Raw genomic sequence first — 56,227 nt, 5'->3', positions numbered from 1 at the left:
CTGTACCAGCTGATGGTGCGGGGTATCGGCACGAACAACCTGCCGGACTGCTCGAACATGTGCCACGAGTCCTCGGGATCGGCGCTCAACGAGACGCTCGGGGTCGGCAAGGGCACCGTGTCGCTGCTCGACCTCGACACCGCGCCGCTCATCATCATCGCCGGGCAGAACCCCGGCACCAACCACCCCCGCATGCTGACGTCGCTGGAGAAGGCGAAGAAGAACGGCGGGGCCATCGTGGCCATCAATCCGCTGCCCGAAGCCGGCCTCATGCGGTTCGAGAACCCGCAGAACCCGCTGGGACTGCTCGGCACGCGCTTCGGCGGCGGGACCGCACTGGCCGACGACTTCCTGCAGATCCGCATCGGCGGTGACCAGGCCCTGTTCCGCGGCCTCGGCAAGCACCTGCTCGAGCGCGAGGAAGCCACGGGCACGGTGTTCGACCACGCCTTCATCGCCGAGCACACCCTCGGCCTCGAGGACTATCTCGCCAGCCTGCGCGAGACCAGCTGGGACGAGATCACCACGGCGAGCGGCATCTCCAAGGCGGAGATCACGAAGGTCGGCGACCGCATGATCGCCTCCCCGGGCACGATCGTCTGCTGGGCCATGGGCCTGACGCAGCACAAGCACTCCGTCTCCACCCTGCGCGATGTCGTGAACGTGCTCCTGCTGCAGGGCAATGTCGGCAAGCCCGGCGCCGGCGTCTGCCCGGTCCGGGGCCACTCGAACGTCCAGGGCGACCGCACCATGGGCATCTTCGAGCGCATGCCTGCAGCCTTCCACGACGCCCTGGACAAGCGGTTCCGTTTCGAGTCGCCGCGTCGGCACGGCTATGACACGGTGGCCGCAATCCGTGCCATGCGTGACGGAACGGCGAAGGTCTTCATGGGCATGGGAGGCAACTTCGTCCGGGCGACGCCGGACACCAACGTCACCGAGCGGGCACTGCGGAACACGCGGCTGACCGTGCAGGTCTCGACGAAGCTGAATCGCTCCCACCTCGTCACCGGCACGCGCGCACTGATCCTCCCCGCCCTCGGCCGCACGGACAAGGACACCCAGTCCGGCGGCGACCAGCGCGTCACCGTCGAGGACTCGATGAGCGCGGTGCACGCGTCGACCGGACGGCTGAAGCCCTCGAGCTCGGAGATGCGCTCGGAGATCGCGATCGTCTGCGAGCTCGGCGACCGCCTCTTCGCGCGGGAGGACAGCCCCTTCCGGAACAACGCACCTCAGCTCGACTGGACGGCCGCGCAAGCCGACTACCGCGTCATCCGCAGGCACATCAGCGCGGTGATACCGGGCTTCGACGACTTCGAGGACCGTATCGACAAGCCCGGCGGCTTCGTCCTGCCGAACGGGCCGCGTGACAGCCGGACCTTCACCACCGCCACGGGCAAGGCGAACTTCACCGCCAACACCCTCGAGTACCCGCAGGTCCCGGCCGGCAGGCTCATCCTGCAGACCCTGCGTTCGCACGACCAGTACAACACCACGATCTACGGCAAGGACGATCGCTACCGCGGCATCTCCAACGGACGCCGCGTCGTGTTCCTCAGCCCGGAGGACATCGCGGAGGCAGGGCTCGACGACGGCGACATGGTCCACCTCGTCTCGGAGTGGGCCGACGGCGTCGAGCGCCGCGCCGAGGACTTCCGCGTGGTCGCCTACTCGACGCCCAAGGGCTGCGCTGCCGCCTACTACCCGGAGACGAACGTCCTGGTGCCCCTCGACTCGACGGCGGACATCAGCGGCACGCCGACGTCGAAATCCGTGATCATCAGGGTCGAGAAGGCCGCCTGACGAGAGGGCAGCCTGACGCGAGGGGTGCCGGCCGGGAGATCGGCGCCCCTCGCCGCTTGCCCGGAACCTGTCAGACGACCCAGGGCAGGGTCAGTGCCGGTACGCCGTCGCCCGCCTCGCAGCCTTCGCCCGGCACCACGAGGACGCCGTCCGCGGAGGCCAGCCCCCGCAGCATGCCCGACCGCTGATGGGTACTCGGTACTGCCCGGCCGGCTTCGAGGCGATACGGCACGAGTCGGCTCCTGCCGTGCAGGGGCTCGAAGGCGTCCGCGCTCGTCACCGTGACGGGATCGGTCAGGGGAGACCCGCGGAGTCCGGCGAGCAGGGGTCCGGCCACGGTGAGCATGGCCATCATCGCGGCAAGCGGGTTCCCGGGGAGTCCCACGAGGAAGCGACCGTCCGGCAGGCGTGCCAGCAGTGTCGGGTGCCCTGGCCGCATCGCGATGCCGTCGATGATCATCTCGGCGCCCAGCTCCATGAGGGCCCGGCGGATGTGGTCCGCGGACGAGCTACCGGTTCCGCCGGTGGTGATCAGCACGTCGCCCGAGGCCCTCACCAGCGAGAACTCATCCGTGGCCTCGGCGCTGATGGCCGCCACGACGTCGTCGAGGTCGTCCTTCGCGCGGCCGGCGACGTCGACATGCCCGCCCAGCATCGCCACGAAGCCGGGCAGCTGCGGCCCGAAGGTGTCGCGAACCTGGCCCGCGTGGGGCAGCCCGTGGTCGATGACCTCGTCACCGGTCATGAGCAGGGACACGCGCGGCGCCCTGAGGACCGCGAGGGTGTCGTGTCCGCACACCGCGGCGAGCGCGATCTGCGCCGGATTCAGGACGACACCGGCGGGTACCGCCTCGGAGCCTTCCTCGGCCTCCTCCCCCGCGGGCCGGACATGCTCGTGCAGCGACGGCTCGTCGGGGCGCGCGGACTCGTTGCGGTCAAGGACGTTCCCGCGGATGGCGCCATGCTCGGTCCTGAGGATGCCGACGGCGTTCTGAGGGACGACACCGCCCGTGAGGATGAAGGTCGCCTCTCCCGGGGCGAGTGACACCTCCCCGGAATCGGAGTGCGGGGATGGCCTTCCCCGGGGGTGCTCCTCCGGCTCGGCATGACTCACGAGTGTCCAGGGCGCGTCCCCGTTCACAGCCCAGCCATCCATCGCCGACGATGCGTAGTGCGGAATGGACTGCAGGGCGTGGATAGGTTCGGCGAGGGTCTGACCGAGGCCGTCCGCGAGGTTGACGGTCTGGAACGGCAGTGGCCTACCGGCACCGTGCGCGAGGGCCCGGGCGGTCTTCCAGTCGACGTTGCGCGCCGCGGTTGCCTCGCTCATTCGGAACCGCCGTCCGTCGCTGCTTCCGCGCACAGGGCATCGGCCACCGCCATGGCGGACCGCATGGCCACCTGTTCCTCGGCCTGACCGCTACCGACGGCAAGGCCGGCAGCGTATCCGACGACGAACGTCGTCAGCGGTGCCGCCGGACGCACCACGCCGTGGGCGGCCTTGCCGGCCAACCCGAGGACGGCATCGATATCAACCTCCGCCCCGTCGATCTCGAAGGCGGCAAGCAGCTTCCCGGTCCAGTCCTGCAGCAATTTCTGACGGTCGTCCATGGGCCCTCCGGGCGTACTAGGGGACGTCGATGCCCAGCGCTCGCGCGTCATTCCAGGTGTCGACGTCGTGCGTCGTGCCCGGTGGAACCGGGACCGGTCTGGTCCTCACAGTAGCAAGGAGGCTGCGCATCGACAGATTGTCCGCGGTCCCGCCGGCGAGGACGGCGTCGATGCCTGACGCCAGGTCCGCGGTCCGGTACAGCGCGGCCAGCGGCTGGTCCCGGCCGTCGTCGACCGCTACCAGCGAAAATGAGTCGTCGGCGGCTGCCTCCGCGAGCAGGATGTCGAGCAGGCCACCGACACGGGGCATGTCGCAGGCGACAACAGCGCACCAGGGTGCCCGGGGGCCTTCGAAGCTCAGAAAGCCGGCGACGAGGGCGGCCGCAGGCCCCGCGAACGCGGGCTCCTCCCGCACGAACGTCGGGGACCCGACCAGGGCCGGCGTCGTTCCCGCACCCGGATCCGGACCGACGACGACCACCAGGCCGGCACCCACGAGGGCGGAGCATGTCCGCTCGAGAAGGGTCTGCCCGTCGAGGATCAGTCCCGCCTTCGGGACGCCGCCCAGGCGGGAGGACCGGCCACCTGCGAGGACGACGGCGTCGAACCGGAGGGCGTTCGCCGTCATGCAGCGGTTTCCGCGAGGAACTCGGACCACTGGGGTGCGGGCTTCTCCAGTTCCCTGATCTGCCATTGGGGTCCACGCGGGGGAAGGGGGACGATCCGCAGGCTCCAGCCAAGGCTGCCCAGCGTCTTGTCGCCCTTGGCGTTGTTGCACTTGAGGCAGCACGCCACGAGGTTCTCCCAGGTGTCCTTCCCTCCACGGGATCTCGGCATGACGTGGTCGATGGTCGAGGCGGTCTTGCCGCAGTAGGCGCACAGATGATTGTCCCGGCGGAGGACACCACGTCTCGTGGCCGTCACATCGTGCCGGTACGGGACCTTCACGTACCGGTTGAGCAGGATTACCGAGGGCCTGCCCAGAATCTCCGTCGGTCCCACGATCGGCTCCTCGTCCTCGGCGACGACGCTCGCCTTCCCGGTAAGGACAAGCACCAGCGCCCGGCGGAACGTGATGACCGCCAGTGGTTCATACCCTGCATTCAGAACAAGAGTGCGCATACAACTTGCCTCTTTGCTGACCTGTTCCCCGCAACCAGTTGCCATCCCGGGGTTCGGGAGAAGTGCTTCGGATTGACACTGCAAGGGTAATCCGGAGACCGGGCGCGGGCTAATCGCCGCTATCGACCGGTTGACGTGCCGCGAGAGGTTGCTTCTGCTACCCCTTAACGGAAGAAGGACCGGCGCAGGGCGGCGGTCCTTCTTCCGATACGGTGTGTCCTGATCAGCCGCCGACGCGGATGTAGACGCCGCCCGAGCCGAGCTCGGCCGGTGCGATCGCCGTCGTATTGCCGTTGAACCCACCGTGAACGGCCTGGCCACCACCGATGTAGACCGCGATGTGGGCCACGCCCGCCCCGCCGTCCGCGTAGTAGATGAGGTCGCCCGGGACGGCTTCCCCGGCGCTGACGGTGCGGCCGAGGGACAGGTAACCTGCCGGCCAGCCGTGGAAGTTGATGCCTGCTGCGGCAAGGGAGTTGCTGACCAGCCGCGTGCAGTCCTGCATAACCCCGAGCTGGCCCTTGGCTGCTGCGGCAATCTTGGCGGCCACTCCGGAGGAGGCGACCGGTGCGGGCGCCGGGGCAGGTGCCGCAGCCGGTGCGGGCGCAGGAGCCGCGACAGTGACGGGAGCCGCAACAGCGGCCGGCGCGGCGGGTTGGGCTGCAACCACGACCGGAGCCGCGGCAACAGCGACCGGAGCCGCTTCGACGACGGGTGCCGGTGCTGCCGGCGCCTCGACCACAGGGGCCTCGACCACAGGGGCCTTCTCGACGACGACCGGCTTGGCGTTGACCTTGACCGGCGTCTTGTTGAAGGAGAGCACCGTCGAGCTGGAGGCGACGACGGCCGGGCGGGCCGTTGTCACGGAAACGTTCGAGGTGGCGACCTCGCGCTGCGGGTGGAGATCCGCCGCATTGGCTGCGACGCCGCTGGTCAGGACGAGACCGGAGGCCGCGGCGATGACGGCGGCCTGGCGGCCCATCCCGCCTGCGTTGGTGGTGACTGCTTTGGCGAGGGCCGAGAAGCTGGCAGTGGTCTGCGCTTCTCCTCGGTGGCGGGCGATCGTGGCGCGTGAGGACATGAAGGAGTTCTCCGTGTGTGGGGTTCTAGCGGACGCGGACGAAGCTGGCGCCGGAAAGGGTGTGTGGGGTTCTAGCGGACGCGGACGAAGCTGGCGCCGGAAAGGTCTGACAGGCTGTGGAGGCCGGTGTTCATGCCGTTGAGGCCACCGCTGATGACCTGGCCGTTGCCGACGTAGATCGCGACGTGGCCGCCGGTGATGACGAGGTCGCCCGCTGCGGGCGTTCCGACGACATCGCCGAACTGGAAGAACTGGCCGGGAGCGAGATCGCCCACGGACTTGCCGACGGAGCGCAGAGCGGTCTCGACCATCGCGGTGCAGTCCTGGGCGACGCCGATCTGGGCGTAGGCAGAGGCAACCAGACCGGCACCGACACCCGACGACTGGACGGGAGCCGGCTGCTCGACAGGAGCGGCAGGGACTGCGGCAACCGGTGCTGCAGCGGGCGCAACAGGCACTGCGGCGGGAACCACGGTGACGGGAGCGGCGGCCGGAGTAGCGGCCACGACGGGAGCCGCAACGACGGGAGCGGCTTCGACGGGAGCAGCGGCTACGACGGCGACAGGCTCGGGAGCCTCGACCACAGGAGCGGGAGCTTCCTCGACGACCACGGGAGCAGGAGTGACCTCGACGGCCACGCGCTCGAAGGAGACCTTCGCGCTGGCGGGAACCGTGATCTCCGCGGCTACGACGCGGTCGACGGTCAGTGCCGCAGAGGACTGCACCTCACGCTCGGGGGCGGTGACGCCGTGGGCAGGAAGGCCCGCGGTGAGGACGAGCCCGGAAGCGGCGACGATCACGGCTGCCTGGCGGCCGACCGATCCTGCATTCGACGTGACTGCGATGGACAGGGTGGTCAGCGGACTGACGGTCTTGGGCGCGCGATGGCGGCCCAGCGAAGAGCTGGTGGACACGTTGGATTGCCTCTCCCAACGCCTGCGAGGTGAGCTGTCGGATTCGGATGGGAGTCACCCGGCCGCTGGTTGAACAGCGACTTAACCCCAAGGATCTCTTGTCAGAGATCCACAAATTGGTTCCCCCGCCTCTGCCATGCGATGGTGCGAACGGACCTCCGGCAATGGCAGAGCTAGGCGATTTGCAGGAGGGTGCCGGATCTAGAGCGAATTTGGCACGAGATGTAGGCTACCTGAGAAACCGTCATATGTCACGTTCCGATCACGGAACGATATGTTTCTGGTGACGGTGGCTAGGTAAGGTATAGGTCAGCAGGCTGGAAATGGCTGGTGCGACCCTGCGGGATCGTCACGTAACACTGTCTGCGGCGTGACGGTCGTGGCGCCGTCAGGCGACGGAGACGAAGACATGCGATGCGACCTCGGGCGGCAGCTCGAGGGCCCCCTCGACGCCTGGGACACGCACGGACACGTAGCCGCCTACGGATTCCAGGGCCAGCTGGGCACCCGGGCGCAATCCGCCCTCGTCGAGCTGCGTCAGGAGCTCCGGATCCACCTGGATCGGCTCGGCCAACCGAAGCAGCGTGACCTGATTCTCGGGTGAGTATGTGTCCATGGCGGACAGCAGGGTCACCACACCATCGGTGAACAGCTTCGACTGGACGCCGCCGATCGCCTCGAGTCCGGGGATGGGATTGCCGTAGGGCGATTCGGACGGCTTCCCGAGGAGTTCATAGAGGCGGCGCTCCACGCGCTCGCTCATCACGTGCTCCCAACGACAGGCCTCGTCGTGCACGTAGGCCCAGTCGAGGCCGATGACATCGCTCAGCAGTCGCTCCGCGAGGCGGTGCTTCCGCATGACGCCGGTGGCGCGGCGCCGGCCCAGTTCCGTCAGCTCCAGGTGCCGGTCACCGGAGACGACGACGAGGCCGTCGCGTTCCATGCGCCCGATGGTCTGGGAGACGGTGGGGCCGGAGTGGCGCAGACGCTCGGCGATGCGCGCCCGGAGAGCCACGATGTTCTCCTCCTCGAGCTCAAGGATGGTCCGCAGGTACATCTCGGTCGTATCGATGAGGTCCGTCATCCGGGTCAGCTCCTTGGTGCGGTGCGGGTGCGCGGCTGGACTGCCTCACGCCGGTGGGTGCCACGGCCGACACAGCCGGTTCCGCCCCACGCCTCCCAAGGTTAACCCATGCGGCAACAGGCCCGGCAATCAACCTGGGCGCGACGACGGCTGTCAGGGAACGCCGATCGGGGCCGTTCACAAATGGAGGCCCCCGGGCCTCTGGGGCACAATGATGGCGATACCCGCCGCCGAACAGCTGGAGCACCCATGAGCGAGACCCCCCGTGTCCCCCACCACCTCCTGCCCGCGGACGGCCGCTTCGGCGCCGGTCCGTCCAAGGTACGCAGTGGCCAGATCGATGCGCTCGTGTCCGCCGGCCAGTCGTTGCTGGGAACGTCCCACCGTCAGGCGCCGGTCCGCTCCCTGGTAGGCCGCGTCCGGGAGGGCCTGTCGTCGTTCTTCGGCGCACCGGAGGGCTACGAGGTCGTTCTCGGTGTCGGCGGTTCGACGGCGTTCTGGGACGTCGCGACCTTCGGACTGGTGGACAGGAAGGCGCAGCACCTCTCGTTCGGGGAGTTCGGCTCCAAGTTCGCGTCCGCGACCACCAAGGCCCCCTTCCTCGAAGCGTCGAGCGTCATCACCTCCGAGCCCGGCACGCGCCCGGACCCGGTCGCGGAAGCGGGGATCGACACCTACGCCTGGCCCCAGAACGAGACGTCCACCGGCGTCGCCGCTCCGGTTCGGCGGGTCGACGGTGCCGATGAAGGAGCACTGGTCATCGTCGATGCGACGTCCGCCGCCGGTGGCCTGGACGTCGATGTGTCCCAGGCGGACGTCTACTACTTCGCCCCGCAAAAGAATTTCGCTTCCGACGGCGGCCTGTGGCTGGGGCTCTTCTCCCCCGCTGCGATCGAGCGTGCTGCCCGGATCGCGACCGGAGGCCGGTGGATCCCGGATTTCCTGAACCTGCAGACGGCCATCGATAATTCGCGGCTCAACCAGACCTACAACACGCCGTCGCTGTCCACGCTGGTGACCCTCGATGCGCAGGTCGAGTGGCTCAACGCCCAGGGCGGCCTGCCCTTCGCTGCAGCCCGTACCGCCGATTCGGCCGGACGTCTCTACGGCTGGGCCGAGGCATCCCCCGTCGCGAGCCCTTATGTGGTGCGTACGGAGGACCGCTCGAACGTGATCGTCACGGTGGACTTCGACGACTCCGTGGACGCCGCGCGCATCGCCGCGATCCTCCGGGCCAACGGGATCGTCGACGTCGAGCCCTACCGGAAACTCGGCCGCAACCAGCTGCGCGTCGCCACCTTCGTGGCGATCGACCCCGAAGACGTGTCGGCGCTCATTGCCTGCATCGACTACGTGGTCGAGAACCTGCTCTAGGACTCCCAATGGGGGGCGCGAAGTACTACGGCGATGTGTCCGCCGCTCCCGGTTCGTGATCCAGCCGGAGGCGGCGGGGCGCGGAGCGGTCGTAGCGGAGCCGGACCTCGTGGTACTTCCAGGCCCAGAAGATGCCGACTGCTGCGGCGACAAGGCCCGACGCCGCAGCGACACCGAGGCTCCATCGGGGACCGAACGTGTCGGACACCCAGCCGACCACGGGCGCTCCGAGCGGAGTGCCGCCGAGGAAGATGGCGAAGTAGAGCGCCATGACCCGGCCGCGCATGACGGGGTCCGTCGTCGTCTGGACGTAGGCGTTGGCACTGGTCATCAGTGTCAGCGCGCACAGTCCGACGGGCACCAGTGCCAGCCCGAACAGCCACAGGTTGGGCGCCAGGGCGGCCAGCAGGCAGGCGACCCCGAACGCCGCGGACGCCCCGAAGATGAAGCGCAGCCGCGGCCTCTCCCGTCGGGCGGACAGGAGTGCGCCCGCGAGGGAGCCGACCGCCATCACCGACGAGAGGATCCCGAAGACCCGGGCATCCTGGCCGAACTCGGTACGGGCCATGGACGCGATGAACACGGCGAAGTTCAGTCCGAACGTCCCGACGATGAAGATCGCGAGCAGGACGATCATCAGGTCGGGCCGGTGGCGGACATAGCTGAATCCCGCGCGGATGCGCCCCTTGCCCGGCGCCTGCCGCGGCTGCCTGTTGAGTTCCGACGTGCGGAGCGCCAGCAGCACGTACACCATCGCGCCGAACGTCAGCGCGTTGATCATGAACACCCAGCCCGGACCGACCGCCGCAGTGAGGAGCCCGGCGACAGCGGGACCGATCAGCCGGGCGCCGTTGAAGGAGGCGCTGTTGAGGGCGACGGCATTGGGAAGGTTCTCATCGCGCACCAGCTCCGAGACGAAGGCCTGGCGGGCCGGGGAATCGAAGGCGGAGACCACGCCGAGGGCCAGGGCGAAGGCGTAGACATGCCAGAGGACCGCGACGTCGAGGAGCACCATCAGCCCGAGCCCCGCGCCGAGGAGCGCCATGGCGATCTGCGTCATGGCGAGGAGCTTGCGCCGGTCCACTGTGTCGGCGATGAGCCCTGCCCACGGAGAGATCACGAGCTGTGGGCCGAGTTGGAGTGCCATCACGATGCCGAGGGCGGACGCGTTCTGTGGCGTCAGGATGTCGTACACCAACCAGTCCTGGGCGGTCCGCTGCATCCAGGTGCCGATATTGGATATCGAGGCTCCGATGAACCAGAGCCTGTAGTTGTGGATGCCGAGCGATCGGAAGGTACTCAAGCTCCTCCGTCCTCGTTGCGGCGCCACGGATGCGTCACTCGGCGTCGGGTTGGTCCGGAGCGTTGTCCGCCGACTCGCCCAGGACCACCGCGTCGGTGTAGGCACCGTCACTGTCTGCACCCTCGGTGACTGCACCCTCGGTGTCGGTACTATCCAGGGCCTCGACCGGTGCCGGGCCGCCATCCTGCGATCCGCCGACCTGCGGCACGCCGTCGTCGGACTCGGAATCCTCAGGACGCACGCGCTGGGACCACGGCAGCCATTCGGGGGCCACCAGGGAAGCCGCGGACGGAAGCAGGCCGACCTCGCAGACAGTCACGTCCTTGCTCCGCGCCACGCGGGCCACACTCGCATACCACTGCCAGCCTCCGTAGCCGGGCAGGAAAGCCTCGAACCGGTGCGTGACGAGGCGTTCGCCCTCGATCACGGCGGACACGTGGCGGCCGATCTGGGACTCGGGTGCGACCTCGAGGACAGCGCTGCGGGCGCGCTCGACGGCGGCTTCGAGCACGGCATCCGACTTGGGGATACGGCGGGAGGCGCGGGGCTTCCTCGGCGCCTCGGTCGTCGTCGGCGCGACGGCGTCCCCCTCGGCGGGCGTCGCAGCGTCGTCGGTCGGGACGGCGCCGGCGGCGGTCCCCAGGTTGGTCGAGGTCATGATGGAAGCCTACGCGTCGAGGTCGTCTGCAACCGCGCGCAGGACCGCCGCCACTTTCGTCCCGTGCCCCTTCTCCGGGTAGCGTCCCTTGCGGAGGTCGTTGGACACGGCGTCGAGCAGCTTGATGAGGTCCTCGGTGATGACGGCCATGTCGTCCGCACTCTTGCGCGTGGCCTTGACCACGGACGGCGCCTGCTCGAGGATGCGTGCGGACAGGGCCTGAGGCCCACGCCGACCGTCAGCGACACCGAACTCGAGCTTGGTGCCGACTTTCACCTCGCTGACACCTGTGGGCAGCGCCGAGGAATGGAGGAACACTTCCTTGCCGTCGTCCGTGGCCACGAAACCGAAGCCCTTGTCCACGTCGAACCACTTGACCTTGCCGATGGGCACGTCGTCTACCTCTTCTTAGCTGACCGGGCGGCGTTCGCCTGCGGTGGTGGTCCCGGGTCCGTGGCATCGCCTGGTGTCGAGGCGGACCACCTCCGCCGGGGAAGTCTGTACCGCCTAGGATATAGCTTTCCCGGCGGCTCCCGGGTCGTGGTTCTTGTAGTCTTGGACGGCTATGCTCCCAGACGAATCGGCCCCAGACTCCCCCGCCCGCGACCCCCGGGATCCGCTGGCGCCTGACCTGACCGAGCCCGCCGGCCGCGGTCGGCTCGTCCTCACGGTGCTCGCCGTCGTCTTCGCAGCCATCGGGCTGGTGTCACTCGCCGCCATCCTCGCGACGGCGTTCCTCCAGGGGACGGTATGGCCCGGATTCGTGCTTGCGTCCTACTTCTGCCTCCCCATCGCGTTCCTGCTCATGGCCGCCCTGGTCGTCTGGTCGGTCCTCGCCCGGCGCAGGTCCTGAAGCCCCCGGCCTTTCCACCGATCATCGCCCGGCCACGTCGGCGATCTGCAGCTGCCGATCTGTCAGAGGTGACAGGTAGCCTTGATGTGATGTCCGCAATCCGAGCACTGGCCGAGCAGTTGGCCCACCGGAGCGATGACGACCTGCGCCGCCTCCTCGCCGTCCGGCCCGATCTCATCCTTCCCGCGGTGCCCGACTTCGCCGCGCTCGCCGCCAGGGCCTCTACCCGCGTCAGCCTTCAACGTGCGCTGGACACCGTCAGCCGACCTCAGCTCCAGGTCCTCGAAGCAGTCACGGTGCTCAGCGAGGACGACGGCGGCCCCGTGGCACGTGCGCGTCTGGTCACCGCCCTCACGGACGCTGATCCGCAGACCATCGACCAGATCCTCGCCGGCCTGGTGGAACGGGCGCTCGTCGCAGGTACCCCGACGTCGGGCTTCCTCCCCGTCGGTGCGCTGGCGGACGCACTCGGCCCGTATCCGGCCGGCCTCGGCCGGCCGTTCCGCACCCTCGCGCGGTCCATCCCCCGGTTCGGGCCGGCGCTCATCGGCGCAGTCGGGCTGGTCGCGCCCGAGGCGGACACCAATGACATGACCTCCGCTTCCGCTGCGCATGTCGTCGACGTCGTGACGGCTGATCCCACCCGGTGGGACAGCCTCATGGCGGGCGCCCCCGACGGCGCGGCCGCACTCCTCGCCCGGCTGCGGGACGCACCGGTCGGCTCGACGGCGACAGCGGGTGACGGCGGTGTCGCACCGGCAGTGCAATGGCTCCTGGACCGCTGCCTCCTGGCGCCCCTGGACGCCCTGCACGTCGAGCTCCCCCGCGGCGTCGGTATTGCACTGCGGGGCCATGCCGTGTTCACTTCCCTGGACGTCGCGCCGCCCGTCACGGTCGAGCGCACCACGCGGACGAGCCTGCGGGACAACGCCGCCTTCGGTGCGATCGCAGAGACCCTCCGGCTGATGACCGCACTCCTCGGCTCCGCCGCCGCCACGCCGGTGGCCACGCTTCGCTCCGGCGGTGTCGGCGTCCGCGAGTTGCGGCGCGTCCGTGATGTCCTCCGGACCACCGAAGGTGAAGCCGCGTGGTTGCTGGAACTCGGGGCCGCCGTCGGGCTGCTGACCCTCGACCCCGACGATTCTCGCTGGAAGACGTCGCGGCTCGACGCCTGGGAATCGCTCGATCGTGATGCGCAGTGGCTGCTCCTCGTGGAGGGGTGGCTGGCCGTGGATCGCGCGCCGGCCCTCGTCGGGTCGAAGCTGCCCGACGGCACGGCGATCAACGCCCTTGCCGCCGAGGCATCCCGTCCCGATGCTCCGATGGTGCGCCAGCGCCTGCTCACCGTGGCGATGGAACTGGCCGGTCTCCACGGGAAGGACGGTGCCGGCTCCGCCGACGCCCTGCCGGTCCTCACCGACCGGTCCGTCGTCAGCCTCGCTTCCTGGCACCAGCCCCGTCTCCAGCGACGCTTCGCCCGCCTGCTGCCCGGCATGCTGACGGAGGCGGCCTCCCTCGGGCTGACGGGCGGCGGAGCGGTCACGGATGCGGGCCGCCTCGTCGCGGCAGGGCTCTTCGAAGAAGCCGCGCTCGGCATCCGCGAAGCGCTTCCTGCGCCGGTCTCCCACGTCGTCCTGCAGGCCGACCTCACCGCCGTAGCGCCGGGGTACCTGCAGCCCGAGGTGGCCCGGGGGCTCCTCCGCATGTCCCTGCCCGAGGGCCAGGGGCCGGCCACCACGTACCGTTTCTCCGCCGATTCGATCCGCTCGGCGCTCGACGCCGGCGAGGACGCGCCGTCGATCCTTGCGTTCCTGTGCACCCATTCCGCCACGGAGATCCCGCAGGCCCTAACCTATCTGGTCGAGGACACCGCCTCGCGGTACGGCAGCCTGCGCATCGGCCGGGCGGGCAGCTACCTGCGCACGGAGGACGACGCCGTCGCCGCCACTGTCCTGGCGGATCCGCGAGCAGCCGTCCTCGGCGTCGTCCAGGTCGCCCCGACCGTCCTCGTCTCTCCTGCCTCGCCGCAGGAATTGACAGCACTCCTGCGTGATCTCGGGTTCTCACCGGCGTCGGACGCCGTTGCCGTGGCGCGGTCCGCCGACTCGGGGCAGCCCATCCCACCCGTCCGGATCACGCCGGAACAACTCAGGTCACGGCTCAACCCGTGGTCGGTGGCCGAAGAGGAGATCAGCGCGCAGCTGGTCGCCCTTCGGACATCAGGCCAGGGGTCCGCCGATCACGGGATCGGGTCCGACAGCGAGACGCTGCTCGGGCTCGAGGCACTGCGGGCCGCCATCCGGTCACGCAGCCGCATCCGCCTCGGCACCGCGGACAGCGAGGGGAATCACGTCCGGCAGGTCCTTGTTCCACTCTCGGTGTCGGGAGGCCGCCTGCGGGTTTTCGATCCCGAGAAGCAGGTGGAGAAAGTCGTGTCCGTGCACCGCGTCATGGACGTGGAAATACTCGAAGGGAGCCCCGCAGATGGTTGACGGGCCACTGATCGTCCAGAGCGACAAGACCATCCTGCTCGAGGTGGACCACGAGCAGGCCACCGAGGCACGCCATGCGATAGCGGCTTTCGCGGAGCTCGAGCGCGCCCCCGAGCACGTGCACAGCTACCGCCTCACGCCGCTGGGGCTCTGGAACGCCCGCGCCGCCGGCCTCGATGCCGAGCGCGTCCTCGACACCCTCCTGAAGTACTCGCGGTTCCCGGTGCCACACGCCCTCCTGATCGATATCGAGGACACCATGTCCCGGTACGGGCGGCTCCGTCTCGAGAAGGATCCGCAGCACGGCCTGGTGCTGCGGACCACCGACTATCCGGTACTCGAGGAAGTCCTGCACGCCAAGAAGATTCAGCCGCTGCTCGGTCCGAGGATCGATGGCGAGACCGTCGTCGTCCACTCCTCCCAGCGCGGACAGCTGAAGCAGTTGCTACTCAAGCTGGGGTGGCCCGCCGAGGACTTCGCCGGTTATGTGGACGGCACGCCGCACCCGATCGTCCTCGACGAGGCCGGCTGGACCCTGCGTCCCTACCAGAAGCTGGCGGTCGAGAATTTCTGGGCGGGTGGTTCGGGCGTCGTGGTCCTGCCCTGCGGTGCGGGCAAGACCCTGGTCGGAGCCGCCGCGATGGCCACCAGCCAGACCACCACGCTGATCCTCGTGACCAACACGGTGTCCGCGCGACAGTGGAAGGACGAACTGCTCAAGCGCACATCCCTGACGGAGGAGGAGATCGGGGAGTACTCCGGTGCCGTGAAGGAGGTGCGGCCCGTGACCATCGCGACCTATCAGGTCCTCACCACCAAGCGCGGCGGACTGTACCCGCACCTGGAGTTGCTCGACGCGAACGACTGGGGGCTGATCGTGTACGACGAGGTGCACCTGCTCCCTGCGCCGATCTTCAAGATGACGGCGGACCTCCAGGCCCGTCGCCGCCTCGGGCTCACGGCGACCCTCGTCCGCGAGGACGGTCGCGAGGGCGAGGTGTTCTCGCTCATCGGACCCAAGCGCTATGACGCGCCGTGGAAGGACATCGAGGCGCAGGGCTACATCGCGCCCGCCGACTGCGTCGAGGTCCGGGTGGACCTGCCGCGCGACGAGCGGGTCGCCTATGCGATGGCGGACGACGGCGACAAGTACCGGCTGTGCGCGACGTCGGACACGAAGTCGGACGTGGTCGAGAAGCTGGTCGCCGCGCACAAGGACGAACAGCTGCTCGTGATCGGGCAGTACATCGACCAGCTCGATGACCTTGCGGCCAGGCTCGACGCCCCTGTCATCAAGGGTGAGACCTCCGTCAAGGAGCGGCAGCGGCTGTTCAGCGCCTTCCGGGCGGGCGACATCCATGTGCTCGTCGTGTCCAAGGTCGCGAACTTCTCCATAGACCTGCCGGAGGCGTCCGTGGCGATCCAGGTGTCGGGCTCGTTCGGCTCTCGGCAGGAGGAGGCACAACGGCTCGGACGCCTGCTGCGACCGAAGGCCGACGGCCGAGCTGCCCGTTTCTACACCGTCGTCGCACGGGACACGCTGGATCAGGACTTCGCCGCGAAGCGCCAGCGCTTCCTGGCTGAGCAGGGATACGCCTACCGGATCCTCGACGCCGCTTCCATCGGTGACACCAAGCCCAGCGAATGAGCAGAGACTCTGCAGGCGGTGCCCAGCGAACTACCAGAAAACGTGCGGATACTGGTGGGGTGAAGAAAACAGGTCCCGAAGCCAAGCTGCTGGTCGTCGACGACGAACCGAATATCCGTGAACTCCTCTCGACCTCGCTGCGCTTCGCCGGCTTCGAGGTCGTTGCGGCCGCCAACGGGCGCGACGCCCTCGCCGCCGCGGAACTGCACAACCCGGACCTCGCGGTCCTCGACGTCATGCTTCCGGACATGGACGGGTTCACGGTCACCCGGCGCCTGCGTGCTGCCGGCCGCCACTTCCCCGTCGTCTTCCTGACGGCTCGTGACGACACGGATGACAAGGTCATGGGTCTCACCGTCGGCGGTGACGACTACGTCACCAAGCCGTTCAGCCTCGACGAGGTCGTTGCCCGCATCCGCGCTGTCCTCCGCCGCACGCACCCCCTCGAGGACGACGACGCCGTCATCCGCGTCGACGACCTCGAACTGGACGACGACGCCCACGAGGTCCGGCGCGCCGGCGACGTCATCGACCTCTCCCCCACCGAGTTCAAGCTGCTGCGCTACCTCATGATGAATCCGAACCGGGTCCTGTCCAAGGCCCAGATCCTCGACCACGTGTGGGAATACGACTTCAACGGCGACGCGTCCATCGTCGAGTCCTACATCTCCTATCTGCGCCGGAAGATCGACAGGGCCACGGACTCGGTCGCGTTGATCCAGACCAAGCGCGGCGTGGGGTACCTCCTACGCACCGCCGACAAGCGGTAGCGGGGGCCCTTTGGTCAAGCGCTGGAACGCGGCGTCGCTCCGCTCGCAGCTCGTCGCGATCATCATGCTGCTCATGATCGTCACGGTGGGCATCACGGGCCTGGCCACCGTGTCCCTCCTGCGCGAGGGGCTCGTGGACCGCGTCGACGCCGACCTCCTGACCAACGCCGGGAAAGTCGCGGAGGACATCTATGCGGAGGAACCTTCGTCCAACGGCTTCTCGCTCCGTTACTACGCCGCCATCCTCGACCAGAGCGGTGCCATCCAGTCGGCGAACCAGGCCGAGGATGTGACGGACGTCCCCGACTTCTCCGGGATGACGCTCGAGCGTTTCGCCGAGCTGGACGGCGAGGGCGTCGACCTGCCGAGTACGGACAGGGCCAGCGCCGACTGGCGTGTGAGGATCCTGCCCTTCGCCAACGGTCAGGGCTACCTGGCTATCGCCTCAAGGCTCAACACCGTGAACGAGTCCCTTCAGGAAGCGAAGGAGATCATCTTCACGTCGGGTCTCGTGACGACCGCACTCGCCTCGCTGATCGCCTTCGTCACGGTGACACGGCAGTTCGCGCCGCTCGCCAGGGTCGAGCGGACCGCCGCCGCCATCGCAGCGGGAGACCTGTCGCGTCGCGTGACGGTGGAGCGCCCCGCCACCGAGATCGGGCGGTTGTCGCGATCCCTGAACGCCATGCTGTCGCATATCGAGCGGGCCTTTGCTTCGCGCACGGCATCGGAGACGAAGATGCGGCGCTTCGTTGCTGACGCCTCACACGAACTACGCACCCCGCTCGTCACGATCCGTGGGTACTCGGAGCTCTACCGTCACGGAGCGCTGAAGAAGGAGGAGGACGTCGCCGCAGCGATGGGACGGATCGAGAGCGAGGCTATTCGGATGGGCCAGCTCGTCGAGGACCTCCTGACACTGGCAAGGATCGATGAGCAGCGCCCCCTCGAGGTCAAGCCCGTGGACCTCATGGTCCTCGCGCATGATGCCGCCTTCGACGCCCGCGCCACAGCGCCGGAGCGGTCCATCTCGGTCATCGGACTCGACGGCGGCGTACCGAGGTCCGCTCCCACCAGGGGCGACGAGGCACGCCTGCGCCAGGTGGTGGCGAACCTGATGACGAATGCTCTCCGCTATACCCCTGAGGGCTCCCCGATCGAGATCGCCGTGGGCGTGGCGCCCGTGCTTCACGGCCACAGTGATTCCGTCATCGAGATGCGCGATCACGGACCCGGTATCTCCGAGGATGACGCCGCCAAGGTCTTCGAGCGCTTCTACCGGGCGGACTCGTCTCGCTATCGGGAGACCGGCGGCACGGGCCTCGGTCTCGCCATCGTCGCCGCACTCGTCGCGCAGCACGACGGCACGGTGCGGCTGGAGGAGACACCCGGAGGCGGCGCCACCCTCTCGATCAGGCTGCCCCACACGCCGGCGGATTCCTCCGACGATCGGGGAAGCGACCCGGTCGACGGCCCGGAGAGGGACGGGATTACTGAGAACGGTCCGGCGGCACCCAACGACCACGCATCCGGCATCACTCCTCCACAGGCGCCGTCGTGGAAGCCTGTTATCCACAACAACCGCAACGACTCCTGATCGCCCGCTCCCGTGACCTAGCGTCGACAGCGTCAGGGAAGAGCGATCACACGGGAGCACAGCATGGCATTCTTCAACGTAGACACCGATAGCCTGGCCGCCAAGAGCAGCCAGGTCCAGGGCACCATCTCGAGGCTGCAGGCGGAGGTCAACACCATGCAGGCCGGGCTCCGGGAGCTCGAAGGGCTATGGACCGGCCAGGCGGCCACCAACTTCCAGCACCTCATTGTGCAGTGGCGAGCCACGCAGCAGCAGGTCGAGGAATCCCTCACCGGCATCAATGAGGCGCTCAACGTCGCCACCCAGCAGTATGCGGACGCAGAACAGAGCAATGCACGCATGTTCATGAGTTGATCCAGCAAAAAAGGGCGGCACCCCCTGTCGGGAGTGCCGCCCTTTCCTGCTTGCGCGGGTGGCGCGGTCAGCGCCGGGAGGGGGCTAGAAGCCGCCCATCCCGCCCATGCCACCCATGTCGTCGCCGCCGCCGGCAGGTGCTGCCTTCTCCGGCTTGTCGGCCACGACGGCCTCGGTGGTGAGGAAGAGGCCGGCGATCGACGCTGCGTTCTGCAGGGCCGAACGGGTGACCTTTACCGGGTCGTTGACGCCTGCGGCGAGCAGGTCCTCGTACACACCGGTTGCGGCGTTCAGGCCGTGGCCGGCGGGCAGTCCGCGAACCTTGTCGACGACGACGCCGGGCTCGAGGCCCGCGTTGAAGGCGATCTGCTTCAACGGGGCGTCGATGGCGACGCGGACGATGTTCGCGCCGGTTGCCTCGTCACCCGTGAGCTCCAGGTTGGCGAATGCCTTCGCGCCAGCCTGGATGAGGGCAACGCCACCACCGGCGACGATGCCTTCCTCGACGGCCGCCTTCGCATTGCGGACGGCGTCCTCGATGCGGTGCTTGCGCTCCTTGAGCTCGACCTCCGTAGCGGCGCCGGCCTTGATGACTGCAACGCCGCCGGCCAGCTTGGCCAGGCGCTCCTGCAGCTTCTCGCGGTCGTAGTCCGAATCGGAGTTCTCGATCTCGGCACGGATCTGGGCCACGCGACCGGCGATGGCGTCGGCGTCGCCGGCTCCTTCGACGATGGTGGTCTCGTCCTTGGTGACGACGACCTTGCGGGCGGTACCGAGCAGGTCGAGCGTGGCGGTCTCGAGCTTGAGTCCGACCTCCTCCGCGATGACCTGACCACCGGTGAGGATGGCGATGTCGGCGAGCTGCGCCTTGCGGCGGTCACCGAAGCCCGGAGCCTTGACGGCGACGGACTTGAACGTGCCGCGGATCTTGTTGACCACGAGGGTCGCGAGTGCTTCGCCTTCGACGTCCTCGGCGATGATCAGCAGCGGCTTGCCGGACTGCATGACCTTCTCGAGGACAGCAACCAGGTCCTTCACATTGCTGATCTTCGAGTTGACGATCAGGATGTACGGATCCTCGAGGACAGTCTCCTGGCGCTCGGCATCCGTGACGAAGTAGCCCGAGATGTAGCCCTTGTCGAAGCGCATGCCCTCGGTGAGTTCGAGCTCGAGGCCGAAGGTGTTCGACTCCTCGACGGTGATGACGCCTTCCTTGCCCACCTTGTCGAGCGCTTCGGCGATCAGGTCACCGATCTGCGTATCGCCGGCGGAGATGGAAGCCGTGGCGGCGATCTGCTCCTTGGTCTCGATTTCCTTGGCCGAGGCGAGGAGTTCGTCGATGACGGCCTTGACGGCCTTCTCGATGCCGCGCTTGAGGCTCAGGGGGTCCGCTCCGGCCGCGACGTTGCGCAGGCCTTCCTTGACGAGGGCCTGGGCGAGCACGGTGGCGGTGGTGGTTCCGTCGCCTGCGACGTCGTCCGTCTTCTTGGCGACTTCCTTGACGAGTTCGGCGCCGATCCTCTCGAACGGATCGTCGAGCTCGATCTCCTTGGCGATGGACACGCCGTCGTTCGTGATGGTGGGCGCGCCCCACTTCTTCTCGAGCACGACGTTGCGGCCACGGGGGCCGAGCGTTACCTTGACGGCATCAGCGAGGATATTGAGGCCTCGCTCGAGGCCACGACGGGCCTCTTCATCAAAAGAAATGATCTTGGCCATAACGGCGTAGGTCCTTTCGGGGACGGTTGCATTTCAGCACATGATGCTTGCCTGCGTGTGGTGCCCGCGACGGCCGGGCAGCGCCTGAACGATCTCTTTCACGTTCCGGCTCCACCCCCACCACAGAGGTTTGCCTGCTTCACCCACCACGCACAGCTTTAGCAGTCTGCGCGCGCGAGTGCTAACTCAATAATTAGCACTCCCACCCACTGAGTGCAACCTGTTGCAGCGCGTCCGGGCACCTCCTCCCCAGAAGGATCGGGCACGATCAGTGCCCGCCATGGCGCCGATTCCCCTCAGGGCATAGGTTGGGCGGACCACAAGCAACAGGAGGCATCGTGTCGACGCCAGCAACCGGCCCTGACAGCGGAAACCACGACGAGCAGGGCATGGGAGGCAAACCCGTCGGAGACGATCACCACACCCCCGCACCCGAGGCGGACGCAACGAGTACGGACGGATCCGGGGCTACCCCCGCGAACCCGTATACCCCGCCTTACTCCGCTACCCCGCCCTCGTCTCCCGAGGACTCCGCGGATCCGGGCACCCCTGGCGAGGGCGCTCCCGGCCAGGGTGGGGACGACGCCCGCAGCGGGCAGGGGCAAAGCACCTACGGACATGGCAACTATGGCGGAGGGTACGGACAGGGCACGTCAGGTCGGGGCAGCTACGGCCCCTCTGCCGATGCGCACAGTCCCTACCAGCCGAACCAGTATCCATCGCCGCCCTCCCACCAGGGACCGTACTTCCAAGGCCAGTACCCACAGGGCCAGTATCAGCAGTCGCCCTCCGCTCAGGGTCCTTACAATCAGGGCGGGTACAACCAGGGGCCCTTCGGGCAGCCCTACGCTCCCCAGAAATCACGCGTGGTGGCGGGCATCCTCGGCATCCTGCTGGGATCCCTCGGAATCCACCGGTTCTACCTCGGCTTCACCACCATCGGCATCATCCAGATCCTCATGTCGACGGTGGGAGCGATCTTCACCTTCGGCCTGAGCGCCATCGCTGCGGGTATCTGGGGACTGATCGAGGGCATCATGATCCTTGTCGGGACCGAGCAGTTCCGGAGGGACGCGAAAGGTATCCCGCTGAAGGACTGACGGCAGACCTCGGTTCGTCACCGGCAGAGAGCCGGGGCTACTGGAACTCGGGGCCGAGCACTACGGAGATGTCCGGCGAGATGTCCGGGTTGTCGACGGAGTCCGCGATCCCGAGATCCGCTGCCACAGCCTCGGCACTGGCACGCTGCGCCTCGCCGTTGTAGAAGACCACCGAGGAGTCGAGAGGGGCGCCCGCCCAGTTGCCGGGAAGCGCGGAGCTCCAGCCCGCGGATTCCAGACGCCCGGCCGCAACACTGGCCAGGCCCGGCGCGCCGGTACCGTTGAGCACATTCACGGTCTGGGCGAGGTCCGCGTCCCCCGCGGGGTCCGCGCCGCTGGACGCCGTCGGCTCATTGTCCGGTTCCTTCGTGGAACCGTCATCGGGCCCGCTCGTGGAGCTCGCACTCGAGTCCGGGGCTGCCTCGGCCGATGCCGGGGGATCCGCCGTCCCTCCGGCCGGCGACCCGTCGGTGCTCGAGGAGGCTGAGGTCATGGAAGCACCGTCGCCACCGGCGAAGAGGCCCAGGCGCGGGAGGATGAAGTAGGCACCCAGGCCGATCAGCAGGGCCAGGATCCCGACAGTGATCTTGAGCGCGAGGCCGCTTGACGAAGCGGGGACGAGCCGCTCGCGGTGGACACCCTGGCGCGCCGAAGCCTCCGGGACCTTGTCGAACTCGTCCCGCGGATGGTCTGTCATGGGTGAGGGGAGATCCTTCGTTCGTCGAGGGTGCGGGCAGGTCTAGATGTCCGCGCCGAGACGGCGCGCCGAGCGGGCCTTCTGGCGGGTCGATCGCAGGCGACGCAGCCTCTTCACGAGCATCGGATCGTGTGCGAGCGCTGCTTCCGTGTCGATGAGCGCATTGAGCAGCTGGTAGTAGTGCGTGGCAGACATGTTGAACAGGTCGCGGATCGCCTGTTCCTTGGCGCCCGAGTACTTCCACCATTCGCGCTCGAGTGCGAGCATGCGCTGCTCGCGGTCGCCCAACGCCAGCCTTGGATCCTGTCCGGAAGCCGGACCGTCTACATGCCGCTGTGGTTCCGCCATGTCCGCTCCCCGCCTTCCGTTCTTCGCCTTCTCGCACACGTGTCACCCCATGGTAGAGGGGAATTACACGCCTGTCATTCGTGGTAAACCCCGCGATCCGGCACGTCAGAATGGGGGCATGGTCCACGACGACGGCGCACTCTTCGATCTTCCTGCAACACTCCCCGACAGGGCCTCCGACCGCCGAGCCGGCCCACCGGGAAGGCCGGGGAACACTGCTCCCTCACCCAACGAGTCGGTCTTCCCGTTCGCGGCACCCGCCCCGATCGGTGATCTGGTCAGCCCCGATTGGGCCGCAGCACTAGAGCCGGTCGAGCCCGTCCTGCATCAGCTCGCAGCGTCCCTCGCCTCCGACCTCGACGCGGGTCACCGCATCCTGCCCGATGCCCGGCACATCCTGCGGGCTTTCACCACACCGCTCGACAGGGTTCGGGTGGTCATCGTGGGCCAGGATCCGTATCCGACCGCCGGCCACGCGGTCGGCCTGAGCTTCTCCGTCCATCCCTCGACGCGGCCGATCCCCCGCAGCCTCGCCAACATCTACCGCGAGCTGTCGTCCGACACGGGCTCCCCCGTACCGCCGTCGGGCGATCTCTCCGGATGGGCGGAACAGGGCGTACTCCTCCTCAACCGCGTGCTGACGGTCCGCGCCGGCGAGACCGCATCGCACCGGGGCCGGGGGTGGGAACTCGTGACGGACGCGGCCATCCGGGCACTCGTGGCTCGGGGCGGTCCCCTCGTCGCCATCCTGTGGGGGAAGGATGCTCTCCGCCTGAAGCCCCTGCTGGGCACCACGCCGACGGTCGAGTCCGTGCACCCGAGCCCGCTCTCGGCCTCACGCGGCTTCTTCGGGTCGCGGCCCTTCAGCCGTGCCAACGCGTTGCTGGTGCAGCAGGGCGCCGATCCCATCGACTGGTCGAGGACCTCGGCCGGTCCTGGCGCGGCGTAGGCGCGTGACGAACAGGCGCGGCAGCACATCACCCGACCGGGAGGAGGACCGGTGGCCGCTGCCATCAACAGAACCACGGCGCAGAGCCCCCGGCACAGCAGTGCGAGCCGTCGGACACCGGCGTCCCTAGCGCCGCCGGTTCCGCTGTCTCTCGTCGGAACTGAGCCTGCGTGTAAAGGGTCGGGCGAGGTTGTCACCGAGCACCACTCCCGCCGCGATCGCGAGCACCACGGTCAGCGCGTTGAAGAGCCCCAGGGCGCCGTCGTTCACCACCTCGGAGTCGAGGGTGAGCATGTACATGGATCGGAAGATGGTCAGCCCCGGGTAGAGGAACAGCACCGCGGGTACGGCGACGACGAGCTGTGGAGCCCCGAGGCGCAGGGCGACCACGCGGGAGAGCGCCCCGATCAGGATGGCGGCGAGGGCCGGGGCGAGCCGATACCCGACTCCCGCGGCCGTGGCACTGATCAGGAGCAGGTACCCCGCGACGGCGACGAGCGACGTCGGGATCACCAGCTTCACGTCCGTCTGCTCGGCGATACAAATCATTGCCACGGCGATGAAGGTCAGCACGGCCACCACCGGCCACGGATACTGCGAGCCCGATGACTCGAGGACCTCGAGGGGCGGTATGCCCAGCGCGTTCCCTGCCACGAGGGCGACGGCGATACCGGCGACCAGCGCCGCGAAGATCAGGACAGCCGAGAGGAAGCGGCCAGCAGCTGTGACCGGGAACCCATTGATGGCGTCCTGTGTGGCCGACACGAGCCGACCCGTCGGCAGGAGCAGGAGGATGCCACCCACCACCACGAGCGCGGGGGCGATCGGTACCTGCATCCACCAGAACATCATGGCGATCAGGGTCACGAGGACCGAGCAGGTGGCCACGGCGAAGAACTCCGGGACACGCCACTCGCCGAGTTTGCGGCCCACCAGGTCCACCAGGATGCAACTCACGAAGCCGATGAGTGATCCGAGCGGCGTTCCGCCGACGAAGGCGACGATGGCCGCAGCGAAGATGCCGAAGGCCGCGGTCACCATCCAGCGCGGGAAGGGTTTGGGTCGGTGCGTTATCTCGTCGAGCCGTTGCGCGGCCTCAATCCGTGAGACGCCACCGCCGGCGATGTCCGACACGAGCCGATGGATGGCCGTGAGCCCGGCGTAGTTGTTGGTCCAGGAACGCACCACGCGCAGGACCGTTGTCGGAGTCTGATCCTTGGCCGAGTAGTTCAGCACCACCGACTGGTTCGTGATGTCCACTTCGATGTTCTCCAGTCCGAAGGCAGCCGTCACGGCGATGATGCTCGTCTCCACCTCGAGCGCACCCGCTCCGTATCGGAACATGGTCTCGGCCAGGTTGAGGGCGAAGTCGAGCGCCTTGCGAGCGCTCGCGTCGGGGCCGCCCACGTGCATCATGGGGTTTGCGTAGGGACTTCCCGCCAGGCGTTCGACGATGCTCATCGCCTGGGTCGGTGGAGCCTCCCCCTGCACCAGCCGGCGCAGCATGGTGCGGGCCGCGGCGTTGGAACGACCGGACGGTGGAACGCTGTGCGGGGTGGTCGGCAGCGCATCGGTAGGGCGGGACGCTGGTCGTCGCTGGCGACCCTGCTGTGCTGCCTTCGGCTCCGCCTTCGGGCGTTTCGGCGGGGCCGGTACCCGCGGGCCCTTACCTCCACCGGCAGCGCCCGCCATCTTCTTCTTCTCGTTCTCGGACGGATCGAAGGGACGCTTGATCACGGGCAGGGCCTCCGCCACGGGCGAAGGGTTGGTGGAAGGCGATCGGCCGTCCCCAGGTGTGGAACCGTCTTTCACAGCCGCCTTTCATGCGTGCTTCACCGCGGCAGTCCGCGATGGTAGGTCAGTAGAACGGCTGGTGGGTGCGCCGCCAGTGCACCTGGCGCGCAACACGTTCAGCGATCGTGTTCCACACACGATACTTCCAGCCGCTGACCACGAGGTCGTAGCAGCCGGCATAGTCCGTGACGGTCTTGGTGAAGCTCGTCTTGAACAGCCCGAGCCCGTGGTGCGGGTGGTTCGTGTCCTTGAGCTGGTCGCTCGGCGGGGTGCCGCAGAAGTCGTACTCGACAATCCCGAACTCGTCCTTGAGATCGTTGATGGCTGTCCATTGGACGAGGTGCGAGTCGCCGTACTGGGTACGGCCGGGACGCGACCCACCGTCCTTGTACGTGCCCTTCGAGCCGTAGTTGATGACGAACGCGCCGACCGAGGGCTGACCGTCCTCATGGACGAAGTAGAAGCGGCCCTGGCCTGCGTCCACGAAGTTCTGCCAGAAGCGGCTGTAGTACTCGAACGAGCGCATGCGGGCGGCGGATCGGTCTTCGATGTGCGACATCAGCGAGTACATGGCGCGGAACGTTTCTTCGGTCGGCTCCATGCGCTGGACCTCGACGCCCTCGCGGATAGCCCTGCGGACCGCATTGCGCCCGCGGGAGTGCAGGTTCCGCAGCAACTGGTTGGACTCCGGCGTCGTGTCCAGGATGGCCGTGCTGTCATTGGGCTGCAAATTGAAGGTCTTGACGAGTCCGGCCGAGCGAAAGGCCTCGCGCACCTCGGGGCCGTCGACGAGGTCCGGTTCGACCTTGATGGCGAAGACACTGTGCTTCTGGCGCCGCGCGAGGTCGGCGACCGCCTGCGCCGCTGCGGGCACGTGGGCCGCCTCGGTGACTGCCGGGCCCTTGATGAGGTACCACAGCGCCCCGATCAGGGGCACCTTCTTCTCGAGGATGAGCGTGTGGCTGGTGTACCCGCCGCCCTCGATCACCACGAACCTCGGCCTCCAGCCGTGGTGGGACTTGACCTCCGCGAACGCTGCGGATTGGAGCATGTTGCCCCCGCCGGGGTTCGCCGTGACGAGCGAATCCCAGTCCTGCTGCTCTGTCCCGGTGGCGAAACGAGCGCTGAAGTGGACCAAGATTCCTCATTCACGGGTGGGCGGCAACGGAAGGACGCCCTCAAGTCTAGCGGCTGCGCATCACCCTCCCGCGTAGCATGGCAGGAATGTTGCCTGAGTGAACGGGTTGCCCTGTACTCGCCTGATCAGGGTGGTTAGCATCAGGATCATGGACTTCAGATATCTCGGAAACAGCGGACTCAAAATCTCGGAAATCACCTACGGCAACTGGCTGACGCACGGCTCCCAGGTCGAGAACGACGTCGCCACACAGTGCGTCCGCGCCGCGCTCGATGTCGGCATCACCACGTTCGACACCGCTGACGTCTATGCCAACACGGCTGCGGAGACCGTCCTCGGAGAGGCGCTGAAGGGCGAGCGCCGCCAGTCGCTCGAAATCTTCACGAAGGTCTGGGGGCCCACCGGGCCCAAGGGCCCCAACGACGTCGGACTCTCGCGCAAGCACATCATGGAGTCCATCGACGGGTCGCTGCAACGCCTGCAGACCGACTACGTGGACCTCTACCAGGCCCACCGGTACGACTACGAGACGCCCCTGGAGGAGACGATGCAGGCGTTCGCCGACATCGTGCGCCAGGGCAAGGCCCTGTACATCGGTGTCAGTGAGTGGACCGCCCAGCAGATCCGCGACGGGCACGCCCTCGCCAGGGACCTCGGCTTCCAGCTCATCTCGAACCAGCCCCAGTACTCGATGCTGTGGCGCGTCATCGAGGGCGAGGTCGTGCCGACGTCGGAGGAACTCGGCCTCTCGCAGATCGTCTGGTCCCCTGTGGCCCAGGGCGTCCTGACCGGTAAGTACTTGCCGGGCCAGCAGCCTGAACAGGGCACCCGAGCCTCGGACGACAAGGGTGGCGCCGACATGATCAAGCGCTGGATGAGCGATGACGTCCTTTCCGGCGTCCAGAAACTGGCGCCCATCGCCGACGGCGTAGGTCTCACCATGGCGCAGCTCTCCATCGCCTGGGTGCTGCAGAACAGGAACGTCGCCTCTGCGATCATCGGGGCGTCACGGCCGGAGCAGGTGGAGTCGAACGCCGTCGCCGCCGGTGTGAAGCTCGAGGACGACGTCATGAAGGCGATCGACGACGCGATCGGCGACCTCGCCGAGACCGACGTGGCGAAGACCGTCTCGCCCGAGACGCGCCCCGTCTGATGGCGGACCTCACAGTCGCGGTCACCGGATCGAACGGCAAGCTGGGGCGCAGCGTGGTGCGCGGACTGCGCGGCGCCGGCCACACCGTCCTCGAGCTGGATCAGTTCGGGGAACGCAGCCCGTCCTTCCTCCGGGTCGACCTGCGCGACTACGGGCAGGTGATCGATGCCCTCCTCGGCGTCGACGACATGCACACCGGACTCGACGCCGTCGTGCATCTGGGCGCCATCCCGGCCCCCGGTCTCCAGGCGGACTCGGCGACCTTCCACAACAACATGGCGGCCACCTACAACGTCTTCCAGGCATGCAGGCGGGCAGGCATCAAGCGAATCGTCTACGCCTCGAGCGAGACGGTGCTCGGCCTGCCCTTCGACACCCCTCCGCCCTACATTCCGGTGGACGAGGAGTACGCGGCCCGGCCCGAGAGCACCTACTCCCTCGTCAAGCACCTCGAGGAGCAACTCGCGATCGAGCTGGCCCGCTGGGACCCGGAGCTGAGCATCACGGCGCTGCGGTTCTCGAACGTCATGGATCCGGAGGACTACGCCGAGTTTCCGGCCTTCGATGCCGATGCCCTGGCCCGCAAGTGGAATCTGTGGGGCTACATCGATGGGCGTGACGGCGCACAGGCCGTGGAGCGCGCCCTGCAGAACGCGGCGCCCGGCTTCGACCGTTTCATCATCGCGGCAGCGGACACGGTGATGAGCCGCCCAAGTGCCGAACTGGCCACCGAGGTCTTTCCCGGAGTCCGGGTGACGCGGAAAGTGGGCCGGCACGAGACCCTCCTGTCCATCGACAGGGCCCGTCGCCTCCTCGGATTCGAACCCATGCACAGCTGGCGTGACCACGCCTAGACGGGCCGAATCCTGCCCGGGTGACGGCGCCGACTGTCGCCCGGGCAGGATCATCAGTAGGCTGATGATCCAAGGATGCACAGCACCGACGAAAGGCAGAGAAGATGACAGAGAACCTTCCCGATGAGGAACTGACCATCGTGGGCGAGGAGCCCGAGGTGCCTAATGATTCGCTTGCTCCCGAAGCCTTCGACCCGGTCCTCGAGGGCCAGCCGGACAGCTACGAGGATGCGGCTGAGCTCAACCCGGACCGCTGGCAGGAGGATCCACTCCTGCAGGACGAGCCCGGCGCCACCGAGACGGGCGACGACGAGAGCGACTTCGACGAGAACGGCGTCTCCGGCGTCGGTGAGGAAGGCGTCCTCAGCGACCAGACCCTCCGCGAGGAGACGGCCGAGGCCCGCTACCGGCATGGGGACGAGCAGTATCCTCCGGAGGAGCCGATGCTCGGCGAAGCCGCGGCGGACGTCGACTTCGGCATGATGGAGGACGACGAGGTCGATGCCAGCGATGATCCGGCGAATCGCGGCGGATCGCCGCTCAACGCCATGGACGAACAGGACATCAAGTAACGTCCGTCGCCGTCCCTCCGCTGCAGAAGCCCCGGGTCCAGCCCGGGGCTTCGTCATGTCTGCACCCGGCCACGCCAGGGTGCCGCCGCCCGGATGCCACGTGGCTCGGGCCGCACGCGCGCCTGATCGGCTACGTGACACCGAACACAGCCGGAATAGCACCCGGTGGCGCCCGGTTACCGAACAGTAGAACCGGCTCGCACCCCGATCAGGAAAGTAGGAACATATGAAACTGTTCTCCCCCCTCACGCTCGGCACACTGGAACTGCCCAACCGCGTCGTCATGGCGCCCCTGACCCGCGTCCGCTCCGGCGATGCCGGTATCCCCGGCGACATCGTCGTCGAGCACTACCGCCAGCGCGCCTCCCTTGGCCTGATCATCAGCGAGGGAACCTACCCGAGCCACGCCGGACAGGGCTTCCCCGGCCAGCCCGGCCTCGTCGAGGACGAGCAGCTCGCCGGCTGGAAGCGAGTCACCGATGCCGTGCATGCCGACGGCGGCCGCATCGTGGCGCAGGTCATGCATGCGGGTCGCGTGACCCACCCCGAGACCAACGGTGGCTACCAGGTGGTCGCTCCAAGCGCCATCGCCATCGCCGGCACCACGCGCACCAGCACAGGGAAGCACCCGTATCCCGTCCCCCATGCCCTCAGCACCGATGAACTCCCGGGAATCATCGACGAGTTCGTGACCGCCTCACGGAAGGCGATCGACGTCGCAGGATTCGACGGTGTCGAACTGCACGGCGCCAACGGTTACCTGCTGCACGAGTTCCTCTCGCCGGAATCGAACCAGCGCGACGACGCCTACGGAGGATCCCCGGAGAAGCGGGCGCAGTTCGTGATCGAACTCGTCACTGCGGTGGCCGCGGAGGTGGGGGCCGAGAAGGTGGGTCTTCGCATCTCCCCGGCCCACAACATCCAGGACGCCCTCGAGACCGAAGCCACCGATGTGCACGCCACCTACGGCACGCTGGTGGATGCGCTCGCACCGCTCGGCCTCGCCTATCTCAGCGTCCTCCACGCCGAGCCGACCGGTGAGCTCATCCAGGATCTCCGCTCGCGCTTCGGTGGCCCCGTCCTGATCAACAGCGGCTTCGGCGTCATCACGAACCGCGAGGAAGCCATCGCCATCCTCGAGGACGGCGTGGGCGATGCCGTCGTCGTCGGAAGGCCCGCTATCGCCAACCCGGACCTTGCACGTCGCTGGCGCGAGAACCTGCCGGAGAACGAGCCGAATGCGGCAACCTTTTACTCCACCGGAGCCGAGGGTTATACCGACTATCCGTTCTACGACGGTTCGGCTGACGCCAACTAGGCTTCGCCACGTCCCGACCGTCCTGCTGCACGAGGAAGGCGCTCCCATCACGTGATGGGAGCGCCTTCCTCGCTTCGCTGGACCTGGGGGCGACGGCGGACGGAGAGCCACCCGATCACGGATTGTCGCTGCAGGACGGCCCAGCCGACGAGGAGCGCCACCGCCAGGTGTGCGTGCAGCATGAGCATCAACTCCGGGGAGTGCCCCCGGGGCGCTGCCGTTCCGATCGGGACATCACCGCCATGATGTCCGTCCGCACCGGGAACAGTCGACGACGGCGCATCCGCCAGTCCGCCGAGGAGCCAGTGAAGCACCTGCTGGGCTACACCGAGGACGAGCATCACGGCCCAGCCCGGAAGCCTGCCGTGCGACACGAGGGTGGCGGCCAGGACGGCCAGTGCGGCCAGCCCGAACAGGATCGGCGTATCCGGTAGATCGCCTCCGGACACCACGTGGGCAGCGAGGCCCAGTCCCAACGACGCCAGCCCCACCGCAGCCGACGAGAGAATACGTCGCGAGCGCCCGTCGACCCGGCACTCCGTGACGCTCTCGCTCTCCATGCCTCGATGGTAATCATGCTGACGATGCCGCGTCACCCAGGGGTTGCGGGTTATGCCTGCGATGACAGATCCGTACACTGACGATAAGGGAGCTTACTTTCCCTTGAACCGAAAGGACGAGTGCATGTCAGAGAAGCCGAGTGACGACGAACGCCACCACAACGAAGCCCCTGCCGAGGGCGACCTCGACGCCGATCCGGAGGACATCAGGGTGCACACCGAGGATCCCGCCGAGGGCGCTGATCCCGCTGACTCGAACGGCTCGGGGAACTAGCACCCGCCAGCCGGTCCGGTAGCACCGGGCCCGATAGCACCGCACGAGGGAAGCGTCGGCCGATGGCCGGCGCTTCCCTGCTTGACCGTCATCCGCTGATCCGCCGAAGGAGTTGCCCGTCCGGATCAGCAATGCCGTCAGCGGGTGCCTTCGACGACCTCGCCGAACGGCACCTCCTGCGACAGTTCGGCCTGGCGATCCAGGGCGTGGCTGCTGACGAGGATTCCGTACTTCCCCTCGGCGAGGGACTGCTTCATGACCATGAGCACCGTCTCGGCGAAACCCTCGTCCTGGGCCTCGAGGAACGTGATGTATGCGGGCGGGAAATTCTCGGGAACTGTGAGCATGCCGTCCACGCTACCTGCCGCCACCCACGCGTGCCGAGGCTTTTTCAAGCCCGGTGACGACTCCATGAATCCTTCTCAGCGGCTCGCTCCGGGTGATAGACCATAAGTGTCCTTAGTATTCCGGCGCGGCGCCTGCACCGGATGAACCAGCACTTATACGACAGGGGATCTTCGTGACGAACCTACTCAGAGACCATGCCCAGCTCTTCGACTCTCCTGGACCATGGACCACCATCTACGTGGATGGCAGCACCGGCACCGTGGACGGCCTGGCCAACGACGAGATCCTTCCGCGCAGCGTCGCCCAGGAGATGAAGGACGCCGGCGCCCCGGAGCAGGACGTGGAGGCGGCGCTCAGAGCGCTCAGCACGTCCGCGAAGGGACTCCCCGATCCCGTGACGCGCTACGTCCTGGTGAACGACGGGACGGCCGTCGTCGACGAGTTCCTGCCCGGCGCCCTCGTGGGCCTCGCGGTGACAGCCACCGGACCCATCCCGGATCTCACCCCGCTGGTACGCCATACCCCCGAGGACTTTGCCTACATCGTCGCCGAGGTAGGGCACCACGGCGGCGAGGTGTACCTTCGTTTCGCCGACGGGGACGAGGCCCACATCACCTCCGGTGATCCGGATTCCGTGATCGAGGGAGACACCGACCACACCCGCAAGCTCGGCAGTGGTGGCTGGGCACACAAGCGCATGCAGCAGCATGCGGAAAAGGTCTGGAAGATGAATGCCGGCGAGGTCGCGTCGGAGATCGACCGCATCGCAGCCGAACACCGTGCACAGCTGATCATCGTCGCCGGTGACATCCGCGCCCGCCAACTGGTGGCCGACGAGGTCTCGCATGAGTCCCGGGCCAAGCTCAGCATCATCGAATCCAACACGCGGGCGGCCGGCGCGGATGAGGAGACCTTCCTCGAGCAGGTCCAGCAGCTCGTCGCCCTGACCATGGCGGACCGCCAGCGCGCTCTGCTGGAACGGCTCGCCGAGAAGGAGGGCCGCGGGACGCGGACGTCCGCCGTCGGCCGCGGTGCGGTGATCGCCGCCCTGCAGCAGGCACAGGTCGAATCCCTCCTCCTCGAGACGACGGCGTGGGACGGCGAGACGCTTCTGGCCCTCGACTCCGCTCCCTGGGTTGCACTGTCCGAGGCGGACACCGCAGGAACCGGCGTGCTGGGCACGGTGCCGGCGGTGGCCGGCCTGCTCAGGGCAGCCGCACTCACCGATGCGCAGGTCACCATGTACCCCTCGGGTGCGTTGCAGGAGAAGCCCATCGCAGCCCTCCTGCGCTGGCCCACCGGCCCAGACGTACCGGCTGCGGGCTAGGCGCGATGGCAGAGGACGCGGAGCAGGACGTGGCAGAGGACGCGGGCTCCGTAGCCGACTTCGTGGTCCGCCACCTGACAGCCTGGCGGGTGGACAGGATCTTCGGCTACAGCGGGGACGGTATCAATCCCCTCCTCGGTGCTCTGCGTCGGGCCGGGAAGCCTGCCTTCATCCAGGCCCGCCATGAGGAGGCAGCAGCCTTCATGGCGGTGGCGCATGCCAAGTACACGGGCCGGGTAGGCGTCGTGACGGCCACGCAGGGCCCCGGCGCTGTGCATCTGCTGAACGGGCTGTACGACGCACGGATGGACAGCGTGCCCGTCGTCGCTGTCATCGGCCAGCAGAGTCGGACCGTCCTCGGCTCGGGCTACCAGCAGGAGATCGACCTGCACAGCCTCTTCAAGGACGTCGCCTCCGCGTTCCTCCAGCAGGTCTCCGACCCGGAGCAGCTACCCCTGGTCCTGGACCGCGCCTTCAAGGCCGCACTTGCCACACGATCGCCCGCCGTCGTGATCCTGCCGCACGATGTCCAACAGGCACCGGCACCCGAGACGCCTCACGAGCACGGAGTGGTGCCGTCGTCGCCCGTCTGGTCCCTGGGTACTGTCGCTCCTCGCGAGGGCGACCTGCACGACGCCGCAGCCCTCCTGAATGGGGGACAGAAGGTTGCACTGCTGGTGGGCCAGGGCGCAGCACACGCACAGCAGGAGGTCGTCGCCATCGCCGAACGGCTGGGGGCCGGCATCACCACGAGCCTGCTCGGCAAGCCCTTCGTGGACGAATCCCTCCCCTACGCCACCGGCACCATGGGCCATCTCGGTACCACCGCGAGCGCGCACCTCATGGACACGTGCGACACCCTGCTGATCATCGGCTCCAACGACCCGTGGACCGAGTACTACCCGGCACCCGGTCAGGCGCGCGCCGTACAGATCGACATCGACCCGAAGGCGATCGGCAACCGGTACCCGGTCGAGGTCGCACTGCATGGCGACGCCGCCGCGACACTCAGTTCCCTGCTGGTCCTGCTGCACCGACAGCAGGACCATTCGTACCGCACCGAGGTCGAGGAGCAGGTGGACCGGTGGCACCGCATCGCCGCAGAGCGTGCCATGACCCCGGCCGAGCCCGTGAACCCCGAGCGCGTGGTGCACGAACTGAACGCCGTGCTGCCGCATGACGCGCAGGTCGCGGTCGACGTCGGCAGTTGCGTGTACTGGTACGCACGCCAGCTCCGGCTGCCGCGCGGAGTGCCGGCCCACCTCTCCAGCACCCTTGGCTGCATGGGTGCAGGCGTTCCCTACGGCATCGCCGCGAAACTCGCCCGGCCCGAACGCCCCGTCGTCGTGCTCGCCGGCGACGGCGCCATGCAGATGGCCGGGCTTGCCGAGCTCGTCACTGTCGCCCGGCTGTGGCAGGGCTGGACCGATCCCCGGTTCATCGTCTGCGTCCTCTCCAACCAGGACCTCGCAGAGGTCTCGTGGGAGCAGCGTGAGATGGAGGGCGAGCCGAGATTCGGGGACAGCCAGGCACTGCCCGACGTCGACATCGCGGCATACGCGCGCCTGCTGGGCCTCGAGGGCGTGCGGATCGAGGACCCCGACGACCTCGCGGACGCATGGCGGCGGGCCCTCGCGGCGGACCGCCCGTTCATCCTCGACGTCGTGACGGATCCGAACGTGCCGCTCCTGCCGCCCTTCCCGGCAGGGGCCGCGAAGCTCGAGGCCATGCAGGAGGCGCTCGCAGTGGAACGGAACAGCAGCGGGGCGGAACTCCTGCGTCGCTACGCGCACATCGAGGACGGCAAGGGCTCCCTGCCGACCGAACACTAAGGTTGCTGTCCACCTCCGCCTTCGGTAGCGTCGAGGGCGGACGTGGGGCCACCTGGTCGTCCCACGCTGCCCCAGGAACCCAGAGCCCGCTGCGAGGAGAAACCCATGACCGATGTCGCCAGCCAGCCACCCGCCGAGGGCGATGACCGCTCCGTCCTGACGAACCGCCAGGGCCACCAGGTCTACGACAACCAGAATTCCCGCACGGTGGGGGCCCGCGGCCCAGCCACCCTGGAGAACTACCAGCTCCTGGAGAAGATCAGCCACTTCGACCGGGAGCGCATCCCGGAGCGTGTGGTGCATGCACGCGGGTTCGTGGCCTACGGCGATTTCGAGGCGACCGGTACGTGGGGTGACGAGCCGATCGCCCGGTACACCCGCGCGAAGCTGTTCTCCGAGCCCGGCAAGAAGACCGACGTCGCCATCCGTTTCTCGACCGTCATCGGAGGCCGCGACTCCTCCGAGGCCGCGCGCGACCCCCGCGGCTTCGCTGTCAAGTTCTACACCGAGGACGGCAACTGGGACATGGTGGGCAACAACCTCGCGGTGTTCTTCATCCGCGATGCCATCAAGTTCCCGGACGTCATCCACGCGCTGAAGCCGGACCCCATCACCTTCCGGCAGGAACCGGGCCGCATCTTCGACTTCATGTCCCAGACGCCCGAGTCCATGCACATGCTCGTAAATCTCTTCAGTCCCCGCGGCATCCCGGCGGACTATCGCCATATGCAGGGCTTCGGCGTCAACACCTACAAGTGGGTGAACGCCGACGGCGGAACGAAGCTCGTCAAATACACGTGGCAGCCGCACCAGGGCGTGAAGAGCCTCACCGAGGAGGACGCCGCCAACATCCAGGCGACGGAGCTCGGACACGCCTCGAAGGACCTGTTCGAGGCTATCGAGCGCGCTGACTACCCGAAGTGGGACCTGTACGTGCAGCTGATGGACGACGGCGACCACCCCGAACTCGACTTCGATCCGCTCGACGACACCAAGACGTGGCCCGAGCAGGACTTCGAACCGAAGTTGGTCGGCACCATGACGCTGAACCGCAACGTCAGCGACCACCACAACGAGAACGAGCAGCTCTCCTTCGGTACGGGGGTGCTCGTCGATGGATTGGACTTCTCGGACGACAAGATGCTGGTGGGCCGTACCTTCAGCTACAGCGACGCCCAGCGCTACCGCGTGGGACCGAACTACCTGCAGCTGCCCGTCAATTCGGCGAAGAACGCCTCCGTACACACGAACCAGCGCGGCGGCCAGATGTCCTACGGGACGGACCTGGCGCAGGGGCAGAACCCGCACGTGAACTACGAACCCTCGATCACCGGCGGGCTGCGTGAAGGGCAGTACCCCGCTCATGACGACCAGGGCCCGGAGATCCACGGACACCTGACTCGGAAGCGGATCCCACTGACCAACGACTACCTGCAGGCGGGCCAGCGCTACCAGCTGCTCGAGCAGTGGGAGAAGGACGACCTCGTCGGCAACTTCGTGACGCTGATCGGCCAGGCCGCGCGCGCCGTGCAGGAACGCATGGTGTGGCACTTCTACCTGGTCGACGACGAACTGGGGAACCGCGTCGGCGACGGCCTGGGCATCGGTCTCGACGAGATCAAGGATCTGCCGCCGCTCGCGAGCCAGACCCTGTCCGAGGACGAGCTCGCCCGCCTGAAGAACCTCGGCAACAACGGACCACGCGACGTCGAGGGCCTGACCATGACGCACTGCGTGCCGAACGAGCACGTCGTCGTCAGCCGGTAGACAGGCCGGACCACTCAGGGAAAGGCGTCGGGGCCTAGCGCCGGCGCCTTTCCGCTGCGTTCCTGCTCAGCTGGGCCACTGCGGCTGCTGCGATGACGAGCGACAGCGCGACGACGACGAGCATCAGGTACAGCATCACGAGCGTGGTCATGGGCGAGGTTGCAGAATGGAGGATCCGCAACCCGCCGAGCAGCCCCACAGCCCAGAACAACCCGACCCCTGCCAATGCGTAGGCTGCACGCCTCGGACCACGATTGAAACCCATACTCCGGGCGCACTGCGCGAGGAGGCCTTGCCATTGATCCATGTTTCCATCATCGGGGGGACCGGCCCGGCCCGATGTCGGCAGCCCAGGTCGTGTCGCTCACATTGACAGGGCGCCGAGCTCGTGGTCAGCGGCCCGGGGTACGGCGCAGCCAGGGCAGCAGCCGCCAGCCACCGGTCACCCCCGTCACTTGCCGGTCGGCCTCGAACACGTTACCCGGTGATATCGGCAGCGATCCGCTCTTCAGGGCCATGGCCAAGTAGGCGCGGGCGATGACCGGCTCGTACAGCGCGGGGGCCAGGGCCCGGGCGTAGACGAACATCGACTGCACCCGCCCCACCTGTGTGAGCCGCCGGGGCCGCCGCGAGACCCGGACGATTGCACGGGCCACCCGCACCGGGTCCGTGACCGGCGGCAGGGGGCGGACCGGCCTACCCGTGAAGTTGGCGGCGTGCTGGTGGATGGGCGTGTCGATCGTTGCCGGGAGAACCGCGCAGACGTGGATGCCGGGGACGTCCCGCAGTTCCATGCGCAGCACCTCGAGGAAACCGAGGAGTCCGAACTTGCTGGTGACATAGGGACTCACGAGGGGGGACGTGATACGCGAGTAGACCGAGGCCACCGACACGAGGACGCCTCGCCCCTGGCTGCGGAAGACGCGGAGCGCCGCCCGAGCCCCGTAGACCTGCCCCAACAGGTTCACCGCGATGAGCCGGTCGAAGACCTCGGAGGGTGTCTGCTCGAAGGTTCCGAAGCTGTAGAGGGAGGCATTGCCCACCCACACGTCGATACGCCCGAACCGCTCGATCGCAGCCTCGGCGAGGCGGTCGACGTCGGCCTCGGAGGAGACATCCGTCCGCACGGAGATCGCTGTGGCGCCCCTGCCACGGCATTCCGCCGCAACAGCCTCGAGCGTTCCCTCGTCCCGACCTGCGAGGACGAGTTGAGCGCCGTCCTTGGCGAAGAGGCGTGCCGTCGCGCGTCCGATCCCGCTCGATGCGCCCGTGATGACCACGGTCACCGCATCACCCATCACCCTGCCCCCTGGTCGGACTGTCCGGATGATCGTTCCACAGCTCTCATTCGAGTCCTCGGCGGGGATGCGGGATCGTCAGGCGTAGGAGCCGGTCAGTGACCGCTCCGCCGGTCCTTGTCCGTCGTCACGTCCGGATCGAGCGTGTCCGCCTGTTCGACGTGGTGGGTCACTTTCTCCCGCAGCCCCTGGGCATCCGTCTGGCGCTCCTGGGCCTGCTGCCGAAGCCTCTCGGCCTCGAGTTCGGCCTGCTGCGCCTCTGCATCGGCCATCGAGGCCTTGGCTTCGCGCTCGCGCGCTTCGAGTTCCGTGGCCTTCGCCTTCTCGCGCATCTCAGCCGCGCGATGTCGATCCTTGTCCTGCTGGCGCTTGCGCTGGGCGGCACCGCGCTTGCGCGCGAGAAGCATCACGACGGCGATGACAGCCAGGAGGACGACAATCCCGACGATGATCCACACCACTTGACTTGTTTCCACTTCTGGCTCCCTCACTCGTCGACGGCGACGGGCCGCCGGACTCATTACTAAGCGTGCTTACGAAAATGATGCCACAGGGTTCCCGCCTTGTCACGGGGTGGGCCGGCGCGGAAGTGCACCATCGCCGCAGGACAATGGTTCCATGCCCCTTTCGCTGACGATCCTGGCCGATACCCACCTGCCGAAGCGCGCGAAGGTCCTGCCAGCGGAGGTATGGGCCGCAGTCGAGTCATCGGACGTCGTCGTGCACGCCGGGGACTGGACCGAGGTGCCGTTGCTCGATGAACTCGAGGTCCGCGCGCGCCGCCTGATCGCCTGCTACGGCAACAACGACGGCCCTGATCTCCGCAGGCGCCTACCTCTGGTCGCGACGGCGGAGCTCGACGGCGTGCGCCTCGCCGTCGTGCATGAGGCGGGCCAGAAGCAAGGCCGGGAGGGCCGCATGGCAGCGCTCTATCCCGATGTCGACGTCCTCGTGTTCGGGCACAGCCACATCCCGTGGGATACCCGTGCACCGTCGGGGCTCCGGCTCCTCAATCCCGGCTCCCCCACGGATCGCCGGCAGCAGCCGTCCTGCACCTTCATGACAGCGGTTCTCGAGGCAGGTGCACTGGAGGTGTCGACGCACAGTCTGCCGGCGCGCTAGCCCGGCTGCGATCCCCTGTCCAGAGGCCCGGTCAAGTGGGAATGCTTGCCCGTGCACCTGTTCGGTCAGTCAACAATCTGCCTAGGGTTTCAGGATGAGCATGACGAAGACCGGCGGCAGGACCGCCCCCTCCAGGCGTTCGAGCATCAAGTGGATCCTGATGCTCGGCGCCCTCGCCGCACTCCCGGCGATCACCACCGATATGTACCTTCCGTCCCTGCCTGTCGTCGCCGAGGATTTGGACACCACGCAGGCTGCGGCGCAGTTCACGATGTCGGGAATGCTCATCGGTGCCGGTGTCGGCCAGCTCGTGATAGGGCCCTTCTCCGACCGGTTCGGTCGCCGCCTTCCCCTGCTCATAGGCATCTCCCTGCATGTCGTAACCTCCCTCCTCTGCTCGCTCACCCCCGATATCGGCACCCTGATCGGGCTGCGGGTCTGCCAGGGGTTCTTCAACGCGGCCGCATCCGTGGTGGCCATCGCCGTCATCCGTGACCGCTTCGTGGGGTCGGACGCGGCCCGCCTGCTGTCCCGCCTGATGCTGGTCATCGGCGTGGCCCCGCTCTTCGCCCCGACGGTGGGGCAGGCTATCGCCGGGGTGTGGCAATGGCGGGCCGTCTTCTACGCGCTCGCCCTCATCGGCCTCTTCCTCGTCCTGATCGTGTGGCGCTTCATGCCCGAATCCCTCCCCCGGGAGCAGCGCCGCCCTGGCAACCCGCACCGGGTGGCGGGGAATTACGCATCCCTGCTCCGCGACCGGCACTTCATGGCCCTCGCCGTCATCCCCGGCCTCGGGCTCGCCGTGATCATGAGCTACGTCGTGGGTTCACCCTTCGTGTTCCAGGATCAGTACGGCCTCAGCCAGGGGCAGTTCGCCGTCGTCTTCGCCATCAACGGCGCAGCGATCGTCGGGTCCGCCCAGCTCAATGCCGCCCTCGTGCGCCGCGCGGCTCCGATCAGGGTGCTCCGCGTCGCCGTGATCGTACAGATGGGCTGCGCCCTCATCCTGCTCGCCATCGTCCTGACGGGCTTCGGCGGGATCGTCGGGCTGGTGGCCGGGTTGTGGCTGGTCCTCGGCACGCAGGGCATGATTCCCGCCAACGCCTCCGTACTCGCCCTGCACAACTACGGGCACATGGCCGGAACAGCCGCGGCTGTCATCGGAGCCCTGCAGTCCGGTGTGGCAGGGCTGGTCAGCCCTTTCGTGGGCTTGCTCGGAGGCGATTCGGTGGCAATGGTGTGCGTCATGCTGGCCGCAGTATCACTGACGCTGCTGGTCCTTGCGACAGCGACACCCGCCTACCGGAAGGGCGGTTGGCGGGAACGGGACGGCATGGAGCCCGGGGCGACGACGACTGCCGGCGAGACCGAGGAGCGCGAGGCCGAGCAGGTCGAGGCACAGGGCCCCGACCAGCGGGGATGACCTCCCGTCTCAGCCGACTGTTCCCGGGTCTGCCGAGGCAGCCGCACGGACATCGGCGATCGCCTGATCCGCGCAGTCACGCCGTCGTCGGGAAGAGTAGTACAGGGCCATCAGGGCCACGCCGAGCAGGAGTGCTCCCACTCCGATCACGAACGTCCCGCCGATACCTCCGATGACCGTTCGCCCGTAGCCCGGGTCGAGCATGGCGACCGCTGACAGGACGAAGGCCGCCGTCATCAGGAGGCCTCCCAGCAGCGGCAGGATTCCCCGGAACACCAGGTTGCGGGTGCTCGAGCGCAGCGTGTGCCGGAAGTACCAGACGCACGCGAAGCCCGTGACGCCGTAGTAGAAAGCGATGAAGAGCCCGAGCGAAGCGATCGAGTCGGCCAGGACGTTCTCGCTGACGAGGGTCAGGACGACGTAGTAGGCGGACGCGGTCACGCCCATCAGGATCGTGGAGAAGGTCGGAGTGAGGTAGACGGAGTGCACCGTCGCGAAGCGGCGCGGGAGCGCTCCGTGGGCAGCCATCGCGAGCGTCCCGCGTGCCGTGGGCAGGATGGTCGTCTGGGTCGCGGCAATGGCCGACACGAGGACCGCGACGACAGCGATCCAGGCCCACGGACCGAGCGCGGCCTCGCTGATCGCGTAGAAGACGTCTGCGGCGTGCGCTTCGTTGCCGAGGCCGATCCCCTCGCTCCCCGTGCCTGCGAACATGATCACCAGCGCGCTCACCCCGGTGTAGGTGACGAGCAGCACCACCGACGAGATAATGGCGGCACGGCCCGGCGTGGTCCTCGGACTGCGCGTCTCCTCATTGAGCGCGAGGCAGGTGTCCCATCCCCAGTAGGCGAAGAGGGCGATCAGGACCCCGTACACCGCGGTCCCGAGGCTCCCTATGGCGAACGGGTTGAACCAGTCCGCGCTGATCCGTGTGGCATCGAACGCCTGTCCCGAGGCCAGGCGCCAGGCCAGGAAAGCCACGAACACCGCGAGCGCGACGTACTGGACGATGATCGTGACGCGCTGCATCTTCTCCCCGAGGTCGATGCCCCGATAGTTGGTCCAAGTCATGGCCGCGATGAACGCCACTCCGGTAGCGGTAACCAGCGCCGTGTTGGATGCAAGGCCCTCGTCCACCAGCAGCCACAGGTAGGTGCCGGCGATCTGGGCGAGGTTCGCGAGGACGACGATTCCCGACAGTGCGACACCCCACCCGCCGAGCCAGCCCGTGAACCGGCCGAAGGCGACCGAGGCCCAGATGAACGTGGTCCCGCAGTCCGGTAGCGCGTTGTTCAGCTCGCGGTACGCGAACGCGATGAACAGCATGGGCACGAAGGCGAGGATGAATGCTGCCGGCGCGTGGACCCCGACCGCGAGGACGACGAAACCGAGGGTAGCGGCCAGGGAGTAGACGGGCGCCGTCGAGGACAGGCCGATCGAGACGCTGCCTGCAAGCCCCAGGTCGTTCCGGGACAAGCCCTTGTCCCGGAGGATCGGGGAGGACGTACCCGCGGTCATGGTGCGCCCACCGGAGGGGCGGGAGCGTTGATGACGTTCGGGACGAAGCGGCAGAAGTAGTCGGTGACATAGCCGTCCGATTCGCGGATTCCCACGCCGACGCTCTCGCCGTCGACCACCCACGAACCGAGGACCGGCCGGTTGCCGTCCATCGACGGCAGCGGGTGCCAGGCCTGGTAGCACCAGCCCTCCGAGCCGTAGTCCCCGGGCTGCTCGAGCTCGATGCCGTAGGCATGAATACGGATGTTGTCCCCTTCGCGTCCGTGCAGCGGCTTCGCCACCCATTCGGACAGTTCACGTGGCGAGTCGAGATAGGCGGGCAGGAGGTTGGGGTGGTTCGGGTAGAGGTGCCAGAGAGCGGCGAGCAGGGCCTTGGTGGAGAGGAGCATCTTCCAGGCGGGTTCTATCCAGCGCGTCGACGTCGGCCAGGCGAGGATGTGCCTGCCGAACTCCTCCTTGATCATGAGCTCCCACGGGTACAGCTTGAACATGGTGGAAATGGGCTCGTCGTCGAGGTCGACGAAGAGCTTGCTGTCGGCGTCCCAGCCGATGTCGCCCATGTTGATGCCGACGGTGTTCCAGCCGCCCTGCATGGCGACGTCGCGCATGTAGGCGGCCGTCATCCAGTCCTCGCCGGACGTCTCGACCTCCGTATGGGCGACGTGCAGCGTGGTCAGCCCGGACGCCGCGTACAGCTTCTGCCAGGATGCGACGAGCGCTTCGTGGATGCCGTTCCACTGGTCGGACTCGGGCCGGACGTCCTGCAGCCAGTAGTACTGCGCGAGCGAGGCCTCGATGAGGCCTGTGGGGGTGTCCGCGTTGTACTCGAGCAGCTTCGCCGGGCCATAGCCGTCGTAGGCGAAGTCGAACCGGCCGTAGACGGCGGGGTCGGACTTCTCGAGGGACTCTGCCGCGAGCCGTAGTGCGTCCGCGCCGATGCCGATCGTGCCCATGGCTCCGGTGGCGAGATAACGGGCAGCGTTGAGGGACATCTCGTGCATCTCCTCGGTGACGGCTTCCAGCGTCTCCACTTCGCTCATCTCGAACTCGTAGTACGCCCCCTCGTTCCAGTATTCGATCGCCTCGCCGTCGGGCTTGATGGTCGTCGAGTAGATCAGGCCCACGCTCTCGATCTTCTGGCGCCAGTCCGGCCGCGGCGTCGAGGTGCGTCGTTTCACGTCATCCGCCCGTTCCGCCATTGCTGCTGCCGAAGCCGCCGCGCGAGACCGAGGAGGATCCGTCGGGTGTTACACCGGACCTCGACGTAGCACCGGGCGGTATGGAGTTCGTGCCTCCCGAGAGTCCGGAACCGACGGCCGGGATGCTACGGCTGTCCGAACCCATGGCCAGGAAGTACCAGCCGTACAGGCCCGAGGACACGCCTCGGTCGCTGCAGCGATCGTCCTCCGCCCGTTCCTGGGTAGTGCGGTCCTGGCACACCTTCGCGTAATCGGCATCGATGACCTCGCCGTCCGGCGAACACCCGGTCAGGAGTGCGCTCGAGAGCAGGGCCGTCACTCCGAGGGCGACGCTCGAGCTCCGGCGGAGGCGTGCACTACCTGCTGTTCCGCGAACGAGTGCCCTCGCGGCGGCCGGGGGGAGCTGGGGATCCATGTCTACCTTTCTACCGGGGCTGCCCGGCTGTGTCATCGTGCTGGCTGCTCGAGTTCCATCCACACCCTTGAGATATACCCCCTGGGGGTATATTCTCCTCGTGTGGTGGCATTGCACCCGTTCGGTTCGCAAGAAGCGCGACCGGTTCCCCGAGCGAACGTGCAGCGTCAACGCAGCGAAGACACAACACATCTGCGGGACCTCCCCTCCTTCTTCGGAAGTGATGTCGTTCGGCGAAAGGCCCGCCTTCGGGCGGGTTCCACCTTCATCCCAACACCCTTGAGTCTGGAAACGTCCCCATGCCACAGGTCAGCCGTCACCTACCGCACCCTGCGTCAGAACGAACAACCGTACGACGCCGGCGGCCACGGCGCGCGCTGAAGGTCACAGGCATCATCGCCCTTGCCGCGCTGGGAGTGACTCTTGCATCCACAGCAGGCAACTTCTTCCTGGAACAGCACGAGAAATCGAGCCTTGCCCCCTACGGCGAGCTCGTGGAGGTTGCCGACGGCGCGATGAACGTCTACCGGGCCGGCACCGAAGGTGCACAACCTCTTGTCCTGCTCAGTGGCCTGGGGACAACCGCGCCCGCGCTGGACTTCGCGCCCCTGATCCGGGAACTCGACTCCTTCGACGTCATCGTCATCGAAGGTTTCGGCTACGGCTACAGCGACTTGAGCGCACGGGAGCGGACCGTAGAGAACATCAGCACCGAGCTCCATGACGCCCTCTCCTCCCTTGCCCTCGGCCAGCCCTACGTTCTGGCAGGACATTCCATCGCCGGCTTCTACACCCTCGACTACGCGAACAGGTATCCCGACGAAGTTACCGCCGTTGTCGGCATTGACCCCACCGTGCCCTTGGCCAAGGCGGGCACAGCTTCCTCGACCGGCGGCGGCATCAATGCCGGCCGGATATTATCCGCAATCGGCTTGGTCCGAACCGTGGTCTGGATCGCCCCCAGCCTGGCGGACCCGTCGAGCGACGCCGACTTCACAGCGGCAGAACTCCAACACATGCGCACAATGACGAGCTGGAACTACGGTAACGCGGCGGTCGACGATGAAACCGCTCGAATGAGCAGCAATGCCGCAGCACTCGACGGAGTGACTTACCCCGACGACATGCCCGTTCTCGACCTCCTCTCCAGCGACAGCGTCGCCACTATTCCCAACTGGCTCGAGAAGCACGAGAACCAGCTCAAGAACGTCACTCACCACGAGATCGTCGAGCTCGAGGGCCCGCACTACCTGCACTGGACCCAATCGAAGGCCATGGCCGCGAAGATCACCGAATTCCTTCGTGAGCGCGCCATTCCTCAGGGCGATCCAGCTGCCCCAGGGGAACTAGGACCGTCTCCCCGCAACAGAGCGACGCCACAGACGGGTCGGTGGTGAATGCGGATAGGAGAAGAAGTCGGGGCTTTCATCAGCAGTTCACCCGGCGTTGACCGCATGGACTGCCGCAGCATGGACCGTCGAGCGAGGGACCAACACCACGTCCGAAAGGGACATCACCTTATGGCTTATCGCTTGACCAAGACTCTCGTCACTGCTGTTGCAGGGCTGACGCTCGCCACCATCGCGCCGGCCGGCGTCGCACACGCTGCGCCCGCCGAGCGGACGAACGAGGTACCTGTCCTGATCGGACACCGCGGAGCGTCTGGCACCGCACCGGAGAACACCGTCGCTGCCTTCAAGGACGGGCGTGCATCCGGAGCGGACTTCTTCGAGATCGACGTGCAACTGAGCTCCGACGGCGTTCCGTTCCTCTTCCACGACGACACGCCCGCCCGCACCACCGACGTCGAGGAGGTGTTTCCCGGCCGTGCGAACAACCCGGTCACCTCCTTCACCTGGGCGGAACTGCAACAGCTCGACGCCGGCTCCTACTTCAGTGACAAGTACGTAGGCGAGCGCATCCCTCATCTGGACGATGCCGCTCAGGTCGCGACGACGCAGACCGGTGTGTACATCGAGATCAAGTCACCCGTCTACTCGCCCGGGATCGAGCAGGTCGTTGCCGACGAACTGCGCAACGATCCGACGTGGAGCCGGCTGGTCGCAGCCGAAAAGATCCAGGTCCTCAGTTTCGATGAGGCGTCGAACCGTCGTTTCGCCGCTATCGCGCCGGAGATCGAGTTGCAGCAACTCACCGGTGTGGTGCCGACGCGCGCGGTCGTCGAGTCCTGGGCAACCTTCGCGGACTCCGTGGGCACGGACTACCGAGTGCTCACCCCGCAGAATGTTGCCGATGTCAAGGGCGCGGGTTTGATCCTCGGTGTGTACACGGTGAATTCACCCGAAGCAGTGCAGTATTCGCTGGACCTGGGAGTCGACGCGGTCACCACCGATTTCCCGATCGAGAATCAGCGCTTCCTCCAGGGCCAGCCGATGTTTCCCGGCGCCGGCGTCGAGGTCACCAGTTCGGTGAACAACCCCGCCGGGGACGACGTGCAGCCCGAGAACGGCGAGTACGTGCTGCTTCGCAACACCTCGGCAGCAAGCGTTGACGTGAGCGGGGCGATCATCCGCGATGCAGCCAGCAGCATCCTGACCGTCGGTGACGGCTACGTCCTGGCTCCAGGCGCCGAGTTGCGCGTCTACACCGGACCCGGAACCAACTCTGCGCAGGCCTACTACAACGGCGGCAGCGTTTCCGTGCTGAACAACGGCGGCGATTCGGTTGCGCTGTGGATCGGTACGCGACTGCAGGACGTCTTCGCGAACTAGTTCCTGCAGCGTCGGACTCCATGAGTGCCCGCCGGCTTGATCCGAGCCGGCGGGCACCATGGGGTGCGCATGACCAGTTATCGGAACAAGAGCAGTCGAGCGAATCCCGGCCCGACACTACCCATGCCGTGACGGCCCGGCACGCAGACGGGCGATGGCAGAGGATGAACTACACGCCGCCCGCTGACCTGATTGGTGAGCAACCGGAAGACTGACCGGTTCGCCACCACCCTCGGTACATGGGTCGATGTACCATCAAAGGGTGGAAATCATCACCCAGTCCTCCGTTCTGGCCCGGTTCGGCTACGCACTGTCGGACCCCACCCGGTCCCGGGTCCTGCTGGCCTTGCGGGAGGCGCCGTCCTACCCGGGTGACCTTGCCGAGATGGCAGGGGTGAGCAAGCAGAGCCTGTCCAACCACCTGACCTGCCTGCGCGGGTGCGGGCTGGTGGTCGCCGTCCCTGAGGGCCGGCGGGTTCGCTACGAGCTCGCCGACCGGAAGCTGGGCGATGCCCTCACCTCGCTCCTCGAGGTCGTGGCAGTCCGCGACCCCGAGTGCTGCTGCGCCACGACAAGTACCCACGTCGATGGAATGGCGTGCTGCTCATGAACACCCACACCTCATCGCACCGGGCGCAGGCAGCCCGGCGGGCGTCCACGGCTGAGCGGAGGGTGGTCCTGTCCCGCCGGATCCGGCTGTTGGTCGCGGCGACGATCACCTACAACGTCGTCGAAGCGGTCATCGCGATCAGTGCCGGTAGGATCGCGTCCTCGAGCGCCCTGATCGGTTTCGGCCTGGATTCCATCGTCGAGGTCCTCTCCGCTGCTGCCGTCGCCTGGCAGTTCGCCGGACGCGACCCCGAGGCGCGGGAGAAGACCGCGCTGCGCCTGATCGCGTTCTCCTTCTTCGGCCTCGCGGCGTTCGTGACCTTCGACGCCGTGCGGACCCTGCTCGGCGCCGGCGAAGCCCAGCACTCGTTGGTGGGCATCATCCTCGCCGCGGTCAGCCTCGCCGTCATGCCGTTCCTGTCCTGGGCCCAACGAAGGGCGGGACGCGAACTCGGCTCCCGGTCCGCCGTAGCCGATTCCAAGCAGACCCTGCTCTGCACCTACCTGTCCGGGGTCCTGCTCGTCGGACTGCTGCTCAACAGCACCCTCGGCTGGTCCTGGGCCGATCCGATAGCCGCACTGGTCATCGCCGCCGTCGCCATCAAGGAAGGCCTTGAGGCGTGGAAGGGCGACGCCTGCTGCGCGCCGACCTTCGGAACACCCGCAAACGACGGTAGCGCTGATACGTGCGGGGACATGCCGGCCAGCGGCATGGACTCCTGCTCCGGCACCGACACCACTGCAGAAGCGGTCACGCCAATGAGGAGCGCCTCCACGGAACCGGTTGCGTCGACGTTGCCGACCCGGCCCTCAGGAACCGGTACCACGGCAAGTACCCCAGCAGACCCTGACGTGGAGAAAGCCGCAACGTCCTGCGCCTGTTGCACACACGACCAGCGCGCCGCAGCAGGCCCGATCCTGCAATGATCGACGCGCTGCCTTGACACGGATCGGCATCATGCGCGACCTGGACTGCGACCCGTACGCGGAATGACCTCATCGCGCTCCCTGGAAACCGCCCGCAGCACGACAAAACCCTCCTGCTAGGTGTTTTGCCTAGTCAGGAGGGTTCGAAGAGCCTCCTGTCGGATTCGAACCGACGACCCCCGCTTTACAAGAGCGGTGCTCTGGCCAACTGAGCTAAGGAGGCGTGCTGGCCGGGCCAGCGGGCGTCGTCGTGCTCTGAACAAGAGCACTCTGAGCGCTCAATAAGGGTAGCCCAGCGCCGGCGTCGCGGAAAATCGGACTCCCCCTCGCACGTCGCCCACCACGCTCCCAGGTTGCACCAGCCGGCGACGACCGACCGCTGACGGTACAACCCGATAGAGTCGTCCGCAGACCGAACTACTGCGATGGAGCCAGTTTTGAGCGCAGCACAACCTTCCACCACACCGGGCGTGAACCCCTCGTTCCCGACCGACGGGCAGTTCGGCAATTTCGACTTCATCGTCGTCTCGAACCGGCTCGCCGTCGACCGCGTGGTGGACGAGCACGGTGAGAGCTCCTGGCGTCGCTCCCCGGGCGGCCTGGTGACGGCGCTTGCGCCCGTGATGGCCAAGGCCGACGGGGCCTGGGTAGGCTGGCACGGCGCCCCGGACGAAACCCTGGAACCCTTCGACGAATCCACCATGCACCTGGTTCCCGTGCCGCTCAGCGCTGAGGAGGTCGAGCTCTATTACGAGGGATTCTCGAACGCAACCCTCTGGCCGCTGTATCACGACGTCATCGCATCTCCCGAATTCCACCGCACCTGGTGGGATTCCTACCGCAAGGTCAACAAGCGCTTCGCGGAGGCGACAGCCTCGGTGGCCGCAGAGGGTGCCACGGTCTGGGTGCAGGACTACCAACTGCAACTCGTGCCGAAGATGCTGCGGCAGGCGCGTCCGGACCTGAAGATCGGTTTCTTCAACCACATCCCGTTCCCTCCGCTGGAGATCTACGCGCAACTCCCGTGGCGGAGGCAGGTGATCGAGGGGCTCCTTGGCGCGGATCTCATCGGTTTCCAGCGGCCGAGTGACGCGAGCAACTTCCTCCGCTGCGTCCGCCGGTTCAAGGGCTACACGATCAAGGCCCAGCAGGTGCAGGTACCGCAGGGTGACGACGGCGTCCCCGCCTACGTCTCTCGAGCCGAGGCATTCCCCATCTCCATCGACACCGCGTCCATCACGGAGTTGGCCGAGCGTCCCGACGTGATCGAGCGGTCCCGCGAGATCCGGCGTGAACTCGGCGATCCCCAGTACATCCTGCTCGGTGTCGACCGGCTCGACTACACCAAGGGCATCGGTCACCGGTTGAAGGCCTACGGGGAGCTGCTCGAGGACGGTGCGATCACCGTGGAGGATGCCGCGCTCATCCAGGTGGCGAGTCCGAGCCGCGAGCGCGTGGAGCAGTACCGCCTACTCCGTGAGGACATCGAGAGTGCCGTCGGCCGCATCAACGGCACGCACGACACCATGAAGAACACCGCTATCCGCTATCTCCACCACAGCTACCCCGTCGAGGAGATGGTGGCGCTCTATCTGGCCGCCGACGTCATGCTCGTCACGGCGCTCCGCGACGGCATGAACCTGGTGGCAAAGGAGTACGTCGCGGCTCGCACGGGCAACACAGGCATGCTCGTCCTCAGTGAATTCGCGGGTGCCGCGGACACCCTCCGCCAGGCGATCCTCGTCAATCCGCACGACATCGACGGCCTGAAGAGCGCCATCGTGTCCGCCATCAACATGCCGAAGACCGAGCGGATGCGGCGGATGCGGCTCATGCGGCGGCAGGTCGTCCATAACGACGTCGAGCGCTGGTCGCAGGCCTTCCTCGACGCCCTGCATCTCGAGAGCGCCGACCATGGCGCTTGAGGCGGACCTTCGTGCTGCACTGGAAGCCCTCGCCCGGACGCCCCACCTCCTGGTCGCGCTCGACTTCGACGGCACACTGGCGCCGCTGGTGGAGCGCGCCGAGGACGCGCGACCCCTTCCCGCCTCCGGGGCGGCACTCCGCGCACTGGCCGGTCTCCCCGACACGACGACGGCGCTGATCTCGGGCCGCGCGCTCGACAGCCTGCGCGCCGTCGCAAACCCGCCCGAGGTCACCATGATGATCGGCAGCCACGGCGCCGAGACCTGGACCGGGCCCGATGGTGATCCCCTCGCGCTGACACCTGCCCAGATGGATCTTCGCGCCCGTGCTATCGAGGTCGTCGAACGGATCGTGGCCGCGCACCCCGGGACCCGCATCGAGTTCAAGCCGGCCGGCGTCGTACTGCACACCAGGACCGCCGACGACGACGTCGCCCGGTCCGCCGTGGCCGCAGCGCGGACGGAACTCGCCCAGCTCGACGGCCTCAGCGTCACCGACGGCAAGCGGGTGCTCGAGACCTCGGTGGTCAAGGCGGACAAAGGCGAGGGGCTCGCTGTGCTGCGTGGAGCCTCCGGCGCGACGGCAGTCCTGTTCGCGGGCGACGACGTCACGGACGAACACGCCCAGCGGACCCTGGAACCAGGGGATATCGGCATCCGGATCGGCCCCGGCGAGACGGCCGCGGCCTTCACCGTCGCAACACCCGAGGCTTTCACAGAGGTGCTGGAGGAGCTGGTGTCCTTGCGTACGTCAGGTGCGCGCGGCTAGGGATCGTGTCATACTACGGGTGCGCGGCCATGGCCACCGGTACTGCTGGCGGGTCGCTCACCACAACTGAATAATCTTCCATTCACTACGGATCGTCGGGCACGTACCTGCCCGTGAAAAGGAACCAACACCATGGCAACGGTAACGTTTGACCAGGCCACGCGCCTGTACCCGGGCACCGAGAAGCCCGCCGTCGACAAGCTGAACATCGACATCGCGGACGGCGAATTCCTCGTCCTCGTCGGGCCCTCCGGTTGCGGAAAGTCCACCTCCCTGCGCATGCTCGCAGGACTCGAGGACGTCAACTCCGGACGCATCCTCATCGGTGACCGCGACGTCACGGATGTTCCCCCGAAGGATCGCGACATCGCGATGGTCTTCCAGAACTACGCCCTCTACCCTCACATGTCGGTCGCCGACAACATGGGCTTCGCGCTCAAGATCGCCGGCGTCTCGAAGGAGGAACGTGCCGAACGCGTCCGCGAGGCCGCGAAGCTCCTCGACCTCGAGGACTACCTCGACCGGAAGCCGAAGGCACTCTCCGGCGGCCAGCGCCAGCGCGTCGCCATGGGCCGCGCGATCGTGCGTAACCCTCAGGTCTTCCTCATGGACGAGCCCCTCTCCAACCTCGACGCGAAGCTCCGAGTGCAGACCCGCACCCAGATCGCCTCGCTGACCCGCCGCCTCGGGGTCACCACGGTCTACGTTACCCACGACCAGGTCGAGGCCATGACCATGGGTGACCGCGTCGCGGTCCTCAAGGACGGAATCCTCCAGCAGGTCGACACCCCCCGCAACCTGTACGAGCGGCCCAAGAATGTCTTCGTCGCCGGCTTCATCGGGTCTCCCGCCATGAACCTCCTCGAACTGCCCGTCACGGATGGCGGCGTCCTCTTCGGCGGCATCGTCTACCCGGTCCCCGGCAATGTCCTGGAGGCAGCGGTCGGCAACACCGTCACGCTCGGTGTCCGGCCCGAGGACCTGGTTCTCTCGGCCGCGGGCGAGGGCCTGCAGGTCGAGGTCGACGTCGTCGAGGAGCTCGGCGCTGATGCTTACATCTACGGCCACACCACGCTCGACGGCAAGAACCATGACATGGTCGTCCGCGTCGACGGCCGCCGCCCGCCGATGAAGGGTGACAGCGTGTACGTCCGCCCGGAGCAGGGTCACGTGCACCTGTTCGATACCACGAACGGACTCCGCCTGGCCGAGACGGTCTAGCTCCCTCACGGACTGCGCATCACGATCGAAGCGGTGGCGTCCGCCGGGCATCCTTATGGGGGCCCGGTGGACGCCACCGCTTCGTTAACGCCAACTACGCTTGATGCAGGACCCTTTTCCGCTCTGACCCGAAGGCAGCACCATGACCGAGACCTCTAACGCCCAATGGCATGACGAGCCGACAGACTACGCCCAGGCGGGCAAGCTGCCGCGACTGCGCTCCGCCTCCTCGGAGAGTCCGAACCTGGGCTCCCTGAACATCACTGCCGCTGCGACGGATCCCGAGTTGCTCGACCTTCCGTGGCATGTGGCTCTCGAGCAGTGGCCGGCCAGCGCCCTCGCTGCCCTGCCCCGCGGAATCTCCCGCCACATCGTGCGCTTCGCTCACCTGGGCGGTTCCGTCATCGCGGTGAAGGAGACCAGCGAGCACATCGCCCGCCACGAGTACCACATGCTGCGCAAGCTGCAGCGACTGGATGTGCCCTGCGTCGAACCCGTAGCCGTCATCTCCGGCCGCACCACACCCGAGGGCGATGAGCTCGATCCGGTCCTGGTCACGCGACACCTCAAGTTCTCCCTCCCGTACCGTGCCCTTTTTTCACAGACGCTGCGCCGCGACACCCTGACACGGTTGATCGATGCCCAGGCATTGCTCCTCGTCCGCCTCCACCTCATCGGGTTCTACTGGGGTGACGTCTCCCTCTCCAACACCCTCTTCCGCCGTGACGCGGGATCCTTCGCCGCCTACCTCGTGGACGCGGAGACCGGCGAACTGTATCCGGAACTGTCGACAGGACAGCGCGAGTACGACCTCGAGATCGCCCGCGTCAATATTGCCGGCGAACTGATGGACCTCGCCGAGGGCGGGCTCATCGAAGAGAAGGTGGACCCGCTCGCGACGAGTGAGCTGATCATGGACAGCTACCGCCGCCTGTGGACCGAGCTGACGGAGAAGGAATCCTTCGAGCTCGGGGAGCGCTGGCGGGTGGGCGCCCGCATCCGTCGGCTCAACGAACTGGGCTTCGACGTCGAGGAGTACGCGATCAAGACCGAGGCCAACGGCACACAGATCCAGCTGCAGCCCAAGGTCGTCGATGCCGGGCACCACAGCCGCCGCCTCCTGCGCCTGACCGGCCTGGACGCACAGGAGAACCAGGCGCGGCGCCTGCTCAACGATATGGACGCCTACCGGGCGGACAACAACCCGACGCTCGACGAGGAGTTCAGCGCCCACCTCTGGGTGAACGAAGTGTTCGAGCCTATCGTCCGGGCCGTGCCCCGTGAACTCGGCGGGAAGCTCGAGCCCGCGGAGGTGGTTCACGAGGTCCTGGAGCACCGGTGGTACATGTCCGAGCGTGAGGACAGGAACGTGCCGATGGCCGAGGCCGTGCAGTCCTACCTCGACGACGAACTGCGGCACCGACGCGACGAGGCCGAGATCATGCTGACTGCCGATTCCAGGACCATCGGCATCGATGAGGACTCGGGGTACGAGGACAACTAGGTCTTGAAAAAAGAGGAACCGGCAACCAATGGCTGCCGGTTCCTCTTCACATCCGAGGTGCTACGGACAGGTGATCGTCTGGCCCTGCACTGTGACGGTCTCACCGGAGGCAACACCCTCACAGGCCGTGGCGACTTCCTGGATGAGCGGTGCGGCTGCGGCAACGAGTCCGATGATCAGGATCAGACCGATGGTGAAGAGCACACCGATGATGATTCCGGCGAGGGCGAACCCGTTGCCCATTCCGGCCTTGCGGGACTTCACGAACGCCACGATGCTGATGATCAAGCCGACCGGGGCGATGAGGATGGCAAGGATGAATCCGACGATTCCCAATGTGCGGCCCGGGTTCTCCGCGGGTTGGCCCTGGTAGCCCTGCTGGCCGGGGTAGTTGTTCCCACCCTGCTGGCCGTAGGGCGACTGTCCCTGCTGGCCATAGGGACTTGGATTCTGCTGGCCGTAGGAGCCCGCATTCTGACCATACTGCGGCTGGTTCTGCTGGCCGTAGGGCGAGTTGCCCTGCGATCCTGGATTGTTGTCAGACATGCTGCTCCCCGAGGCGTGATGGACAGTGACGGTGATTTCCGGCATTTTCTTGAACATTATCACTGGGCGACGGCGTCCCTCCGACCCCCCGAGGCAACGATCAGGAGACGATCGCCTTTCCCGGATTGAGGATGCCGAGTGGATCGAAGACCTTCTTGATCTCTGCCTGGAGCCGGAGGACCTCAGGTGATTGCTCCCACGCGAGCCACCGCCGCTTGTACTGCCCGACGCCGTGCTCACCGGTAATGGTCCCGCCGAGATCGAGCGCACAGCGGATGGACTCATCGAGAGCCGCTTCCAACCGCTCCTGCGCCTCGGCTCCCTCACTTCGCTCGACCCAGAAGGTGGGGTGCAGATTGCCGTCCCCCGCGTGCGCCACCACCTTCAACTGCACGTTGTGGCGTTCCGCCATCGCCTCGAGTGCAGCGACGTAGTGCACCAGTTGCGACTTGGGCACGGCGACGTCCTCCCCCACCCGGTAGAGGTCGTCGACCTCATCGCCCCTGCTGTGCCGCCTCAGGTCGACCAGTCGATCCGCCTCCTCAGAATCCTCCTCGCTGACGCTTGCGCCCAATCCGACGAGCGCGGTCCGGATGGCTTCTGCCTCTGCTGCAGCGCCGTACCCGTCCGTCCTGACGAGGAGCAGGGAGCCGCCGCGGCTCCGGAGATCGGAACCATGCGCGCCGTCGAGTGCCTCGAGCGTCCTTCCGTCGAGGAGCTCGAGGATTGCCGGTTGCACCCGGGCACGGCCGATAGCAAGCACGCCGGCAGCGGCACGGGGAAAGTCCTCGAAGAAGGCGGCCAGGGTATGGACGGACCGCGGCAGGTAGCGGAGCCGCACGGTGATCCCCACGATGACGCCGAGTGTGCCCTCGGAACCCGTCATCAGCGCCGTGAGGTCATAGCCGGCAACCCCCTTGAAGGTCCGGTGTCCGGTGCTGATCAAGGTGCCGTCGGCCAGCACGACGTCGAGGGCCAGGACCGAGTCACGGGTGACACCGTACTTGGCGCACCGTAACCCGCCGGCGTTCGTGGCGACATTCCCGCCGATGGTCGACCACCGGTAACTGGCTGGATCCGGCGCATACATCAGTCCGTACTCGGCAACGGCATCGTTCAACTCGGTGTTGATGACCCCCGCTTCGACAACCGCGGTCTCGTCATCGGCGTTGATCTCCAGGATCCTGTTCATGCGCTCGAGCGAAAGGATGACACTGCCCGTCGTCGCGTGCGCACCCCCGGAGACTCCGGACCCCGCGCCACGGCTGACGATCGCTACGGCGTGACGGGTCGCCCAGCGCAGGAGCGCCTGGACGTCCGCGACGGTGTGAGCATGGACCACCGCGCCGGGAAGGACCGGCTCGAGCACCGGGCCCTGGTCCCGCGAGTACAGGGTCAGGTCGGCAGGGGCCGTCGACACACGACCCGGCAAGGCCGCGTCCAGTTCAGCAAGCGACGCCGCGTCGATCATGATCCCCCCATGAAGCGCCGGTACCGGCCCAAAGCGGATGGCCAGAACTCCCGATAGAAGTCGTACAGGTCCTGTGGGTCGCCGCTCGTCCAGCCACTGTGCGTCAGGTCCAGCGTGGCGCCGGAGATGCGGTCCGCATCCTCGACCGTCTGCACGCCGGGTGCGGAGCGGTGCCCCACCGAACTCTCGTCCGGTGTCATCTCCAAGCGGAGTTCCGTCGTCGAGTCAGAACCCGCGTGCCGCCACTTCAGTTCGAGCCAGTGCCCCGGCCTGGTATCGACAACCTCACCCCAGACATTCTCGTCATCCTGCGCTGACGTCTCGACCAGGGCGTTGTCCTCGAGGTCGAAGAAGCTTCCCTCTCCCCACCGGCTCAGCTCATCGGCAGGCCACCATAGATGGAGGTGCTCGGTCAGTCCGGCCCAGGCGTGATCGGCGGGAGCCGGCACCGTCACAGCCACTCGCAGGTCCTGCCTGTCACTCAACTCATCGTCAGCCTCGGGAGGGTGCGAGAACAATCCACTCATGGTCCGACATTACCGCTGAGGGGGAATGACCTCCTACCGCCGTCCCGACACCTGAAGCGGTCGAGTGCCTGCTTGGGCGACCCGCCTGGGACCGGGCTATCTGGGCGGCGGGCCGGCCGTGTGCGCTTGGAATGGCCTGGAGCATTGGGCCTAGCTGCCGCGGGCGGTGTGCTGGTGTGGCTGGTTGGCCGATGCGGCNCGTACGGAAGGCCCCGCACCTGGTGGTGTGGGGCCTTCCGTGTGTAATGGTTGTCCGGCGGTGTCCTACTCTCCCACACTCTCTCGGGTGCAGTACCATCGGCGCTGTGGGTCTTAGCTTCCGGGTTCGGAATGGGACCGGGCGTTTCCTCCACGCTATGACCGCCGTAACCCTTGCTACCAGGATCCCGGTACGCCCGCGGGTCCCCGTCTGCCCCTGTTGGGGTGGTGGGGGGTGTGTGCGGGTTTCGGGGTGGTAAATCTGTGGGGTTACATCAGTTATTCAGTTATTTCCGCAGGCTGTGCCCTTGTGAGGGTTGTGCCTGTGGTGGGGGTGGTTCCTGTTGTTGGTTGGGAACCGCATAGTGGACGCGTAGCATGCTTTGATCTTCACCCTCCCTGGTTC

54 protein-coding genes, 1 tRNA gene, 1 rRNA gene and 1 riboswitch (1 of these 57 cut by a window edge) are annotated in these 56,227 nt (G+C 67.3%); of the genes, 28 read left to right on the top strand and 28 right to left on the bottom strand.

What is annotated here, in order from left to right:
- Positions 1-1,806, top strand: partial view of an FdhF/YdeP family oxidoreductase gene (locus D6T63_RS15225; protein WP_120149910.1) — the 3' portion only. It extends 519 nt beyond the left edge of the window; 1,806 of the gene's 2,325 nt are visible here — the last part of the coding sequence; its start codon lies off the left edge, out of view; it ends in the stop codon at positions 1,804-1,806.
- 70 nt (positions 1,807-1,876) lie between these two features.
- Here the strand turns inward: D6T63_RS15225 and D6T63_RS15220 are convergent, their stop codons facing one another.
- The 7 genes from D6T63_RS15220 to D6T63_RS15195 form a co-directional block, all read right to left on the bottom strand.
- Positions 1,877-3,136, bottom strand: coding sequence for a molybdopterin molybdotransferase MoeA (locus tag D6T63_RS15220; RefSeq protein ID WP_120149909.1), 1,260 nt, complete (start codon positions 3,134-3,136; stop codon positions 1,877-1,879).
- Positions 3,133-3,417, bottom strand: coding sequence for a DUF6457 domain-containing protein (locus tag D6T63_RS19560; RefSeq protein ID WP_220725951.1), 285 nt, complete (start codon positions 3,415-3,417; stop codon positions 3,133-3,135). The genes D6T63_RS15220 and D6T63_RS19560 overlap by 4 nt, the downstream gene beginning before the upstream one ends.
- Before the next feature lie 16 nt (positions 3,418-3,433).
- Positions 3,434-4,045 carry a molybdenum cofactor guanylyltransferase gene (gene mobA, locus D6T63_RS15215; RefSeq protein WP_235830785.1) on the bottom strand — a complete coding sequence of 204 codons (612 nt, stop codon included), beginning with the start codon at positions 4,043-4,045 and terminating at the stop codon, positions 3,434-3,436.
- Positions 4,042-4,539, bottom strand: a complete 498-nt coding sequence (locus tag D6T63_RS15210) for an HNH endonuclease (RefSeq protein WP_120149908.1) — start codon at positions 4,537-4,539, stop codon at positions 4,042-4,044. Before D6T63_RS15210 ends, mobA begins: the two co-directional genes overlap by 4 nt.
- A 223-nt stretch (positions 4,540-4,762) precedes the next feature.
- A complete protein-coding gene (locus D6T63_RS15205; protein ID WP_120149907.1) occupies positions 4,763-5,620 on the bottom strand; it encodes an NlpC/P60 family protein in 858 nt (285 codons plus the stop codon).
- 71 nt (positions 5,621-5,691) lie between these two features.
- Positions 5,692-6,534 carry an NlpC/P60 family protein gene (locus D6T63_RS15200; protein ID WP_120149906.1) on the bottom strand — a complete coding sequence of 281 codons (843 nt, stop codon included), beginning with the start codon at positions 6,532-6,534 and terminating at the stop codon, positions 5,692-5,694.
- Between the two features lie 5 nt (positions 6,535-6,539).
- A riboswitch (cyclic di-AMP (ydaO/yuaA leader) is annotated at positions 6,540-6,708 on the bottom strand.
- 214 nt (positions 6,709-6,922) lie between these two features.
- Entirely contained in the window at positions 6,923-7,618 is a 696-nt protein-coding gene (locus tag D6T63_RS15195) for a metal-dependent transcriptional regulator (RefSeq protein ID WP_120149905.1), read from the bottom strand.
- A 249-nt stretch (positions 7,619-7,867) separates the two neighbouring features.
- On the opposite strand from D6T63_RS15195, the gene serC reads away from it, so the two are divergent.
- Complete coding sequence (gene serC / locus D6T63_RS15190) at positions 7,868-8,992, top strand: phosphoserine transaminase (protein ID WP_120149904.1); 1,125 nt, start codon at positions 7,868-7,870, stop codon at positions 8,990-8,992.
- 25 nt (positions 8,993-9,017) lie between these two features.
- On the opposite strand, the gene D6T63_RS15185 is transcribed toward serC, so the two are convergent.
- From D6T63_RS15185 to D6T63_RS15175, 3 genes are read right to left on the bottom strand one after another with little or no spacing between them, the layout of a single operon-like run.
- The gene (locus D6T63_RS15185) at positions 9,018-10,295 is read right to left on the bottom strand and encodes an MFS transporter (protein ID WP_182977041.1); all 1,278 of its coding nucleotides are present in this window, start codon (positions 10,293-10,295) and stop codon (positions 9,018-9,020) included.
- Between the two features lie 34 nt (positions 10,296-10,329).
- A complete protein-coding gene (locus D6T63_RS15180) occupies positions 10,330-10,953 on the bottom strand; it encodes a DUF3027 domain-containing protein (protein ID WP_120149902.1) in 624 nt (207 codons plus the stop codon).
- A gap of 9 nt (positions 10,954-10,962) precedes the next feature.
- Positions 10,963-11,346 carry a cold-shock protein gene (locus tag D6T63_RS15175; protein ID WP_120149901.1) on the bottom strand — a complete coding sequence of 128 codons (384 nt, stop codon included), beginning with the start codon at positions 11,344-11,346 and terminating at the stop codon, positions 10,963-10,965.
- 172 nt (positions 11,347-11,518) lie between these two features.
- Between D6T63_RS15175 and D6T63_RS19835 the strand changes: the two genes are divergently transcribed.
- The 6 genes from D6T63_RS19835 to D6T63_RS15145 all read left to right on the top strand — a co-directional run bounded on the left by D6T63_RS19835 (position 11,519) and on the right by D6T63_RS15145 (position 18,667).
- A complete protein-coding gene (locus tag D6T63_RS19835; protein WP_235830784.1) occupies positions 11,519-11,806 on the top strand; it encodes a hypothetical protein in 288 nt (95 codons plus the stop codon).
- An 89-nt stretch (positions 11,807-11,895) separates the two neighbouring features.
- Entirely contained in the window at positions 11,896-14,298 is a 2,403-nt protein-coding gene (locus D6T63_RS15165) for a helicase-associated domain-containing protein (RefSeq protein ID WP_120149900.1), read from the top strand.
- Positions 14,291-15,946, top strand: a complete 1,656-nt coding sequence (locus D6T63_RS15160; protein WP_120149899.1) for a DNA repair helicase XPB — start codon at positions 14,291-14,293, stop codon at positions 15,944-15,946. Before D6T63_RS15165 ends, D6T63_RS15160 begins: the two co-directional genes overlap by 8 nt.
- A 59-nt stretch (positions 15,947-16,005) precedes the next feature.
- Complete coding sequence (locus D6T63_RS15155; RefSeq protein ID WP_120149898.1) at positions 16,006-16,716, top strand: response regulator transcription factor; 711 nt, start codon at positions 16,006-16,008, stop codon at positions 16,714-16,716.
- 10 nt (positions 16,717-16,726) lie between these two features.
- Positions 16,727-18,313, top strand: coding sequence for a sensor histidine kinase (locus tag D6T63_RS15150; RefSeq protein ID WP_235830783.1), 1,587 nt, complete (start codon positions 16,727-16,729; stop codon positions 18,311-18,313).
- Between the two features lie 63 nt (positions 18,314-18,376).
- Positions 18,377-18,667 (top strand): WXG100 family type VII secretion target, encoded by a 291-nt coding sequence (locus tag D6T63_RS15145; RefSeq protein WP_120149897.1) that lies wholly within the window; start codon positions 18,377-18,379, stop codon positions 18,665-18,667.
- Between the two features lie 84 nt (positions 18,668-18,751).
- On the opposite strand, the gene groL is transcribed toward D6T63_RS15145, so the two are convergent.
- The gene (groL, locus tag D6T63_RS15140) at positions 18,752-20,386 is read right to left on the bottom strand and encodes a chaperonin GroEL (protein ID WP_120149896.1); all 1,635 of its coding nucleotides are present in this window, start codon (positions 20,384-20,386) and stop codon (positions 18,752-18,754) included.
- A gap of 338 nt (positions 20,387-20,724) precedes the next feature.
- On the opposite strand from groL, the gene D6T63_RS15135 reads away from it, so the two are divergent.
- The gene (locus D6T63_RS15135) at positions 20,725-21,486 is read left to right on the top strand and encodes a TM2 domain-containing protein (protein ID WP_120149895.1); all 762 of its coding nucleotides are present in this window, start codon (positions 20,725-20,727) and stop codon (positions 21,484-21,486) included.
- A 37-nt stretch (positions 21,487-21,523) separates the two neighbouring features.
- Here D6T63_RS15135 and D6T63_RS15130 read toward each other — a convergent pair whose 3' ends face one another.
- Both D6T63_RS15130 and D6T63_RS15125 read right to left on the bottom strand, forming a co-directional pair.
- Positions 21,524-22,183: a LytR C-terminal domain-containing protein gene (locus D6T63_RS15130; protein WP_120149894.1), complete on the bottom strand. Its 660-nt coding sequence runs from the start codon at positions 22,181-22,183 to the stop codon at positions 21,524-21,526.
- Positions 22,184-22,225: 42 nt separating this feature from the next.
- The gene (locus tag D6T63_RS15125) at positions 22,226-22,531 is read right to left on the bottom strand and encodes a DUF3263 domain-containing protein (protein WP_120149893.1); all 306 of its coding nucleotides are present in this window, start codon (positions 22,529-22,531) and stop codon (positions 22,226-22,228) included.
- Between the two features lie 118 nt (positions 22,532-22,649).
- On the opposite strand from D6T63_RS15125, the gene D6T63_RS15120 reads away from it, so the two are divergent.
- The gene (locus D6T63_RS15120; protein WP_120149892.1) at positions 22,650-23,480 is read left to right on the top strand and encodes a uracil-DNA glycosylase; all 831 of its coding nucleotides are present in this window, start codon (positions 22,650-22,652) and stop codon (positions 23,478-23,480) included.
- A gap of 126 nt (positions 23,481-23,606) precedes the next feature.
- On the opposite strand, the gene D6T63_RS15115 is transcribed toward D6T63_RS15120, so the two are convergent.
- Positions 23,607-25,172, bottom strand: a complete 1,566-nt coding sequence (locus D6T63_RS15115) for a threonine/serine exporter family protein (RefSeq protein ID WP_120149973.1) — start codon at positions 25,170-25,172, stop codon at positions 23,607-23,609.
- Between the two features lie 166 nt (positions 25,173-25,338).
- Positions 25,339-26,412, bottom strand: a complete 1,074-nt coding sequence (locus tag D6T63_RS15110; RefSeq protein ID WP_120149891.1) for a lipid II:glycine glycyltransferase FemX — start codon at positions 26,410-26,412, stop codon at positions 25,339-25,341.
- A gap of 148 nt (positions 26,413-26,560) precedes the next feature.
- Here D6T63_RS15110 and D6T63_RS15105 point away from each other — a divergent pair, with 148 nt between their 5' ends.
- From D6T63_RS15105 to D6T63_RS15090, 4 genes are all read left to right on the top strand, one after another.
- A complete protein-coding gene (locus D6T63_RS15105; RefSeq protein ID WP_120149890.1) occupies positions 26,561-27,565 on the top strand; it encodes an aldo/keto reductase family protein in 1,005 nt (334 codons plus the stop codon).
- The gene (locus tag D6T63_RS15100) at positions 27,565-28,419 is read left to right on the top strand and encodes an NAD-dependent epimerase/dehydratase family protein (RefSeq protein ID WP_120149889.1); all 855 of its coding nucleotides are present in this window, start codon (positions 27,565-27,567) and stop codon (positions 28,417-28,419) included. The genes D6T63_RS15105 and D6T63_RS15100 overlap by 1 nt, the downstream gene beginning before the upstream one ends.
- A 104-nt stretch (positions 28,420-28,523) precedes the next feature.
- The gene (locus D6T63_RS15095) at positions 28,524-28,991 is read left to right on the top strand and encodes a hypothetical protein (protein ID WP_120149888.1); all 468 of its coding nucleotides are present in this window, start codon (positions 28,524-28,526) and stop codon (positions 28,989-28,991) included.
- Positions 28,992-29,217: 226 nt separating this feature from the next.
- Positions 29,218-30,309, top strand: coding sequence for an alkene reductase (locus D6T63_RS15090; RefSeq protein ID WP_120149887.1), 1,092 nt, complete (start codon positions 29,218-29,220; stop codon positions 30,307-30,309).
- A gap of 47 nt (positions 30,310-30,356) precedes the next feature.
- Here the strand turns inward: D6T63_RS15090 and D6T63_RS15085 are convergent, their stop codons facing one another.
- The gene (locus D6T63_RS15085) at positions 30,357-30,869 is read right to left on the bottom strand and encodes a hypothetical protein (protein WP_120149886.1); all 513 of its coding nucleotides are present in this window, start codon (positions 30,867-30,869) and stop codon (positions 30,357-30,359) included.
- Positions 30,870-30,993: 124 nt separating this feature from the next.
- On the opposite strand from D6T63_RS15085, the gene D6T63_RS19300 reads away from it, so the two are divergent.
- The gene (locus D6T63_RS19300) at positions 30,994-31,143 is read left to right on the top strand and encodes a hypothetical protein (RefSeq protein ID WP_182977033.1); all 150 of its coding nucleotides are present in this window, start codon (positions 30,994-30,996) and stop codon (positions 31,141-31,143) included.
- 137 nt (positions 31,144-31,280) lie between these two features.
- Here D6T63_RS19300 and D6T63_RS15080 read toward each other — a convergent pair whose 3' ends face one another.
- Positions 31,281-31,490, bottom strand: coding sequence for a hypothetical protein (locus tag D6T63_RS15080; RefSeq protein ID WP_147394394.1), 210 nt, complete (start codon positions 31,488-31,490; stop codon positions 31,281-31,283).
- Positions 31,491-31,663: 173 nt separating this feature from the next.
- Here D6T63_RS15080 and D6T63_RS15075 point away from each other — a divergent pair, with 173 nt between their 5' ends.
- From D6T63_RS15075 to D6T63_RS15065, 3 genes are all read left to right on the top strand, one after another.
- Positions 31,664-32,818, top strand: a complete 1,155-nt coding sequence (locus tag D6T63_RS15075) for a baeRF2 domain-containing protein (RefSeq protein WP_120149884.1) — start codon at positions 31,664-31,666, stop codon at positions 32,816-32,818.
- Between the two features lie 5 nt (positions 32,819-32,823).
- On the top strand, positions 32,824-34,650 hold the full coding sequence (locus D6T63_RS15070; protein ID WP_120149883.1) for a thiamine pyrophosphate-requiring protein: 1,827 nt from the start codon (positions 32,824-32,826) through the stop codon (positions 34,648-34,650).
- Between the two features lie 105 nt (positions 34,651-34,755).
- A complete protein-coding gene (locus tag D6T63_RS15065; protein WP_120149882.1) occupies positions 34,756-36,417 on the top strand; it encodes a catalase in 1,662 nt (553 codons plus the stop codon).
- 34 nt (positions 36,418-36,451) lie between these two features.
- Here D6T63_RS15065 and D6T63_RS19000 read toward each other — a convergent pair whose 3' ends face one another.
- From D6T63_RS19000 to D6T63_RS15055, 3 genes are all read right to left on the bottom strand, one after another.
- On the bottom strand, positions 36,452-36,724 hold the full coding sequence (locus D6T63_RS19000) for a hypothetical protein (protein WP_147394393.1): 273 nt from the start codon (positions 36,722-36,724) through the stop codon (positions 36,452-36,454).
- Between the two features lie 85 nt (positions 36,725-36,809).
- Entirely contained in the window at positions 36,810-37,715 is a 906-nt protein-coding gene (locus D6T63_RS15060) for an SDR family NAD(P)-dependent oxidoreductase (protein WP_120149881.1), read from the bottom strand.
- A 95-nt stretch (positions 37,716-37,810) separates the two neighbouring features.
- Entirely contained in the window at positions 37,811-38,191 is a 381-nt protein-coding gene (locus D6T63_RS15055; RefSeq protein WP_147394392.1) for an SPFH domain-containing protein, read from the bottom strand.
- A gap of 142 nt (positions 38,192-38,333) precedes the next feature.
- On the opposite strand from D6T63_RS15055, the gene D6T63_RS15050 reads away from it, so the two are divergent.
- The gene (locus D6T63_RS15050) at positions 38,334-38,837 is read left to right on the top strand and encodes a metallophosphoesterase family protein (protein ID WP_120149879.1); all 504 of its coding nucleotides are present in this window, start codon (positions 38,334-38,336) and stop codon (positions 38,835-38,837) included.
- A gap of 94 nt (positions 38,838-38,931) precedes the next feature.
- The gene (locus D6T63_RS15045) at positions 38,932-40,260 is read left to right on the top strand and encodes a multidrug effflux MFS transporter (RefSeq protein ID WP_120149878.1); all 1,329 of its coding nucleotides are present in this window, start codon (positions 38,932-38,934) and stop codon (positions 40,258-40,260) included.
- Between the two features lie 9 nt (positions 40,261-40,269).
- On the opposite strand, the gene D6T63_RS15040 is transcribed toward D6T63_RS15045, so the two are convergent.
- The 3 genes from D6T63_RS15040 to D6T63_RS15030 are packed head-to-tail and all read right to left on the bottom strand — an operon-like array spanning position 40,270 to position 43,392.
- On the bottom strand, positions 40,270-41,778 hold the full coding sequence (locus tag D6T63_RS15040) for an APC family permease (protein WP_120149877.1): 1,509 nt from the start codon (positions 41,776-41,778) through the stop codon (positions 40,270-40,272).
- Positions 41,775-42,956, bottom strand: coding sequence for a glutathionylspermidine synthase family protein (locus D6T63_RS15035; RefSeq protein ID WP_120149972.1), 1,182 nt, complete (start codon positions 42,954-42,956; stop codon positions 41,775-41,777). The genes D6T63_RS15040 and D6T63_RS15035 overlap by 4 nt, the downstream gene beginning before the upstream one ends.
- A 1-nt stretch (position 42,957) precedes the next feature.
- Positions 42,958-43,392 (bottom strand): tRNA-dihydrouridine synthase, encoded by a 435-nt coding sequence (locus D6T63_RS15030; RefSeq protein ID WP_120149876.1) that lies wholly within the window; start codon positions 43,390-43,392, stop codon positions 42,958-42,960.
- Positions 43,393-43,691: 299 nt separating this feature from the next.
- On the opposite strand from D6T63_RS15030, the gene D6T63_RS15025 reads away from it, so the two are divergent.
- From D6T63_RS15025 to D6T63_RS15010, 4 genes are all read left to right on the top strand, one after another.
- A complete protein-coding gene (locus D6T63_RS15025) occupies positions 43,692-44,789 on the top strand; it encodes an alpha/beta fold hydrolase (RefSeq protein WP_120149875.1) in 1,098 nt (365 codons plus the stop codon).
- Between the two features lie 135 nt (positions 44,790-44,924).
- Complete coding sequence (locus D6T63_RS15020) at positions 44,925-46,124, top strand: glycerophosphodiester phosphodiesterase family protein (RefSeq protein WP_235830781.1); 1,200 nt, start codon at positions 44,925-44,927, stop codon at positions 46,122-46,124.
- A gap of 247 nt (positions 46,125-46,371) precedes the next feature.
- Entirely contained in the window at positions 46,372-46,734 is a 363-nt protein-coding gene (locus tag D6T63_RS15015; RefSeq protein WP_182977032.1) for an ArsR/SmtB family transcription factor, read from the top strand.
- Positions 46,731-47,660: a cation transporter gene (locus tag D6T63_RS15010; protein ID WP_120149971.1), complete on the top strand. Its 930-nt coding sequence runs from the start codon at positions 46,731-46,733 to the stop codon at positions 47,658-47,660. The genes D6T63_RS15015 and D6T63_RS15010 overlap by 4 nt, the downstream gene beginning before the upstream one ends.
- A 149-nt stretch (positions 47,661-47,809) precedes the next feature.
- Here D6T63_RS15010 and D6T63_RS15005 read toward each other — a convergent pair.
- Positions 47,810-47,883, bottom strand: a tRNA-Thr gene (locus tag D6T63_RS15005).
- Positions 47,884-48,085: 202 nt separating this feature from the next.
- Here D6T63_RS15005 and D6T63_RS15000 point away from each other — a divergent pair.
- From D6T63_RS15000 to D6T63_RS14985, 4 genes are all read left to right on the top strand, one after another.
- Positions 48,086-49,585 (top strand): alpha,alpha-trehalose-phosphate synthase (UDP-forming), encoded by a 1,500-nt coding sequence (locus D6T63_RS15000; protein ID WP_120149873.1) that lies wholly within the window; start codon positions 48,086-48,088, stop codon positions 49,583-49,585.
- The gene (gene otsB / locus D6T63_RS14995) at positions 49,575-50,354 is read left to right on the top strand and encodes a trehalose-phosphatase (protein ID WP_120149872.1); all 780 of its coding nucleotides are present in this window, start codon (positions 49,575-49,577) and stop codon (positions 50,352-50,354) included. The genes D6T63_RS15000 and otsB overlap by 11 nt, the downstream gene beginning before the upstream one ends.
- A 132-nt stretch (positions 50,355-50,486) precedes the next feature.
- Positions 50,487-51,575: an ABC transporter ATP-binding protein gene (locus tag D6T63_RS14990; protein WP_120149871.1), complete on the top strand. Its 1,089-nt coding sequence runs from the start codon at positions 50,487-50,489 to the stop codon at positions 51,573-51,575.
- A gap of 142 nt (positions 51,576-51,717) precedes the next feature.
- A complete protein-coding gene (locus tag D6T63_RS14985) occupies positions 51,718-53,079 on the top strand; it encodes a DUF4032 domain-containing protein (RefSeq protein ID WP_120149870.1) in 1,362 nt (453 codons plus the stop codon).
- A 60-nt stretch (positions 53,080-53,139) separates the two neighbouring features.
- Here D6T63_RS14985 and D6T63_RS14980 read toward each other — a convergent pair whose 3' ends face one another.
- The 4 genes from D6T63_RS14980 to rrf form a co-directional block, all read right to left on the bottom strand.
- Entirely contained in the window at positions 53,140-53,625 is a 486-nt protein-coding gene (locus D6T63_RS14980; RefSeq protein ID WP_147394391.1) for a DUF4190 domain-containing protein, read from the bottom strand.
- A gap of 100 nt (positions 53,626-53,725) precedes the next feature.
- Complete coding sequence (locus tag D6T63_RS14975) at positions 53,726-55,096, bottom strand: FAD-binding oxidoreductase (RefSeq protein ID WP_120149868.1); 1,371 nt, start codon at positions 55,094-55,096, stop codon at positions 53,726-53,728.
- A complete protein-coding gene (locus tag D6T63_RS14970) occupies positions 55,093-55,623 on the bottom strand; it encodes an SRPBCC family protein (RefSeq protein WP_147394390.1) in 531 nt (176 codons plus the stop codon). The genes D6T63_RS14975 and D6T63_RS14970 overlap by 4 nt, the downstream gene beginning before the upstream one ends.
- 251 nt (positions 55,624-55,874) lie before the next feature.
- Positions 55,875-55,991, bottom strand: a 5S ribosomal RNA gene (gene rrf, locus D6T63_RS14965).
- Positions 55,992-56,227 lie beyond the last annotated feature (236 nt).

Origin of the sequence: Arthrobacter cheniae, from assembly GCF_003602275.1 — a bacterium.
GTDB classification, from domain to species: Bacteria; Actinomycetota; Actinomycetes; order Actinomycetales; family Micrococcaceae; genus Arthrobacter_D; species Arthrobacter_D cheniae.
This window is presented reverse-complemented; position numbering and strand designations above follow the sequence as displayed.

What these genes read in the sequence shown, in the direction of transcription:
- D6T63_RS19835 (WP_235830784.1), top strand. Translation starts at nt 11,519, where the DNA reads ATGCTCCCAGACGAATCGGCCCCAGACTCCCCCGCCCGCGACCCCCGG.
- D6T63_RS15120 (WP_120149892.1), top strand. Translation starts at nt 22,650, where the DNA reads ATGGTCCACGACGACGGCGCACTCTTCGATCTTCCTGCAACACTCCCC.
- D6T63_RS15145 (WP_120149897.1), top strand. Translation starts at nt 18,377, where the DNA reads ATGGCATTCTTCAACGTAGACACCGATAGCCTGGCCGCCAAGAGCAGC.
- D6T63_RS15210 (WP_120149908.1), bottom strand. Translation starts at nt 4,539, where the DNA reads ATGCGCACTCTTGTTCTGAATGCAGGGTATGAACCACTGGCGGTCATC.
- D6T63_RS15165 (WP_120149900.1), top strand. Translation starts at nt 11,896, where the DNA reads ATGTCCGCAATCCGAGCACTGGCCGAGCAGTTGGCCCACCGGAGCGAT.
- D6T63_RS15040 (WP_120149877.1), bottom strand. Translation starts at nt 41,778, where the DNA reads ATGACCGCGGGTACGTCCTCCCCGATCCTCCGGGACAAGGGCTTGTCC.
- D6T63_RS19300 (WP_182977033.1), top strand. Translation starts at nt 30,994, where the DNA reads ATGTCAGAGAAGCCGAGTGACGACGAACGCCACCACAACGAAGCCCCT.
- D6T63_RS14975 (WP_120149868.1), bottom strand. Translation starts at nt 55,096, where the DNA reads ATGATCGACGCGGCGTCGCTTGCTGAACTGGACGCGGCCTTGCCGGGT.
- D6T63_RS15195 (WP_120149905.1), bottom strand. Translation starts at nt 7,618, where the DNA reads ATGACGGACCTCATCGATACGACCGAGATGTACCTGCGGACCATCCTT.
- D6T63_RS15115 (WP_120149973.1), bottom strand. Translation starts at nt 25,172, where the DNA reads ATGGCGGGCGCTGCCGGTGGAGGTAAGGGCCCGCGGGTACCGGCCCCG.
- D6T63_RS15045 (WP_120149878.1), top strand. Translation starts at nt 38,932, where the DNA reads ATGAGCATGACGAAGACCGGCGGCAGGACCGCCCCCTCCAGGCGTTCG.
- D6T63_RS19000 (WP_147394393.1), bottom strand. Translation starts at nt 36,724, where the DNA reads ATGGATCAATGGCAAGGCCTCCTCGCGCAGTGCGCCCGGAGTATGGGT.
- D6T63_RS15015 (WP_182977032.1), top strand. Translation starts at nt 46,372, where the DNA reads ATGTACCATCAAAGGGTGGAAATCATCACCCAGTCCTCCGTTCTGGCC.
- D6T63_RS15100 (WP_120149889.1), top strand. Translation starts at nt 27,565, where the DNA reads ATGGCGGACCTCACAGTCGCGGTCACCGGATCGAACGGCAAGCTGGGG.
- D6T63_RS15090 (WP_120149887.1), top strand. Translation starts at nt 29,218, where the DNA reads ATGAAACTGTTCTCCCCCCTCACGCTCGGCACACTGGAACTGCCCAAC.
- otsB (WP_120149872.1), top strand. Translation starts at nt 49,575, where the DNA reads ATGGCGCTTGAGGCGGACCTTCGTGCTGCACTGGAAGCCCTCGCCCGG.
- D6T63_RS15085 (WP_120149886.1), bottom strand. Translation starts at nt 30,869, where the DNA reads ATGGAGAGCGAGAGCGTCACGGAGTGCCGGGTCGACGGGCGCTCGCGA.
- D6T63_RS14970 (WP_147394390.1), bottom strand. Translation starts at nt 55,623, where the DNA reads ATGAGTGGATTGTTCTCGCACCCTCCCGAGGCTGACGATGAGTTGAGT.
- groL (WP_120149896.1), bottom strand. Translation starts at nt 20,386, where the DNA reads ATGGCCAAGATCATTTCTTTTGATGAAGAGGCCCGTCGTGGCCTCGAG.
- D6T63_RS15060 (WP_120149881.1), bottom strand. Translation starts at nt 37,715, where the DNA reads ATGGGTGATGCGGTGACCGTGGTCATCACGGGCGCATCGAGCGGGATC.
- D6T63_RS15205 (WP_120149907.1), bottom strand. Translation starts at nt 5,620, where the DNA reads ATGTCCTCACGCGCCACGATCGCCCGCCACCGAGGAGAAGCGCAGACC.
- D6T63_RS15030 (WP_120149876.1), bottom strand. Translation starts at nt 43,392, where the DNA reads ATGGATCCCCAGCTCCCCCCGGCCGCCGCGAGGGCACTCGTTCGCGGA.
- D6T63_RS15125 (WP_120149893.1), bottom strand. Translation starts at nt 22,531, where the DNA reads ATGGCGGAACCACAGCGGCATGTAGACGGTCCGGCTTCCGGACAGGAT.
- D6T63_RS15065 (WP_120149882.1), top strand. Translation starts at nt 34,756, where the DNA reads ATGACCGATGTCGCCAGCCAGCCACCCGCCGAGGGCGATGACCGCTCC.
- D6T63_RS15050 (WP_120149879.1), top strand. Translation starts at nt 38,334, where the DNA reads ATGCCCCTTTCGCTGACGATCCTGGCCGATACCCACCTGCCGAAGCGC.
- D6T63_RS14990 (WP_120149871.1), top strand. Translation starts at nt 50,487, where the DNA reads ATGGCAACGGTAACGTTTGACCAGGCCACGCGCCTGTACCCGGGCACC.
- mobA (WP_235830785.1), bottom strand. Translation starts at nt 4,045, where the DNA reads ATGACGGCGAACGCCCTCCGGTTCGACGCCGTCGTCCTCGCAGGTGGC.
- D6T63_RS15180 (WP_120149902.1), bottom strand. Translation starts at nt 10,953, where the DNA reads ATGACCTCGACCAACCTGGGGACCGCCGCCGGCGCCGTCCCGACCGAC.
- D6T63_RS15010 (WP_120149971.1), top strand. Translation starts at nt 46,731, where the DNA reads ATGAACACCCACACCTCATCGCACCGGGCGCAGGCAGCCCGGCGGGCG.
- D6T63_RS15095 (WP_120149888.1), top strand. Translation starts at nt 28,524, where the DNA reads ATGACAGAGAACCTTCCCGATGAGGAACTGACCATCGTGGGCGAGGAG.
- D6T63_RS15130 (WP_120149894.1), bottom strand. Translation starts at nt 22,183, where the DNA reads ATGACAGACCATCCGCGGGACGAGTTCGACAAGGTCCCGGAGGCTTCG.
- D6T63_RS15080 (WP_147394394.1), bottom strand. Translation starts at nt 31,490, where the DNA reads ATGCTCACAGTTCCCGAGAATTTCCCGCCCGCATACATCACGTTCCTC.
- D6T63_RS14980 (WP_147394391.1), bottom strand. Translation starts at nt 53,625, where the DNA reads ATGTCTGACAACAATCCAGGATCGCAGGGCAACTCGCCCTACGGCCAG.
- serC (WP_120149904.1), top strand. Translation starts at nt 7,868, where the DNA reads ATGAGCGAGACCCCCCGTGTCCCCCACCACCTCCTGCCCGCGGACGGC.
- D6T63_RS14985 (WP_120149870.1), top strand. Translation starts at nt 51,718, where the DNA reads ATGACCGAGACCTCTAACGCCCAATGGCATGACGAGCCGACAGACTAC.
- D6T63_RS15025 (WP_120149875.1), top strand. Translation starts at nt 43,692, where the DNA reads ATGCCACAGGTCAGCCGTCACCTACCGCACCCTGCGTCAGAACGAACA.
- D6T63_RS19560 (WP_220725951.1), bottom strand. Translation starts at nt 3,417, where the DNA reads ATGGACGACCGTCAGAAATTGCTGCAGGACTGGACCGGGAAGCTGCTT.
- D6T63_RS15160 (WP_120149899.1), top strand. Translation starts at nt 14,291, where the DNA reads ATGGTTGACGGGCCACTGATCGTCCAGAGCGACAAGACCATCCTGCTC.
- D6T63_RS15105 (WP_120149890.1), top strand. Translation starts at nt 26,561, where the DNA reads ATGGACTTCAGATATCTCGGAAACAGCGGACTCAAAATCTCGGAAATC.
- D6T63_RS15070 (WP_120149883.1), top strand. Translation starts at nt 32,824, where the DNA reads ATGGCAGAGGACGCGGAGCAGGACGTGGCAGAGGACGCGGGCTCCGTA.
- D6T63_RS15220 (WP_120149909.1), bottom strand. Translation starts at nt 3,136, where the DNA reads ATGAGCGAGGCAACCGCGGCGCGCAACGTCGACTGGAAGACCGCCCGG.
- D6T63_RS15000 (WP_120149873.1), top strand. Translation starts at nt 48,086, where the DNA reads ATGGAGCCAGTTTTGAGCGCAGCACAACCTTCCACCACACCGGGCGTG.